The organism is Ulvibacterium sp. (assembly GCF_965248315.1).
Classification (GTDB): Bacteria; Bacteroidota; Bacteroidia; order Flavobacteriales; family Flavobacteriaceae; genus Ulvibacterium.
On sequence record NZ_CBDFIX010000002.1, the window covers coordinates 3,653,259 to 3,709,621 of the forward strand.

The following is a 56,363-nucleotide window of genomic DNA, read 5'->3' on the forward strand; positions in this document are numbered from 1 at the left end:
AATGCGAAGGTCCAGATATCAGAATTACCTGGGCACCAAGATTGGCAGCGACTTTTGCAATTTCATAGCCCATAAGACCGGAAGAATGGTTTCCAATAAACCGCACAGGGTCAATGGCCTCATATGTGGGCCCTGCCGTAACTAGTACTTTTTTATTTTGCAATGGCAATCCTTGTATCAGATGTTCCTGTATAAAGGCAAGAATGTCCTCCGGCTCCGCCATGCGTCCTTCTCCATATAATCCGCTGGCCAATTCTCCAGAGGTAGCCGGTATGATTACATTTCCAAAAGACTGCAATTTATCGAAGGATACCCTTGTGGTTGGATGTTTGTACATATCCAAATCCATGGCCGGGGCGAAGAAAATCGGACATTTAGCCGAAAGATATATAGCCAATAATAGGTTGTCGCAAACACCATTGGCCATTTTGGATAAGGTATTGGCAGTCGCCGGAGCTACTACCATTAGGTCTGCCCATAATCCAAGTTCTACATGGTTGTTCCAATCCGTCGTATGGTCTTCCTCTTTAACAAATGAGGTCAATACCGGGTTCTTGGAAAGAGTGGCCAGGGTCAAGGGAGAAACAAAAGAGCTGGCACTCTCCGTCAAAACAACTTTGACATTGGCACCAGCTTTGATCAATAAACGGACGAGAAAGGTGGTCTTATAAGCTGCAATCCCTCCGGTAATACCTAAGAGGATGTTTTTGCCGCCCAACATGGTCTAAGCGTCTTTCTCCGTGTTTCTATGATATATTTTATCCTGTAGCCATTCTTCTATGGCCAGAGCGTGTGGTTTTGGTAGCTTCTCATAGAATTTGGATACCTCAATTTGTTCTTTGTTCTCAAAAACCTCTTCCAAACTATCACTGTAGGTGGCGAATTCCTCCAGCTTTTCCAACAGTTCCTTTTTAATTTCAGAGTTTATCTGCACCGCTCTTTTGGCGGTTATGGAAATAGCCTCGTAAATGTTATCTGTTTTTTCATCAAACTCGTTCTTGTTGATGGTAATGGTTGAGACTGGAGCTTTCGAATTTTTTAAATCGTTCATATTCATCTGGAATAATGTTATTTAGCTTCCTTACTTGTATTTATTAGCGTACTGTTATTGAGTTCCTTTTCTATGGTCTCCAAAAGATCATCGGCTTTTTCCGCATATTTGGTTTCCGGATATTGCTTTTTCAGCGCGTTGTAAGCAGCCTTTGCAGTTTGCAACCGCTCAGGTTTTAAGGACTCAAAGCTGTTCAATGCCAAATTGGTGGTGGCTTCTACCTTAACATAAAAGGCCTCTTCGCGGTAAATGGAACCCGGAAAGTCCGAAACAAAATTGTCCAAGGAGGCAACAGCGGACTTCAACATATCATAGTTAAATTCACCCAATTTATTGTACTGCTTGGCAATCTCAAAAGCCTTTTTTTCCTTTTTCGTAGTAAGTTCCTGAGCCATGTCGTTGGCCTGGCCAAAAAATTCCGAATCCGGATAAGCATTTATAAATGTCTGTAATTTTGCCAGGGCCTTGTCTGTGTCCGTTTGATCCAAGGAATATTCGGGAGATAGCTCATAGTAGCTTTTAGCACCTAGGAAAGAGGCCTCCGGAACTTTTTCACTTTTGGGATAGGATTTTATAAACCGCTCAAACTGGTAGCCGGCCATGTTAAAATCCTCTCGTTGAAAATAGGTGTTCGCCAAAAAGAACAAGACCCGTTCGCCCTGTGGCTTTCCTACATACTTGGGGGCTATTTGTTCGAAGAGACGATTGGCGCGTTTATAATCTTCCTCCTCGTAGTACTTCTGGGCCAAATCATACTTTGCCTTCACTTCTTCGTTTTTAAGTACTTTTTGATATTCACTACAGGACTGAAGGGCAAATAAAAAACTTGCTACCATCAAAAAACAGGAAAGTCTACCGATTTTCGAAAACATTTTGCAAAATTAGGGATTCTCAATGGATATAAAAAACAAATTATATAACGCTAAAATAACGTCTTGTTTTATGTTCTCTATATTTTTAGCTAAGATTTAACGTTCTGAACCCAAATGATTTAGGCATGGACCTCGCTAAGAGGCAAGACAAAATCCTTCAGAATTCGCTTTAATTGTGGCGTTGCTTCAACAAGGGGGAGACGGACGGTGGCGGCGCACAAACCTAATATCTCAAAAACTGCCTTGATACCAGCCGGATTGCCTTCCTGAAAAATAAGGGACATTCCCTCTTGAAGTTTATAATGCAGTGCATACGCCTCGTCCGGTCTGTTTTCAAGACCCAGGCGAATCATATTGGAGAATTCCCTTGGGATACCCTGTCCTAAAACAGAAATCACTCCGGATCCTCCCGCCAATACTGTGGGTAATGCCGTGATATCATCCCCGGATATCACCATAAAATCCTTCGGCTTTTTCTGCATAATATCCATCACCTGTATCATATCGCCCGAGGCCTCCTTAATACCAACAATGTTTTCAAAATCATGGGCCAATCGAAGCACAGTACTTGGCAACATATTACTGCCCGTTCTACCCGGAACATTATATAATATAATAGGCTTGTTGGTTACTTCGGAAATGGATTTGAAGTGTTGGTAAATCCCTTCTTGGGTAGGTTTATTATAATATGGGGATACTGAAAGTATCGCTTCAAAATGGTCCGACTCAAAAGCCTTTACCTCATCCACGATCCTGTAGGTACTATTTCCACCTATCCCCAAGACCAAGGGAAGCCTCCCTGCATTTGCAGAAATAACAGCCTCCATGACTATTTGTTTTTCGGCCTTGTTCAAGGTAACGGATTCACCGGTAGTACCCAGCACTACCAAATAATCCACTCCCCCATCAACACAATAGTCAACAATACGTTCCAGGGCTTTGGTGTCTATAGAAAAATCCTCATTAAATGGGGTCACCAATGCAACACCAGTACCTTTTATGCTATCCATCATTAAATCTCGTTAAGTACGCCCAGATACTTTTTCAGTTCCATCTTAAAAGTCTTAAAATCCTTCAGGGGTAAATTCAATATGATATCATTAAAACTTTGATCTACATTTTTAAATCCTACCCTAACACGGGCCTTGGTCTTTATGCTCATCAATTGAATGAGCAAATTCTCCTCATCAAAATAATTGACCAATAAATCATATTCCCTACTCAAAAATTCAAGGGCGTAACTGTTTTCAATATTTCCGTTCCAACCCAAATCCTTGTCCGAAAATACAGGAGTGGAATAGGGGGAATTTTTATCATAATAGCTTTTGTATCCAATGATTTTTACGGCATTGGGCCTTAGCTTATATTCCTCTACAAATTCAAAAAATACCTCGGCCTTATCAAATTTATCGAGATCTACGATACAACCTACCGAGGTGATACCACTACTCCGATTTACAATCGGTGCAGGTTTGTCCATTTCTTCCTTTAGGAATTTAACGGCGGATTTATGCTTGAATTTATCTTTTATTCCCTTAAACATTTACTTTTACATTTTGTAGGCTTTCTAGTCCTTGATTTCAAAAAACGGGGTTCTACAAATGTAAAGAATATCCACGCATATCCATTTGCTAAGATAGAAAGGTTTATGGTTTTAAGAATTAAACATTTTGTTGTATTTATAACAATTAGTTGTTCGTTTTCCTGCAATCAAAAGCCTCCTGCGTTGTCAAAAATAGTAGCAAGTCAAGTGCAGATTGATAGCTCTTCCACTACATCCGATTCCGTAGAGGTCTTTCTTGACCCGTATAGCAAACACATGAACCAAGTGTTGGACAGCGCCTTGGCCTATGCCCCAAAAAAGATCTCAAAGGGGGATGGCGAATACAATACTACGGCCGGAAATTTGTTGGCGGATATTATGCTATCCCAAACCCAACCCATTTTCAAATCTCGCACCGGCAAGAATATCGATTTTGTTTTGTTCAATCACGGAGGTATCCGGTCTATCCTTTCCAAGGGCAAGGTATCGGCCAGAAATGCTTATGAGGTAATGCCCTTTGAAAATACCGTTGCGGTGGTAGCACTTAAGGGGTCCTCGATCCATGATCTGGTTTCCTATTTGGTGCAAACCAAACGCGCACATCCCATTTCCGGAATGCAGGTTGTTTTGAACCGGGACGGAAGTCTTAAATCGGCCACCATTCAAGGAAAACCCATTGATGATAGTCGTGTATATTATGTCACAACATCCAATTATCTGGTTTCGGGCGGAGATAATATGATATTCTTTAGGGAAGCTCTAGAAGTCTTTGAAACGGATTACAAAATTCGCAATATGCTAATTGACTATTTTGGCAAAGTGGATACGTTAAATCCGAAAATAGATGACCGTTTTATAAGGTTAAAATGAAAGGAGAAAAAACAAATACCAATAGGTACAATTGGAATTTGACAACTTTAAGATGAACCGAAGAAATTTCATTGCAAAGACTACCGCATCCTCCATGCTTATGGGTATTGGAGGACTGCCCCTCGGTTCATGTTCCTCCCAGCAGAGGCATATTACCATTCTGCATACTAATGACGTACATAGCCATATTGAACCTTTTCCGAAAAGTCACTCGGATTATCCAAATCTGGGTGGGGTCGCCCGCAGAGCAGCATTGGTACAAAGTATTCGCAAAGAAAACCCGAATACGCTCTTGTTCGATGCCGGTGATATTTTTCAGGGAACTCCTTATTTCAATTTTTATGGGGGCGAACTGGAATTCAGGCTTATGAGTATGCTAAACTATGATGCAGCCACTATTGGGAACCATGATTTTGATAATGGTATCGAAGGTTTATTCGCACAACTACCCAACGCCAATTTCAAGTTGCTTTCAGCCAATTATGATTTTAGCAATACCCTAATGGATGGTCATGTAAAACCCTATGAAATCTATGAGGTGGACGGAATCAAGGTCGGGGTGTATGGCCTTGGGATTAAATTAGAAGGATTGGTTACCCAAAAATTATACAAGGAAACCCAGTATCTAAACCCTTATGAAATGGCCTTGGACAATGAGCGAATCTTAAAGGAGAACGAACAGTGTGATTTAGTCATTTGCCTATCCCACTTGGGATACAACTATAATGACCAAGGTAGACCCAACGATCTAAAACTGGCTGCTTCTACACAATATACTGATTTAATCATCGGCGGGCATACCCATACGTTTTTGGAAAAACCGACCGTGGTCAAAAATCGTGATGATAAAGAAGTATTGGTAAACCAGGTGGGTTGTTATGGTATTAATTTAGGCCGTATCGACTTTTATTTTAACCCCTACAAAAATGTAACAAAAGAGGGAGTTTCCATACAAATTTAAGTGTAAAACAACGTCTTATGATACCAACTACCACCAAAATACAGGAAGCATCCTTTAACCCGAAGATCAAGACCTATATTTTGCTCACAGTCGCTTTTTTCCTGACCATTTCCTTTGCAGGGATTCCGCTATTGTTACCCTGGTTCCTCGGTTTGGGGCAAGTTATGTCCAAACGGTATTATGAAAACCTCAAATGTTCGTTGACCCAAAAACATCTGGAATTTAAAAAGGGGGTATTGTTTAAAGTGGAAAAAACCATCCCTTTGGAAAACATACAGGACCTTACCTTTATTGAAAACCCATTATTGAAATATCTCGATCTTCGGGTCTTAAAGATAGAAACAGCTGGCAACAGTAACCCCAAGGGAAGCGACATGAAGTTGATAGGGATCGTTGGCGCATCGGACTTTAAAAAGCAGGTACTGCATCAAAGGGAACTGCTCGTCAACAAAAACAAAAGGCCTGAACATCAAAACGGGCAAGACACTCAAAAAGAAACCCTCAAAGTACTTGGGGAAATTCGAGATATTTTAGAAGATATGCGTAACAACTACTCAAAATGATTCGACTCAAAAGAACGGATTGTAATCATCCTGATTTCATCAAATTGGTTGCCCTACTCGATGCAGACCTAGCGATTCGAGATGGGGAAGATCATTCCTTTTATGACCAATTTAACGGTATTGCTGGCATTCGCCAAGCCGTAGTGGCCTATTCCGGGGAGGTACCGGTAGGTTGTGGGGGGATAAAGGAATTTGACGCGAATACCATGGAAGTCAAACGAATGTATGTAGTTCCGGAAGCCCGTGGGAAAGGTATTGCCGGTAAAGTGTTGGAGGAATTGGAACTATGGACCACAGAACTGGGGTACACCCACTGTATTCTTGAAACCGGTAAACGGCAACCCGAGGCCATTGCATTGTATAACAAGCATGGGTATCAGATAATCCCCAATTACGAACCGTACACCGACGTGGCCAATAGCGTCTGTTTTAAAAAATCTGTATCTTTCACAAAAAACCAATACCCATGAGAAAATTAGGCCTTTTTCTAATTACCGTAATCTTTTCCCTTTCCCTACATGCCCAGGCCCGGGAATATTATCAGCTTAAAATTTATTCCTTTAAAACGGACGCTCAGCAACAAACTACGGATGATTATCTAAAGAATGCCTTCTTGCCTTCCCTGAAACGTTTGGGTATTCAAAATGTAGGGGTCTTTAAGCCCCATCAGACGGATGAGGGAACACCAAAGCAGACCTATGTACTGATTCCGTTTAAATCCATTGTTGAATTCGGGTTGCTGGATGATACCCTGGCCAAGGATAAGACCCATCAAGAGACCGGAAAAACCTATTTGGAAGCGGCACATGACAAAGCCCCCTATACACGTATAGAATCCATTTTTATGAAGGCCTTTGTGGATATGCCCAAAATGGAACCCTCAAAATTGGATGGCCCTCGCAAGGACCGGATTTATGAACTGCGAAGCTATGAAGCGGCCACAGAAAACCTATATCGAAAAAAAGTGGACATGTTCAACGCAGGTGGAGAAGTGAAACTTTTTGACCAATTGGATTTCAATGCCGTATTTTATGCCGAAGTACTCTCCGGGGCCAATATGCCCAACTTGATGTATATGACTACCCATGTCAATAGGGAAATCCGGGATACCAATTGGAAGTCTTTTGTAGAATCCCCTGAATGGGAAAAGTTAAAGGTGATGCCTAAATACCAAAATACCGTTTCCCGCAATGATACCCGGTTATTATATCCTACCGAATATTCGGATTATTAATAACCCCTTCCCCCTAACCGGGTGAAAGAAAACCTGAGAACAAAAAAAAGCACCCCACCCTTTTAAGGGAGGGGTGGATTCCGTTCCGCCTTGGACGGAAAAGGAAGACGGGGCGGGTCAATCCCCAGTTCTCCGTTTGACCAAAGTACCATCATTTTGAAAATATCACCCCTATGGCGTGACACCCTCCCCAGGCAGGGATAGGAACACATATATCCCATAAAGAGTATTACGAATTTTGGATAACGAACTCGACAATCCCTTTAAGCTCCTCTTCCAAACTGACTGTTGGAAAGGGTCTCCCGGCACGGCGGTACCAATACCCGGCATTCCATTCATCCCCTTCCTTGCGGTGGAGATAACCATGGATCCAGCTGCCCATATCCGTACGCATTTCTTGGGCAATGTCGTGCGAAGCACCCCAATTGCCTTTGGCATCGTACCAAAGGGCTGTCAGGGCCTCCGGCCATTCACCAGGCACTTCTTCATTTGACAAAGATTTCTGAAAGTCAATATAATCTTTAGGAATTCTCATAATCAAGGTCTTAGATGATAGGATTTGGGCTGCACAAAGGCACGGATGCCCTGGGCCGAAAGGGTAGCACCCAGTCCTGAATTCTTTCGGCCGGACCATGGAACATTGGGACTTACCCTATCACAACAGTTCCAGTATGCGGTGCCTATATCCAGTTGATCCAGGACCTGCAACGCTCTTTTTCGGTCACTGGAAAAAACCGCGGCCGTCAATCCATAGGCCGTGTCCTTCATCAACTCCAAAGCTTCGCTATCCGAACTCACCTTTTGGATCCCGATAATGGGCCCAAAAGACTCTTCCCGCATCACTTTCATTGAAGCGTTACAATTTACCAGGACAGTTGGTTCAAAATAATAACCTTCCCGATCTAGCTGCTTTCCTCCGGTTTTGAGCGTGGCTCCCTTGTTTAAGGCATCAGCAATTTGATCTTTAAGAACTTCCAATTGTTGTGCTCGGGTCAAGGGGCCAATATAGGTTTTCAAATCTGTTGGGTCCCCAACGGCATAGGAATTTACTTCCGTCACCAAAGCTTCTACAAATTCATCATGTATGGTACTGGAAACATACATCCGTTCCACCGCACAACAGCTTTGACCGTTGTTATAAAAGGCACCCTCAGCCGCATTTATCGCTGCTTGTTCCACATCCGGTATATCTTCCATTACATATAACGGATCCTTACCTCCCAGTTCCAATTGCACTGGGACGAGTTTATGGGATACTGCCTGAGCAATATGGAGCCCAGTTTTGTATGAACCGGTAAAAAAGTAGCCGTCCAAACTTTGCTCCAAGAGGCATTGTCCAAGCTCTCCTGTACCAATTACACATTGGAATACATTTTTGGGGACACCGGTCTGCCATAGATATTTTTCAAATTGTTTACCCGTTAAAGAAGCAAATTCAGAAGGTTTATACACCACGGAATTCCCAGCAACTAAAGCGTATAAAAAAACATTATATCCTACATTATACGGAAAATTCCAAGCCGAAATATTGCCGATTACCCCTAAAGGCTCATACTCGATTTTTTCATGGGTATTTCCCGAATTGACCAAGGTTTCGGGAGCCAACCATTTTTCCGCATGGTGTTGCAAATGCTCAATTCTATTCTGAGCCCCTTTGATCTCGTTCAAGGACTGTTGTAAAGGCTTCCCTGTTTCCGAAGTTAAGGTATGGGCGAGTTCCTCTAAATTTTCTTGTATTAACTCCCCAAACCGAATAATACAGGCCAACCTTTCGGATACGGATTTTTTGCCCCAGACTTTTTGGCCTTCCCTCAGAGACTTTATAATTTGGGACAAATCTTGGGCAGTAGTTGCATTTAATTGGGCAATCACTTCTTCGCTTGCTGGGTTAATCACCTTCATTGCTCGTCTTTTACATGTTCTAGAAACGCATCATATAGGGTATGGGCATCTATCAATTGGTCGCCAAGGGTATGAAAGAATTCGGGATGCCATTGTACCGCCATGACTTTGCCATGAGGCGCTTTGGTATATCCAAAAGCCTCAATTATTCCATCAGGTGCAGTGGCATATACTTCCAAATGATCTCCCAAGTCCTTTACGGCCTGATGATGGACCGTATTCACCATAAGCTTCCTTTCATCGCTATAAAGTTTAGCCAAAAAGGTATCCTCCTTAAAATGGACTGGGTGTTTTATGGTGTCGTACAATTCTGCCGAACGGTGTTCCATGGCCTCGGGGTTTTGGGTCACTGTATCTTGATATAGTGTTCCTCCAAAATACACATTCATCAGTTGCAAACCGCGACATATACCTAAAACTGGTTTGGAGTTTTTAATGGCATAGTCCAATATTTTTAGTTCATATCGATCTCTGTAGGCATCCCCTTTCCATTTACCGATAGGTTCTTCCCCATAGGTTTCCGGCGCTAGGTCGTTGCCTCCTTGAAAAACGAATCCATCCATTTCCGATAGGATTTCTTTCAAAAGCTCATCTTCCACATCGGGAATAAGGATAGGGAGCACCCCTTTTTGGGTGACGTATTGCGCCATATCGCTCTCTATGTACGTAAGAGATTTGGGCCCAAATACAGGTCGACTCCCATCAGGATATAAAAAACAGGCCGAGATTCCTATTTTAATCATAAAGCCTCCTTATAAAGCATTTTGAAATCCTCCTTTGTTACGGGTCTTGGATTGTTTGGATGACAAAAGTCTGCTTCGGCCAACTCGGTTAATTCGTCAATATGAGCGTCTGTTACACCAATACTAGAAAGTTTGATGGGCATGTTCAATGCATCATTCATTTCAAAAAGGTGTTCCACTACCCTATTCCCTTGCTTATTTCCCAGTCCAAAGGCATCGGCCATTTGATCGAATCGGTTTTCGCAGCCTTCATAATTAAATCGCATCCCGTAAGGCAAATTAACCGCATTGGCCAAACCATGGTGTGTATCCAAAAGACTGGAGAGTGGGTGTGCCAAACTGTGAACCACACCGAGGCCCTTTTGGAAGGCCACAGCGCCCATTAAGGAGGCCAACAGCATTTTGGACCTAGATTCAACATCAGGCTTATGTGTCGCTATTTCCAAGGAATCCGCAATCAATCGTATCCCTTCCAAGGCAATACCATCGCACATGGGATGAAAATTTTTGGCCACATAGGCTTCCATATTATGGGTCAGAGCATCCATGCCCGTAGCGGCCGTGACAAATGCGGGCAATTCCATGGTCAATAAGGGATCGGCAAAAGCCATTTTCGCCATTAATTTGGGACTAAAGAGAATTCTTTTCTTTTTGGACTCGTCCTCGGAAATTATAGCACTACGCCCAACTTCGCTTCCGGTGCCGGCTGTAGTTGGGATGGTTACAAAATGAGGCACTTCCTCGGTTACATATTTATCACCCCCAATCAAATCATCATAGTCGAACAAATCCCGCTTATGGTGAACTCGTAGGGCAATGGCCCGGGCCACGTCCAATGCCACACCCCCACCTATTCCAACAATACAATCTCGGTCCGTTTCATGGTAGGCCTCTCCGCCCTTAAGCACATCTGATTTTACAGGATTTTTGTGCATCTCGTTAAATACCTTTACACTTAACCCCTTTTGTTCCAGGTCTTGTTGTATTGACTTAAAAAAAGACAGTTGGGAAACGGTTCCATCCGTCACCAGTAGAGGTCTTGAAAGGGAATGGTTTTTTAAGTAATCCGCCAATTCCTTGCTGGCACCAGGACCAAAGCGTATGGGGGTAGGAAAATTAAAGCTGTGAATCTGATGTACATCCATATTAAATAATTTCAAAATATCGTTTGGTTTCCCAATCGGTAACCTCTGCCGAAAACTGTTGCCACTCCCACTCCCGGGTTTTTGTAAAATGATCTACAAAATCACCGCCAAAAAGTTCTTGGGCGATTTTGGACCTCTTCATCTTTTGCGAAGCTTCCCATAAGTTACTAGGTAAAAGGCCCTTTTTAACAGCGTATCCATTGGCCTTGGTCTCCGGGGTATCCAATTCCAATTGGTGCGTAATACCGTACAATCCACTGGCCAAACAAGCGGCCATGGCCAAATAGGGATTTACATCAGATCCAACTACCCGGTGTTCAATACGGGTAGATTTTTCTCCAGAGGCCAATACCCGAAGGGAACAGGTTCTATTGTCGTGCCCCCAAGTTTGATTGATCGGCGCCCAGGCCCCGATGACCAATCGCTTGAAGCTATTAATGGTCGGGGCGAACATGGGTAATATTTCCGGAAGACACTTTAATTGACCTGCCAAAAAATGTTTCATCAAGGGACTCATTCCATCCTTGGCCTTTTGGTCATAAAACAAGTTCTTCTTCCCTTTCGAATCCCAAAGGCTCTGATGGACATGCCCCCCACACCCGGGAAGGGCACTGGTCTGTTTGGCCATAAAACTGGGGATAATCCCGTGCCGATATCCAATTTCCTTTACCGCGCTCTTAAAAAGAACAGCTCTATCGGCTGCCTCTAAAATTCCGCTATACTGAATGGCGGCTTCCGTGACCCCGGGTCCCGTTTCGGTATGGAGACCCTCCAAAGGCACTCCAAAAGCCCCCAATAATTGAAACAGGTCATCAAAATATTCGTGGTTTTCAGACATTCTTAAAATGGAATACCCAAACATTCCAGGGGTCAATGGTTGTATATCTTGATACCCCTTTGCATTGAGGGAATCTGAAGTTTCTCGGTAGTTGAACCATTCGAATTCCTGGGAGAACATGGGGCTAAAGTCCATATCCTCCGCTTGAGCTATGATTTTGCGAAGCAGACTCCTCGGACACATGGCCAAATCTTCGGCCTTATCGTTTACAAAATCCACCAGGAAAAAAGGCGTATCCTTCTCCCAAGGGATGGTTCGGAAGGTGTCCAAGTCTACTTGGGCATCAAAATCACCGTAACCGGTATGCCAACCCGTCACTTTAATATCATTGGTATAGTCTTCATCAGCCATATCCCACCCAAATACTACGGAGCAAAAACCGAATCCATTATCGATTGCCGATAAAAACTTGTCGCGATGCATATATTTACCGCGTAATACGCCATCTATATCCACTAGGGCCACCTTCACCTTGGTATAATCTCCTTCTTTTATTGCGTTGATAATTTTGTCTTTGTCCATAAGAAGTGATTCAGAAATTTTTGCGCGCTACGCTATGGTATAAAAATATCATTTTACTCCAAAAAACGTAACCTTGCAATAGACTCATTCCATTTTTTTATTGAGAAAGAGTAGAAAGAAAATATAGGAACCCGCCACAATGCCGAAAAATATGGCGGCCAAAATCGGGTTATAATAGGTCATGGCCAATAGGGCAACCACTGCAATCACCAAAGCTACCAATGGAAAAAACGGAAATAGAGGCACTTTAAAGGGGCGCTCCATAGCCGGTTCTTTTCTCCGCAATGCGAAAAAGGAAAACATGGAAACCACATAAAGTCCCAAAGCACCGAAACAGGCAATAGTAATGATTTCTCCCGTAGCCCCCGTAAATAAGGCTATGATACCGATTAGGGTGTTAAAAATCAAGGCATTTGCAGGTGTCCTGAAACGCGATTGTACCTTTCCCAGTGGCTTTGGGGCATAGCCCCTTCGACCAAATTCAAATGTGGCCCGCCCACCGGCCAATATAATTCCATGAAAAGAGGCGATCAAGCCTAAAAGTCCAATGCCGATCAAGAGTTTGTACAGAACATGTCCATTATCCATAATCTGGGAAAGAGCCAAGGGCAAGGGCGAATCCGAAGGTATAGTACTGCCCTCCGGATAGACTACGGCTTCCCAACCAGCGACTCCCACCGCGGAAGTGAAGGTCAACACACAAAGAAAAACCAAGGTTACGATAGCCGATCCAAAACCTATTAGAATACTGCGCTGTGGATGTATAGCTTCCTCCGCTACATTCGCTACACCTTCTATTGCCAGAAAAAACCAAATGGCAAAAGGTATCGCAGCAAATATCCCTTCATATCCGTTGGGTAAAGGATTCAATTGTAGGTTGGCCATCTCAAACTCCGGAAGAGTGACCCCGGCAAATATTAAAAGTTCTATTACAGCCAAAATAGTGATAACCAATTCAAAGGAAGCAGCCAGCTTTACCCCAAGAATATTGATCGCGGTAAAAATCAAATAGGCCCCTATGGCAAAAACCATGATATGGATCGAGGGATAAACCAGATGGAGGTAGGCTCCAATGGCAGCAGCTATGGCCGGGGGAGCAAAGATAAATTCGATATTCTGTGCAATACCGGCAATAAATCCCAAATGCTTCCCAAGCCCGCGATGGGCATATTCAAAAGCTCCTCCGGCCTTGGGAATGGCGCAGGCCATTTCGGTATAGCTAAACGTAAAGGTAACATACATGAGGATGATAAAGGCCGTGGCAATAGCCAGACCATAGGTGCCTCCCTCTGCAAGGCCCAAATTCCATCCGAAATACATTCCCGAAATAACGTAGCCTACCCCAAGCCCCCAAAGCATTAAAGGATTCAATGCTTTTTTCAACTGGACTTTGGTCATAGATGTTTTTTTGGTTGGTTATAGTACCGGCGGGAATCGCCACTCCAACAAAAGTAATGGAAAATGGTCAATAGCCTTATAGGTCGGTACAAATTACCCCTTCCCATAAGACTCAAAATCGAGAAACAAGCTCCCCACCCTTTTAAGGGAGGGGTGGATTCCGTTCCGCCTAGGGTGGAAAAGGAAGACGGGGCGGGTCAAGATTCCCTGTTTCCGATTTGATTAAAAATGCCATTGTTTGCGAAATGTCACCCCTTACTTCACGCCCTCGGCGTGACACCTTTCCCTACCAAGGGGAAGGAGCAAAATAGATATCGATTCTAGGCTAGGGTTTAGGTAGAAACAAATCCACGGCCTACTTTTCAGTTTCGTTGGAAATCAAACTGTTTTCAAGCTAGTAGAGGGAAACCGCCCAAAGAGCATTTTGTGAAACAAAAGCGGTCTAGGCGGTGCTGCCTTGGAAACGGTCCTGATTTCGAGAAACTGAAAATAAGCCTAGCGTTTCCTGCCTGCCGGCAGGCAGGTTTCTTTCTTTTTTGGGCGATGCAAAAAAGAAAAATCCCATATCGGCCTTCATTCCCCGGCGGATGCCAAGTAACCACTCTAATCGGACTGCAACATCACCCCTTCCGTCACGCTTTAAGCGTGACACCTTCCCCTGCTAGGGGAAGGAACATATATGTGCAATGTGTGTTGGGGTTACATACGATTACCATCCTAAAAATGCCTACTTTCACGGAAACAAAATCGTAGCGATTGTTCCAAAAACTAGCCATACCACCCCAGTTTTGCAAGGGCTTCCCATGGGCACTGTCACTCTTGTTTACACTGTTCATATACCAAATTCATATGACCCCCAATGTGGACAGTATGTTGAACGAGAACAACGACCGACTTTCCCTGGTCTTCCTCAAATCCCAGATTCGATACCACCAAGAATTCGCCCCTTTTGCCCGGCGACCCTTAACCAGTGGTCTTATTGAAACTACTACAAAAGTTTTTGACATCCCTTTGGGAAAGGCTTTTGTATGGGTCAATTTCTTTTTTCTATTTCTGAGTGGTGTGCTCCTCTATACCCTGTCCCGGGCATTACATGCGAGCATAAAACAGGGATTGGGAAACATGATGGTTTATTTTTTGAGTTTCTCGGTGCTATTTAGCTTTTTCCCACCAGTATTTAGTTATGATGAGCCTTTACAGTATTGTCTTATTCTATTGGCATTATGGGCTTTTGTACAGCGGAGATGGCTACTCTATGTGCCTTGTTTTACCTTGGCCCTGATATGCCGGGAAACCTCGGTTTTGCTGCTCCCAGCCCTTTTCTTCTATTGTCCAGGAAAACAAAATGAAAGGAAATCACCGCATATCCCGATACAGCAGTATGCATTTTTGTTTTTACCGGTATTATTCTATGGATTCTTTATTGGTTATTATTTGGAAACCCACGACCTATGGGGTGCTACCCAAAACGAAATGAGCTCCCGTTTTGGCTGTTTCCTAGAGAATTTTGAAAACACTAAAAATACGATAGAATCCCTAATCTCCTTGTTCGTGACCTTGGCTCCCTTTCTCTATTTGACCTATGTGATTCTTAAAGGAAAAACAGTGGCCTCCTTTGACAAAAAATGGCTCCATGCCTTTTTGTTGACCGTAGCCCTAAATACCCCTTTGGTATTCCTCACCTCCTTTGCCCGGGAATCCCGACTCTTTGCCTTGCCCCTATTTTTTCTCTGGCCGGTCTTTACCCAGCTTTTTGGGAAAGAGCTGTATCTTCTCACCCAAAGGGATACCTATACCCGTCTTTTAAAAAAAAGCAAATACATCCTTCTCTTCTTGGGACTTATGCTGTTGAATTATCTCTTTTGTTTCCAGTTCTACCAGAAATTGGGGCTGGGGGAAAACAATTACTTTACAGAGTATCTTTTTGTATTCCTGTTTCTATTAAGCACACATTTTGTGGTAAAGCAGCTAAAAACTTTTTGACAATTCCCGGATTTAAACTTTATGTTCTTTAGTTTGTTTTAGGATTTATAGAGTGTCTTAGTTGCTGACTATCAACCCTATAGTAAATAGCTCTAACCTATGTTTAATGAATATTGTAACACACTTCTGAATTCGGGGACCAATAAAATGAACAAAAAAGCTGATTAAATGAGCAATAATTCGAAGAAAAGAAAGGTCGAAAAAATTGAAGAATTAAACTGGCAAAATGAGGCTGACTCCGAACTTAATTCTTCAGAATGGTTTGGTGCGATTATCAGATATTTTTGGCATCTTGGAAGAAGAAAATTTGATAGTTTTTATAACCCAAAAGAGTTAAAGAAAAATGCAATAATTGGATGGCTATTTAAAATGATTGTAATTTTTATACTCATCTATATTGGATATCGATATATATGAGTTTAACCTAAAAAGGCATCATAACAAAAAGCATAGCTCGTTACCATTAAATTCCTTAGTAACACATTTTACAAGATTGACAATTTAGCAACTCATGGAGACGTTTTTTTCAAAAATTGAACAAAAAACCATTAACAAAATTGTATACAATTTGCGCCCTACACCATCCCCAAAAACTCCATCTCTGAAATAATGGGTACGCCCAAACCTTCGGCCTTGGTGCGTTTACTAGGCCCCATATTGGCACCGGCCACCAGGTAGCTGGTCTTGGAAGATACGGAAGAGGCCACCTTGCCCCCATTGTTCTCGATCAGTTTTTTCAATTCGTTACGGCTTATGGTCTCAAAGACCCCGGAGACCACAAAGGTCTGTCCCTTTAAGGTATCCGTTTGGTTTTCCAATTGGGCCTCCGACAAGGAGAATTGTAGCCCATAGCTTTTGAGTCGGTCTACGATTTGCCGGTTTTCATCCTGGGCAAAGAATTCCACTACGCTTTGGGCAATCCGTTCCCCAATTTCATCCACGGCCACCAGTTCTTCTTCAGTAGCGGTCATCAAGGCATCGATATGTTTATAGGCCCGGGCCAGTTTTTTGGCCACGGTCTCCCCTACATACCGTATCCCCAAACCGAACAATACCCGTTCAAAGGGAATCTGTTTGGAGGCCGTCACCCCATTCACCAAATTTTCGGCGGATTTCTCCGCCATCCGTTCCAAGGGCATTACTTGTTCCTTGGTCAAGGTATACAGGTCGGCATAATTGGCAATCAAGCCCTCCTTGAACAACAGCTCCACGGTCTCGCTTCCCAAACCTTCAATGTCCATCGCCTTCCGGGAAATGAAATGTTGGATACGTCCCGTAATCTGCGGCGGGCAACCGGTATCATTGGGGCAAAAATGTTGGGCTTCGCCCTCCTTGCGCACCAACGGCGTACCGCATTCCGGACATACCGTAATGTATTGGGTCGGTTGTGAATTTGCCGGACGCTTGGTAAAATCCACGCCCATAATCTTGGGAATGATTTCGCCCCCTTTCTCCACAAAAACAGTATCCCCTTCTCGGATGTCCAACTTGGCAATCTGATCGGCATTGTGCAAGGAGGCCCGTTTTACCGTAGTCCCTGCCAACAATACCGGTTGTAGGTTGGCGACTGGTGTAATGGCTCCGGTACGCCCCACCTGATAGGTGATTTCGTTCAATACCGTGGAGACCTGTTCCGCCTTAAACTTATAGGCCAGGGCCCATCGGGGGGATTTGGCTGTATAACCTAACTCATCCTGATACCTGAGGTTATTTACTTTCACCACTACCCCATCGGTCTCGTACGGCAGTTCGTGCCGGTGCACTTCCCAATACTCCACAAATTTCAAAACCTCGTCGGTGGTGTTGCACAATTTTGCAATCGAAGGTACCTTAAAGCCCCATTCACGGGCCTTTTCCAACATTTCGAATTGGGTGGTAATCTGCAGATCCTTACCAACTATACTATACAAAAGGCATTCCAACGGCCGTTGGGCCACTAGGGCACTGTCTTGTAGTTTTAAACTACCAGCTGCTGTATTTCTGGGATTCATATAGGGTTCCTCTCCATTTTCCACCCGCTCGGCATTCATTTTGGCAAAGCCCTCAAAAGGTAAAACGATTTCTCCTCGAATATCGAATTTGGGTGGATAGTCGCCCTTTAGCTGTAAGGGCACTGAACGAATGGTCTTAACATTGGTGGTCACATCATCGCCACGAAAACCATCGCCCCGGGTCACCGCACGTACCAATTGGCCTTCCTCATAGGTAAGGCTAATGGAGGCCCCATCGTATTTTAGTTCACAGGTAAACTGTACGTCCACGTCTCCCAAAATACGTTGGATGCGCTTTTCCCAATCCATGAGGTCTTCCTTGGAATAGGAATTGTCCAGGGAGTACATGCGTTCCTCATGGGTCACCGTTTCAAAATTCTTGGTCACCATTCCCCCTACCCGCAAGGTGGGCGAAGTAGGGTCATGAAATTCCGGATACTGTTCCTCTAAGGCCTGAAGTTCCTTGAGTTTCATATCGAACTCATAATCCGATATCACCGGTTGGTCCAGCACATAATAGTTGTAATTGTGCCGACGGAGTTCTTCACGGAGGTTGGTTATTTTTTGCTCGATACTCATAGTATGTGGTTGTTCGTTGACAGTTGTTAGTTTTTGGCTTAAGGTTTAAGGTTTAAGGTTTAAGGTTTAAGAAACTAAAAAATATAGTTCTACATCTTAAGTCTTTTTTCCAGCTTCTTTTGGTTCTAAGTTAGATGTCCGGTGCTCGATGTTAATTGCTCATTGTCCACTACTCATTGTTTGTTGTTCATTGTTCATTGTTCACTGAAAAATTCTCACTTTTTACTTTTCACTTCTTACCTCTTACTTATTACTTCTTACGTCCAACATCTTCCCTTTCAGCATTCGATCGTTCCCAAAAAGATCCTTTCGGAGTTCAATATCCGTAAAATTTTGGTCTTCCAAAAGTTGTTTTGTCTCTTGAGCCAGGTACTGGTTCACTTCAAGATAAAGACTCCCCCCCTTCTTCAAGTTATTTTTCACAAATTGAGTAATGGCTTTGTAAAACAGAAGCGGGTCATTATCCGGGACGAACAAGGCTTCTTTAGGCTCATATTCGGCTACATTGGCCTTCATTTCCTTTTTCTCCTCTTCGCGTACATAGGGTGGATTGGAAACTATAATGTCAAACGGTACGTCAAGCGTATCCAAAGTCAGTATATCCTCCTTTATAAAGGTTACTGCTACTTCGTTTTGTTCGGCATTGTGTTGGGCCACTTCCAGGGCTCTAGCAGAGACATCCAAAGCGTACACCTGAGCCTCCGGAAAGTTTTTGGCCAGGGCCAGGGCAATACACCCACTACCCGTGCCGATGTCTAGAATCTTTATGCTTCGACTGCCCGCCCAACGAACTCGCTCAGGCGGGCGCTCAGCATGACAGTCGTTTAGAATCCATCGTACCAGTTCCTCGGTTTCAGGGCGGGGAATCAATACATGTGTGTTGACGGTGAGTTCCAAATCCATAAAATGGGCCTTGCCCATAATATACTGTACCGGTCTTTGCAGCCGCAATTCGCTCAAGGCTTCAAACAAGGGTTGTTCCTCCTGCTTGGAGACAATAAAGTTAGGCTGAAGGGCCAGCACAAAACGTTCCAACCCCAAATAGTGTTCTATAAGCAGGTAAAAAAAACTATTCACCTCTTCCTGGGGATAGATAGTATCCAATTCTTTGTGGAAAATGTTCTTGATCTCTTTTAATAGCATCTGTCCAATTCAGTTGGCGGTATCCAGTGGCGGTTATCAGTATGCAACATTATCAGGATTTCTTACTGCAACTGCTTACTGAATACTTTTTAACATCCAGACCGAACAGGAATAATGGCCCGTATCGCCCATGGGGGCATCTATATATTCAAATCCAGCTTTTTGATAGAGTTTTTGGGCTGCCTTCATATAAGGCATGGTTTCCAAATAGCATTGTTCAAAACCAAAATCCTTGGCACGGTTGAGGCATACTTCCATCAATTGGGCACCCAATCCCCTTCCCCTGGCTTCTCCTAACAAGTACATCTTTTGTAATTCACAAACATCGCCTTCATAGTTTTCCAATTGGGCAATCCCCGCACATCCGATAATCCGCCCTTGATCCTCAACTATAAAATACGAAGCCTTGGGCACATCATAGGTTTCGTACATACGGTCCAAGGCCGTATCCGCATAGGCCGTTCCTACCTTGGGTACACCCATTTCTATTAATATATCCCGGACAACACGAGCCACTTCGGCGTTATCCTCTTTTTGGATTTCCCGTATGCTTGTGGTTTCCATATTTTTTAGATCGGTCTGTTTTAAAGTTCTATTTTTGCGAAGTGAAGATACAGCAAAAGGATATATCCCAAAAGACAAATGCGCCCGCCCATGAACGCTATATGCAACGCTGTATCCAATTGGCAAAAAATGGCTTGGGCACCACGGCGCCAAATCCTATGGTAGGCTGCGTCATCGTTCATAACAACAAAATTATCAGCGAAGGTTTTACGAGTCCTTACGGGGGACCCCATGCCGAGGTGAATGCTATTGAAGCCGTGCCAGATAAATCACTTTTACGGGAAGCTACACTGTATGTTACCTTGGAACCCTGTTCCCATTTTGGAAAGACGCCACCTTGCGCCGATTTGATTATCAAACATACCATCCCCAAGGTGGTTATAGGGGTTTTAGACCCCCACGACAAAGTTTCGGGAAAGGGAATTGAGCGATTACGGGATGCCGGCTGTGAAGTGGTCGTGGGCATTCTGGAGGAAAAGTGTAGGGAACATCATAAGCGTTTTTTGACCTATCATGAAAAGATGCGGCCCTATATCATCCTAAAATGGGCCCAAACCCTGGATGGCTACATTGCCCCGGATAAATCGGTTCGAAATACAGTTCCGGAACCCTATTGGATCACCAATACCCATTCACGTCAACGGGTACACCAATGGCGTAGTGAGGAGCAGGCCATTTTGGTAGGCACCCAGACCGTTTTGGAGGACAACCCTAAATTAGACGTTCGGCATTGGCAAGGCAAGCCCCCATTGCGGGTGGTTTTGGACCGAAATTTGAAAATCGGAGAGGATTTCCATGTCCTGGATGGTAGCATCCCAACCCTTCTCCTTACCTCGGTCTCTGACAGTTCCCGATATGTTGAAGGGATAACCTATGAAGTCCTTAACTTTTCCGCCGACCTGATGGAACAAATTTGTAAGGTTCTTTATAAGCATCAGATTTTAAGTGTTTTGATCGAAGGGGGTGCACAAACACTTCAAGCTTTTATCAATTCAGGTCTATGGGACGAGGCCCGGGTATTTACAGGTAACCGAGCCTTTAAAAATGGAATTGCCGCTCCAAAATTTTCAGGGAAACTTTTACAAACAGCTTCTATTGGCACGGACACTTTACATACCTATCAAAATGATTAAGAACATTATTTTAGACTTTGGAGACGTTTTTATCAATCTGGATAAAGAAGTCATTTTTAGGGAAATACCCAAATGGGGTGGCAATGGCCTTACCCAAGAATTGATGGCCTTGAACGAAAATTATGAAGTAGGCGGTATAAGTTCCGAAGAGTTTATCAACCAGCTGCAATCTGCCTATCCAAGGGCTTCGGCGGTTCAAATAACAGCCGTTTGGAACGCAATGTTGCTTGATTTTCCAGATGAGCGGTTGGAGTTTATTGAAGCACTCGCTCAAGAAAATCAATATCGGCTTTTCCTTCTAAGCAATACCAATGCCTTGCATATTCCCTATGTGGAGCAGATAATGGGAACACAAAAATACCTGCGGTTCAAGAATTCCTTCGAGCAATTCTATCTTTCGCATGAAATACACCTGAGAAAACCCAATGCGGAAATTTTCCAGTTCGTTCTTGACGAAAACGGGCTATTGCCCGAAGAAACTTTCTTTGTGGACGACACCGCGGAAAATACGGAAGCTGCTGAAAAAATGGGTATCTATACCTGGAACCTAAAAGTGGGGCAAGAGGATGTCCTTCAATTAAAAAGCAAAATACAGGATGCTCTATCTAGCTCTTAGTATACTTTTTTCCAGTCTCATTTTTGTCATCTTTAAACTTTTCTCGGTATATAAAGTGAATACCTTATATGCCATCATCATAAATTATATCATCGCCTTCGGGGTAGGAATTCTTTTTTATGAGGGGGATGTTGCCCTAAACGAGATTCCACAGAAATCATGGTTCTGGGGTACTTTGCTTTTGGGATGTCTTTTTATCGTAGTATTTAATCTTATGGCGGCTACGGCCCAGCGCGTGGGCGTGTCCGTAGCATCAGTAGCCACAAAAATGTCCTTGGTAGTTCCTGTGCTTTTTGGGGTGCTGGTTTATAGGGAACAACTGAGTACGTTACAGGTAATGGGTATTGTACTGGCCCTTGGGGCCGTGTATTTTGCTTCGGCAAAAGGAAAATCGATGACTTTGGGAAGATCTTCGCTTTGGTTACCGGTATTGGTCTTTTTGGGGTCGGGCATTATAGATACCAGTCTTAAATACGTTCAGGAAACCCATATAGAAGCAGATGAGTTTCCCTTGTTTTCGGCTACGGTCTTTGGGTCTGCCGCAGTAGTGGGCTTATTGCTTTTGATCATGAAAAGTTTTAAAACACCATTAAACTTGGGGTTGAAGGATATCCTAGGTGGTATTGCGCTTGGCGTGCCCAATTATTTTTCCATCTATTTTTTGCTCCATGCGCTGCAACATCCTAGCCTTAACAGTGCTTCGGTATTTACCATCAATAATGTGGCCATAGTTATGTTTTCCACAATTTTGGGAATTGCGCTTTTCAGAGAGCATATTAGTCCAAAGAATTGGGGTGGTATAGCTTTGGCCGTAGTCAGTATCGTTTTAGTCGCTCTATTTTGATGGAACAAAAACCCTACAGCTACAAAACTCTGGCCCGGCCCTCGGAGGCAGTGCTTTTTACAGACCGGAAAAGTAAGTTCTATGGATATGCCTTTCCCATAAACAAAATAGAAACAGTAAAACCATTAATCGAAGATTTATGGCAAAAGTATCCCAAGGCCAATCATGTTTGCTATGCCTGGCAATTGGGAGTGGAGAAGGTTCAATATCGTGCTAATGATGATGGGGAACCTAGAAATTCGGCCGGAGCTCCCATTTACGGACAACTACAGTCTTTTGAAGTCACCAATGCGCTGGTGGCGGTAGTACGAATTTTCGGAGGTGTCAAATTGGGTGTTGGCGGACTCATCCACGCCTACAGATCTGCGGCTCGGATGGCATTGGAGGCCTCCGTTGTAGTGGAGAAAAAAATAAAAATTCGTTTGAGGCTTATTTTTGATTACGCGGCATTGAATCAAGTAATGCAAATCATTAAGCGGCAAAAACTAGAGGTAATCTCCCAAACCTTGGAAATGGATTGTAGTATCATCATCTTGTCCGAGAAAAAGGATTTGGAAAACATCCTGAGCATTTTAAGGAGCATAAAGGGGCTGACCCTGGAGATATTGGTTTAGGAAATACCCAATTTTTCCAAAAGGTAACTTGGACATCTAAGGGGGCGTTTGGTGTTCTTGTCCATAAAGGCCAAAACGGTGTTTGCCGTAGCCAAAATTTCATCGGAATTCCGATAAATAACATAGTCGAATTCAATCCTTGCCATGGGCCTTTTTTTAAGTATGGTTTTAACTGTAATAAGGTCGTCATAAACCGCTGATTTTTTAAAGCTGATCTGCAAGGAAATTACAGGTAACAATATTCCATTTTCTTCCATGGACTTGTAGGAAATACCCAAGGACCTTAACCACTCGACCCTTCCCATCTCCAAATATTGCGGGTAGTTGCCGTGATAGACAATCCCCATTTGATCGGTTTCACTGTAACGAACGCGAAAAGAAATTTCGTAAAAATCCATATTTTTTCAACTAAAAAGTATATATTTAAATGCTTTGCATAAATAGCTCGGAACATGCAAAAAAAAAAGAGTAAATTCAAGGGGGATTGATTTTTTTTTTAGGATTATTGTTCACATATTTGTCCCACTCAGAAAGTATGGTTCGCTCCGACCAATTTTCGACCAACTAGCGAAGTCACTAACCAACAAAATAAGATAAACTTAGAAATGAGTGTTACTGCTAATTCCGTATGGAACAACTGTTTGGCCTTTATCGAAGATAATATCCAACCGCAGGCATTCAAAACTTGGTTCGAGCCGATAAAGCCGGTCAAATTAGCGGATAATGCGCTGAGCATTCAGGTCCCCAGTAAGTTTTTCTACGAATGGTTGGAGGAGCACTACGTAAAGCTCCTAAAGGTTGCCCTTACCAAAGAATTGGGAGAAACGGCCAAATTGGTCTACATCATACGTATGGAAAACACCTATGGCAACCGGGAGCCTTTTACGGAAAAGATACCCAGCTCCAATAGAAGTCATGTAGGTGCACAGGAAATGGATGTTCCTATTAAATCCAAAAATCCGGAATTACGAAATCCCTTTGTTATTCCCGGAATCCGAAATATAAAAATAGAATCGCAACTTAATCCCAACTATAATTTTGATAATTTTTTGGAAGGGGACTCCAATCGTTTGGCTCGTTCGGCCGGTATGGCCGTGGCCAACAAACCAGGAGGCACTTCCTTTAACCCACTTTTGGTATTCGGTGGCGTAGGCTTGGGAAAGACTCATTTAGCACATGCTATTGGGGTGGAAATTAAGGACAAATATCCGGAACGCACCGTACTCTATATTTCAGCTGAAAAATTTACGCAACAATATATTGAGTCGGTAAAAAAGAATACACGAAACGACTTTATCCATTTTTATCAGCTGATCGATGTTTTGATCATTGATGACGTACAATTCCTATCCGGAAAATCGGGTACGCAGGATGTATTCTTCCATATATTCAATCATCTGCATCAAAATGGAAAGCAGGTTGTCCTTACTTCGGACAAGGCCCCTGTAGATATGCAGGATATTGAACAGCGCCTGTTGTCCCGTTTTAAGTGGGGACTTTCCGCGGAATTGCAGAATCCCGATTACGAGACAAGAATTTCCATCCTTAAGAATAAATTGTACCGGGATGGAGTAGAAATGCCGGACGATATCGTGGACTATGTGGCCAAGCATATAAAGACCAACATCCGGGAACTGGAAGGGGCCATCATATCATTGATTGCCCAGTCTTCCTTCAACAAAAAGGAGGTGACCTTGGAACTTGCCCAACAGGTAGTTGAAAAATTCGTAAAGAACACCAAAAGGGAAGTGTCCATTGACTACATCCAAAAAGTGGTATCCGACTATTTTGAGATGGACGTTGCCACGTTACAATCCAAAACTCGGAAAAGACATATTGTCCAAGCAAGACAATTAGCCATGTTCTTCGCCAAAAAATTCACCAAGGCCTCTTTGGCCAGTATCGGTTCCCAAATTGGGAAACGTGATCATGCTACGGTATTACATGCCTGCAAGACCGTGGACAACCTTGCGGAAACGGACAAACAGTTCCGTAAATATATAGATGATCTAACCAAAAAGCTTTCCTGACCGTTTATGGCCACGAGGATATTAATGGTCTGCCTGGGAAATATTTGTAGGTCGCCATTGGCCGAAGGTATTTTACAAAGCAAAGTAGATCCCGAAAAAGTTGTTGTAGACTCTGCGGGCACAGGCAGTTATCATATAGGCAACCGGCCGGATGAACGAAGTATCGCGGTGAGCAGAAAATATGGAATTGACATTTCCCATCAACGATGCAGACAATTCTCAGCTAAGGATTTTGATGATTTCGACATCATTTACACCATGGATCATAGTAATTACAGAAACGTAATAGCATTAGCAAGAAATGAGGAGCAGGCCCAAAAGGTAAAAATGCTTTTGGAAGCAGGAGAATCTGAAATTCGGGAAGTTCCGGATCCCTATTATGGCCCTGGTGATGGTTTTGAAAAAGTGTTCCACCTTATTAACAAGGCCTGTTCCGAAATAGCGAGAAAACTATAAAACCAACCTTTAATTGCAAATGGCCAAGGCCGCAGGTAAATTGTATTTAATTCCATCCACCCTTGGGGATATTGCGCCTCTTGAGGTATTGCCCATTTCCATAAAACGAGCGATAGAGGACATCAATCATTACGTGGTGGAGAACGAAAAATCCGCTAGACGTTTTATTAAGAAAATAAGTCCTAGAAAACATCAGTCCAATTTAAGGATACAGGTTTTGAACAAGTACACGGAACCCCAAGAGATTCCCAGTTTTCTTTTGCCTTGTCTTGATGGTTTTGATGTAGGGGTCCTCTCAGAGGCTGGATGTCCTGGAATAGCAGATCCTGGCGCGGAGGTGGTCCGAATAGCCCATGAAAAGAATATCCGGGTTATCCCTTTGGTAGGGCCATCTTCCATAGTGTTGGCCATGATGGCCAGTGGTCTCAATGGTCAGAATTTTGCCTTTAACGGTTACTTGCCCATAGATGCTCCCGAACGGAAGAAAGAGATAAAACGGTTAGAGCGCCTCTCCATAGAGAAACAGCAGTCCCAACTATTTATTGAGACCCCTTACAGAAACGATAAACTGTTCGCCGAGCTTTTAAGGTCCCTTTCCATAAAAACACTTCTTTGTATTGCTACGGATATTACACTTCCTACCGAGTTTATCCTTACACAGTCCATTAGAGATTGGAAAAACAACATTGTGGAACTTCACAAAAGACCCACCATATTTATCATACAGGGCTAAAAAATAAGTCCGATCGTTTCCGACCGGACCTACCCATTTTCATATATAACTAATACTGTTAGATTTTTGGGTTACGTTTTGAAGCAACATAGGAAACATCGTAGCCCGAGAATTTTCTAATATAGTGGGCAATATTCGTTCCGTATTCATCTGCTACGTCAACTTGTCCGTAAGACCTAAGGTACTTTTTTACATTCCCGGGTCCTGCCAAATGTGCTGCCGCCAACATTCCGGATTCGGTGACCTCCACCCCTCCAATTCGCTTCCCTACAAACCGCTTTATATCCCTTCTAAGAATCCATTTGTTCCTGGACATATTGGTGTAGAACACTTTTTCCTGTAGAATGGGGTCGTTTAGAAAACGTGTGGCACTGTACACTCCCATAAGTTGAAGTGTTCCAATACCAAACTGATATTTTCCCAAATATCCTAGGGTATTGGTCGTAAAGTAATCCCCTTGCGACTCCTTGAAGGCCAAGGCCTCCTTAAAGCCAATATAGGAGCTTCCCAGAAAGGGAGGTGCGACCATAGCCGCAGTAATTGCAGTTTTGTTTTTGGGGAACAAAACTTTAGTAGGTTCATTTACTTTAAGGGTTTCCGGAACTTTCACCGTTGAGGTTTTACTTCCAAAACTCGTTAAAATAAAAAGTAAGATCAGGGGACAAAAAAAGATTATACCTCTTTTCATACCATGATTTTCTTAAGACTTACAGCCAAAAAGGCTTGCTTAAATTTCACGGGACAAAGATAAATCCCATTTCGTGGTTGTTTTCCAAGACTTTGTTAAAAATATCCAATTTTAGTTAACATGTCTTAAAAATTGGATTAGCCGCCTATCTCCGAATTTTTTGCGCGTTGATCCATCGGATATATTGCACCTTATTTCGGTTGTGTTGTGCCAGAGTCTCGGCAAATTTATGGTAGCCAAAATTCTCCACGTTGGCCACAAAGTAGTAATACTGGTGTTTTTCCGGATTTAAGACCGCGTTAATAGCGGAGATATCCGGCATGGTTATGGGTCCTGGAGGTAAACCTGCATATTTGTAGGTATTATATGGGGAATCCAGTTCCAAATCCTTATACAATACGCGTTTAATCACCATATCAAAGTCTCCGGCGTGCTTCTTCATGGCAAAGATTACCGTGGGGTCAGCTTGCAAGCGCATATTTTTGCGCAGTCTGTTCAAGTATAATCCCGCTACCTTGGGCCTTTCATCGATTTTAGCGGACTCCTTGTGCACAATGGAGGCCAAGGTTACCACTTCCTTTGGCGTAAGCCCCAATTCCTGGGCCCTTTCCAAACGTCCTTCATTCCAAAAGCGATTGTATTCCTTTAACATCCGTTCACGAAATTCCACTGCTGAAGTATTCCAAAAGAACTCATAGCTATTGGGGATATACATGCTTAGGCTGGAGTCTTCATTGAATTGATTGGACTTTAAAAATTCGTTATCTCTAAAAGCACGCGCCAATGAAACACTGTCCGCTTCGATTTGGGAGGCTACCCTACCTGCCAAATCTTCCAAAGTTTCTTGATTGTTAAAGGAAACCTTTACAGGCATATTGGCACTACGCAGGGAGTTAATGATTTCATTGTTGTTCATTCCCTTTTTAATGGCATATTTTCCTCCTTTAACATTGGCGGCATACCCCTTTCTTTTAGCAATCTGTTCAAAAGACACCAAATCTTTCAATAAGGGATCTAAAGTTTCCCGTACTTCCGCAAAGGACGCATCCGATTCTATGTAAACAAAGGCTTCATCATTAACAAAAGAGGTGTTTGGGGAGAAAATAGCGTTATATACTTTGTAGGCGAATATCCCTCCTACTACGAGGCCAATCAATACGATAGCCAATAAAATCCTTTTGATGTACATTATGTATTTATCTTTTGAAGTAAAACTTCATCCGTGTATCGCCCATTAAAAAAAATCCAGTCTTTCTTCACTCCTACCTTTTCAAACCCCATTTTCTCAAAAAGATACAAACTCTTTTCATTCTTGGGGGTTACATTGGCATACAATTGTCTTACATCCAGTACCGAAAATGCATAATCGCATAAAAGCCCCAATGTTTCGGCACCTATACCTTTGTCCCGCTCCCCCTCTACCAGAATAATTCCAATGCCCGCTCTTCTATTTTTAGGATCAAAATCAAACAAATCCACTAACCCTATAACCCTATCTTCTGTATTGCATATACATAAACGCAATTGCCTTACATCATAAATATCACGATGGGCGTTTTCCAAATACTGCTTTAAAACAAATTTGGAATATGGGGTTGTGGTTCCACTGATTTCCCAAACCTCTGGATTATTTTCCAATTGGTATAAAAATTCCAAATCCTCTGGTTCCAGAGCCCGCAAATAGATTTGTTTTCCCTTAAGGTTCAACATTCAATTTCCCCTTTAAAGACCCTTTTGGCAGGACCGATGAGATAAACATTGGTGTACTTCCCGTCATTTACGTCAAAGGTCACCTTAAGTTCTCCTCCTTGAGTCTGTATGCTTGCCTTATTGTGCTGTAATCTTCCTGTGCTGTGCAAAGCCAGAGCTACAGCGGTAACCCCGGTACCACAGGATAGTGTCTCATCCTCAACACCCCTTTCATAAGTCCTTACCGCAAATGAGCTGTTCTCCGTGGGTTCCACAAAATTGATATTACTTCCAGGCTTTCCATAAATACTATAGCGCAACCTTGCCCCTTCCTTGTATACCTGAAAATCGGACAGACCTTGAACCCATTGTACGTGGTGGGGCGATCCCGTATCTAGGAAAATGGCATTTGGCTTCTGCCTTATGTCCGACACATCCTGCATCTTCAGGCTTACAACATTCCCCTCGATACTCGCTGTGTGAATGCCATCTGCCGCAGTAAAACGCATTTCATCATCAATCAGCCCCAAATGTTTCGCAAAGGCTACAAAACACCTTCCACCGTTACCACATAGACTGCCCTCGTTTCCATCGGCATTGTAGTACACCATTCCAAAACCGGAATCTTGATCTCCTTCCAGTAAAATAAGTCCGTCAGCGCCAATCCCAAATCTTCTATCACATAAGGAAGAAACCAAATTGGAATCCTTTTTAGGGAAAGTTTTCTGGCGATTATCAATCATCACAAAATCGTTCCCAGTTCCCTGATATTTGTAAAAAGTAAGTTTCATATCACTATTTGCAGTACAAAGATATGACTTTATTTAAGCTAATTTTGGGAGTTAAAAAGTCGTTAAACGAATACCAATACATTTGGAATTCTGTTAATTTTATGCCGTATTTTAAAATTTTAAGAAAAATTACGCATGAAAAAAATAGGAAGTTCTTTATTGGTTGCCATTTTTGCAGGGGTAATTACCCTAGGTGCTTATAAACTCTTTTTTGAAAAGACCAGCTACGCAGTGGTTTCAGAAAATAATGAAACACCAATTTTTGCGACTAGCACAAGCTATACCCCAACATCTGCCAAAGGCTCCGGTATCAACGAAGTGGATTTCACCATTGCAGCGGAAAATACGGTAAACGCCGTGGTGCACGTAAAAAACCTGACCTTGAGCAGGGAGCCCAGTAGCCTGTTCGACTTTTTCTACGGATCAGGAGGGAGCCAAAAAGCACAAGTAGGTTCCGGGTCCGGAGTTATTATTACTCCAGATGGCTATATCGTTACCAATAATCATGTAATTAAAAATGCAAGTCAATTACAGATAACATTGAATAACAACACAACATACGATGCGGAACTTATTGGTGCCGACCCCAATTCTGACATTGCCTTGCTAAAAATAGATGCAGACCGCTCCCTACCTTATTTGGCCTTTGGGGACTCCAATGACACTAAAATCGGTGAATGGGTTTTGGCCGTAGGCAACCCTTTTAACCTTACTTCCACCGTTACCGCCGGAATTGTAAGTGCAAAGGCTAGGGCTTTGGGAAAAGCCGACCAATCCTTTATTCAAACGGATGCTGCGGTAAACCCCGGGAATAGTGGTGGGGCATTGGTAAATACCAATGGAGACCTCATTGGTATAAATACAGCAATAACCTCACAGACAGGTTCCTATGTAGGATATTCCTTTGCAGTTCCCAGTAATATTGCCAAAAAAGTAGTTGAGGATATCATGGAATATGGTAATGTTCAAAAAGGTCTGTTGGGGATTACTCCAATCCGTCTAAATACACCTTACGCCACTGAGAAAGGCATAAAAAATATCGATGGGGTTTATATTGATGGCATTGAAAAAGGAATGGGTGCTGATGAAGCAGGCCTGCAACGCGGGGATATCGTAAAGCAAATCGATAACATTCAAGTACATAAATTACCCGATTTAACCGGATATGTTTCTACCAAAAGACCTGGGGACAAAGTAGAGGTAATCGTTGATCGTGATGGGAAAACCCTACAAGTTGAGGTCTTACTCAAGGAAAGACAAACCTTGATAGTTCCCATTATGGGATTTGAGGTAAAGAATCTTACCGATCAAGATAAAAAACGGTTTAGGACTAAAAAAGGCGTAAAAATTGTCGGGGTCCCTGAAACCTACCGTGGATATGGATTGTACGGCAAGATATTACTTGCCGTAGATGGTGAGGAAATTAATGATATACAGGAAGCTCGAACCCTATTTGGCGGCATTAGCAGATATGGTAAAACAAGCATTACCATGCTAAACGAGGATGGGGAAAGGGAACGCCTCATCTTTCAATAAAATAGCTTCGATTAAAAAAACGCCCCTTTAAAGGGGCGTTTTTTTATTGCATTTTTGCGCATTACTACCTTGAAAATCAGTATTTTTGCAGGGTACATACGTCTTATATGTTCAAAACTCCCCCCAATGGAACATACGAAATCTTACGAAAAAGAATTGGCTTTTCAAGCTGATAGAAGAAAGGCCACCACCGAATTCATTAAGATAATAAGTGATTTGTGGTATGATAAGGCCATTGAAGTGGTTTTGTTCCAAAATCAAACTATCGATAAAAACGTAAGTGACATCATTCACTTGCATGAATATGCCGGTGAATTTGTACAAAAACCAATTTCGATTTTTGATTCCCTGGAAATCCTAAGGGCCATAAACGATTTAAAGTTGCCCCCGTCCAAGTTGGATATAGGAAAGCTTACGTATGAGTACCATTCGGACGAAAACAACTTCCAGGACGTAAAGTCCTTCGTTATAGACAAATTGAAGGGAGCAGGGAAAAGCAAGCGCCAGCAGCCTAAAAATGTTGTTCTCTATGGTTTTGGAGGAATTGGAAGATTACTGGTACGAGAGCTTATGGCAAGGACCGGAAAAGGCGACCAGTTGCAATTGAAAGCTATTGTTGTAGGCGAAGAGCTAAATGCCAAGGCTTTGGCGAAAAATGCCGATCTGCTATGTATGGATTCCGTATATGGAAGGTTTATGGGTACGGTAGACATTGATCTGGAAAATAATCTACTGATAGTAAATGGGACACCGGTATATTTTATCCAAGCCGAAAAACCGGAAGATATAGACTATACGAAATATGGGATCTCCAATGCTTTGGTCATAGACAATACGGCTTCGTTCCGCTGCCAACGTGAACTCAGCAGACACTTGAAATCCAAAGGAGTGAATAGGGTTTTACTCGCTGCCCCGGGCAAGGAAGTACCAAACATCGTATACGGGGTGAATCACCACGATTATAACCCGAATAATACCAACATGTATTCCGCAACTTCCAGCACCGCAAACGCCATTACGCCTATTCTTAAGGTTTTGGAGGACTCATTAGGTATTAAAAAAGGGCATTTGGAATTCATCCATACCTGTACCAATGATATGGGCAATACATCAGAAAAATATAATCGTAGAGGAATCGGGGCGCCGCACATGGTCATTACAGAAACGAGTGAAGAGTTAGCTGCGGCAAAGGTTCTACCCTCCTTAAAAGGTAAACTTACCTCTAATGTCATACAGGTACCGGCCCCAAATGGTTCGTTGGCCATTTTAAATCTGGAGGTAAAAAACAGGACTTCTTTGGACGGCATAAATACCATAGTAAAGAAGTATGCACTAGAAGGCGATTTGGTTGAACAAATTAAATATTCCCTCAATAAACAAATGGTGTGCTCGGATATGGCAGAAACTTCGGCCCCTGCTATTTACGACAGCAGTGCGACCATAGTTTCAGGAAATGGGAAAAACATCGTATTGTATATCTGGTATGACAATGCGTATGGTTATACACACCAGATTATACGGCTTGCCAAGTATATAGCCAAGGTAAAAAGGTATACCTATTACTGATCAGGATTACACTAGCAGTGTAAACATCTTGATTACGCTGGGGAAATTCTGTACATACCCTACCTAATCATCAAATTTTTTTCTTAATTAATAATATTGGGTTACTTTAGTCCCACTCTAAATCATTAATTTAACATTACTTAAGAATTACTTAAACATGAGAAGTTTTAAGATACTGTTTACCATTATGGTCTTATTTGCATTTCACCTACAATTTGCACAGGATCAAGGCACTCAACCGGAATTGTCCTTGGACAAAGGTCCGATAGACAATCAATTCGAATTTGTATATAAAAAATCAGGAAATTACCGTGCTGATGGCAAACGGTATGAAGTTGTGCGTGTTATCTCTTTGGATAAGCTCCGTAAAAATGTTCTGGACACCTTGGAATCCTATAATAAAAGGGCCAATGAACTTAGAGCCACCATCTCTGGACACGAGACGACCATAGCATCCTTGAACAAAAAATTGGATGAGACTACCAACAGCCTTACCACCGTTACAGGAGAAAAGGACAGTATGTCATTTTTGGGCATCCAAGTTTCCAAGGGAACCTATAATTTTATCTTATGGACGGTTATACTCGGGCTTTTGCTTTTGCTGTTGTTGTTTATCTATAGATTCCGGAAAAGTAATATTCTGACCCAAGAGGCCAAACAAAATCTTTCTGAATTGGAGACGGAGTACGAAGATCACAGAAGAAGGGCCTTGGAGCGCGAACAGAGGATTAGCAGGCAATTACAGGACGAAATCAACAAATACAAAAAATCCAAATAAGGCGCTACTTTGGTATTTGCAATGCCTGTGCCTCGGCTTATTCGAATAATTAATGCTGTCTATAGTTAAAGCCGATAAGACCCATATGCCCCTAATCGTTCCTTTATTCGATGGGTATCGGTTGTTTTATGGTAAGCAGTCCAACTTGACCGCTGCCCGGAAGTTCCTAGAAGAAAGGTTTGATCGTAACGAATCGGTACTATTTCTTGCCTTGTATCAGGAAAAACCTGTTGGCTTCACTCAATTATATACTACATTTTCTTCTGCCTCCCTACAGCCCTTTTTTATTCTCAACGATTTGTATGTAGACAAGTCTTTTAGAAAGATGGGAATTGGCGAGGCCCTTTTGCAGACGGCAAAAGAGCACTGTTTGAAATTGGGTTATAAAGGGCTGGCTTTGGAAACGGAAACGGACAATCCCGCTCAAAAGTTATACGAACGATTGGGCTGGAAAAAGGATTCGCGTTGGTTTCATTACTTTTGGACTCCGGAATAGATCCATAAAATTAATTCCCAATGCGTATCGATATCATTACCGTTCTACCAGAACTACTTCGTAGTCCTTTTGAGGCCTCCATCTTAAAAAGGGCCATAGAGAAAGGACTGGTAGAGGTGCATTTTCATAATCTAAGGGACTACACGGACCATAGTTACAACCAAGTGGATGACTACCAATTTGGTGGAGGTGCGGGAATGGTACTAATGATAGAACCAATTGACCGATGTATCTCTGCCCTTAAGTCGGATCGCGAATATGATGAGGTAATCTATATGACGCCCGATGGTAAAACATTGAATCAAAAAATGGCCAACGGACTATCCCTACTAAAGAATGTTATCTTGCTATGTGGTCACTATAAGGGAGTTGATCAAAGGGTAAGGGACACCATGATCACCAAGGAGATTTCCATAGGGGATTATGTATTATCCGGTGGTGAGTTGGCAGCCGCTGTTCTATGCGATACCATCATCAGATTGATTCCCGGTGTACTCAACAACGAAACTTCGGCCTTGACGGATACCTTCCAGGACAATCTTCTCGCTCCACCGGTGTATACCAGACCGTCCGAGTACAAAGGGATGAAGGTCCCTGAAGTTCTCTTGAGTGGTAACTTCCCAAAAATTGAGCGTTGGCGGGAAGAAGAGGCCTTAAAGAGAACGGAAAATCTTAGACCGGACCTCTTGGAATAGTATAGCATTAGGTTGTGCGCCCCCATTAAAATTTATAAGGAATAGCTTGTAGTTTCTAATTTATAAACTATTTTTGCACACTGTTAAATTAACCTCTGACGAAAATCGTGAATGTTGATTTAAAAAATACAATAAAGATAAGAGACCATGGAGTCACTACTAAAATTTGTTGAAAACGAATTTGTTCCTAAAAATGAATTTCCGGAGTTTTCCGCAGGAGATACCATTACGGTATACTATGAAATAAAGGAAGGTGAAAAGACACGTACCCAGTTTTTTAGGGGAGTTGTAATACAGCGAAGAGGTTCTGGGACAACCGAGACCTTTACCATTCGCAAAATGTCCGGTACAGTCGGTGTAGAGCGAATATTCCCAATTCACATGCCCGCCCTACAAAAGATTGAAATAAACAAAAAAGGCAAGGTACGCCGAGCACGAATCTTTTATTTCAGAGGCCTTACCGGTAAAAAAGCAAGGATAAAGGAAATTCGGTCATAGAACTTTTGAAAAATTATAAAATAGAGCCCTTTCCATGTATGAGTGGAAAGGGTTTTTTGTTTATGAACAATTGTTAATAATAATAGTTCATATCATGTTGATTTTTAATTTCTTACGAATTTTTGCAATTACGGATAATTGTGGTATATTTAAGTGTGAGTTAAAGGAAATATTTGGAGAAATATGAGTTTAATTCACTATAAAGTTTACGTTCTTTATATTGTTGTTTAGCTGTATTGGAATTTTGAGTTGCAATGTGAATTGCTTCCAGTTTTTTAATTAGGCGAGCATAATAGCCGAGGGCTGTCGCTCTTGGCAGATTTATGTGGATGTTCTTTACGTTAAATGCAAAGTCTCGGCTCTGTATTTAAGATAAGTCCATTAAAATAACAAAAAGAAACATGGAGTAGTTGCTTGGTTTGATAATTAAGAACAAAAGATGTTTCAAACGTTTGAGCAGTGATGTAAATGCAGTCAATGGCTGCGGTTTTGTTGTAAATACAAAGCACAAGGTTTACGAACTGTTTCTAGAAAGCCATGTCAATGTATCCGTACAATGATATGGCTTTTGTTCTTTGTTATAAATCCTGCCCTACCCCATGTATATCTCTCGACCTATGTTTCAATTGCCCATGGATAAATCAAATTTTGCTGCCCGCTAGGCATGTTTAAAATTGTATATTTGCTCCGCTTAATACAAAACGAGAGTTTAAATGCCAAAAATTTTATATACCCAAACTGATGAGGCTCCGGCCTTGGCCACCCAATCCTTTCTTCCCATAGTAAAAGCGTATGTTAAAACATCCGGAATAACCATTGAAACCAAGGATATTTCCTTAGCAGGACGGATTATTGCGAAGTTTCCGGATTTTTTAAGTCCGGATTTACAACTACCCGATAATCTTCAAGAACTCGGAAATTGGGCCAAAAATCCAGAAGCCAATATTATTAAATTACCCAACATTAGTGCGTCTATTCCACAACTAAAGGAGGCCATTGAAGAGCTTCAAGGTAAGGGATATTCCCTACCGGATTACCCTGACGAGCCCAAAAACGAAAGGGAAAAAGAAATTAAATCCCGCTATGATGGAATTAAGGGTAGTGCGGTAAATCCAGTATTACGTGAAGGAAATTCGGATCGCAGGGCTCCAAGAGCCGTTAAGAATTATGCCAAGAAGAATCCTCATCCCATGGGAGCTTGGAACCCGGATTCCAATACCCATGTAGCTACAATGAACCAAGGGGACTTCAAATCCAATGAAAAATCCTTGACCTTGGTCCACGCTACGGATGTGAAGATAGAATTGCTGAAAAACGACGGTTCATCCATTGTGCTAAAAGATAAAATTTCACTCCTGGAAAAGGAAATTATCGACGCCACGGTAATGCGAAAAAAAGCCTTGGTTACATTTTTAGAAGAACAGGTAAGGGATGCCAAGGAGAAGGGGGTATTGTTTTCCCTTCACATGAAAGCCACAATGATGAAGGTCTCGGACCCCATTATCTTCGGACATGCGATGAAGGTTTTCTTTGCGGAAGTCTTTGAAAAACATGGAGATACATTTGAAACCCTTGGCGTGAGTGCCAACGATGGATTGGAAAATCTCCTCAACAAATTAAAAGACCTTCCTCAAGATCAAAGGGCAGAAATTGAATCCGATATTGAAAAAACCATTGCCGAGGGGCCGGATTTGGCCATGGTAAATTCCGATAAGGGAATTACCAATCTTCATGTACCTAGCGATATCATTATTGATGCCTCAATGCCCGCAATGATTCGTAATTCCGGCCAAATGTGGGACTCAGAGGGCAAATCAAAAGATACGAAGGCTGTAATACCGGATAGTAGTTATGCCGGAATTTATGAGGCTACTATAGCGTTTTGCAAAGAAAATGGTGCTTTTGACCCCAAAACCATGGGCACTGTTCCAAATGTTGGGCTAATGGCCCAAAAGGCCGAAGAATATGGGTCTCATGACAAAACTTTTGAAATTCCATCCGATGGTATTGTAAAGGTAATCGACCTAAATTCAAATGAAACATTGCTTCAACATACCGTTGAACAGGGTGATATTTGGCGTATGTGCCAGGTAAAAGACGCTCCTATACAAGATTGGGTGAAATTAGCCGTGTCACGTGCCAAGGCCACCCAAAACCCAACTGTATTTTGGTTGGACAAAGATCGGGCCCACGATGTCGAATTAATCAAGAAAGTCAATGAATACCTTCCACTTCATGATACAACAGGGTTGGATATAAGAATCCTATCCCCCATTGAGGCCACAAAATTTACCTTACAACGTTTAAAGGAAGGCGAAGATACTATTTCGGTCTCTGGAAATGTATTACGGGACTACCTTACCGATCTTTTCCCAATATTGGAAGTAGGAACCAGTGCCAAGATGTTGTCCATAGTACCTCTAATGAATGGAGGAGGTCTTTTTGAGACCGGTGCCGGAGGTTCTGCACCCAAACATGTTGAACAATTTTTAGAAGAGGGCCATCTGCGTTGGGATTCTCTGGGAGAATTTCTTGCCCTTGGCGTTTCCCTAGATTTTTTTGGAGAAAAGAACAATAACGAAAAGGCCCGCATACTTGGAGACGCTTTGGACACGGCTACCGAAGTATTCCTCGAAAATAATAAGGCACCTTCCAGGAAGGTAAATGAACGTGATACGCGAGGAAGCCATTTTAAGCTTGCCATGTACTGGGCTCGGGCGTTGGCCGATCAAAATAGGGACCTGGAATTAAAGGCTATCTTTACGACCATTGCAAAGGAAATGGAGGAGAACGAGCTGAAGATTAAAAACGAGTTATTGGCGGCCCAAGGAAGTCCGCAGGATATTGGTGGTTACTACAAACCTGATTATGAAAAGGTTTCCGATGTTATGCGGCCAAGTACCACATTAAATGAAATCCTTTCGACAATTTAGGAAATATGTAAATGTTGTTATCCAAAGGTGCTGGGCTCCTAGATTGATCCTCTAAAAAAATGTTAACATTTCTCCAGATAGAACAATGCTGGTAGATTTTTCGTCTAAAGAAATGTTAACATTTTCCCGGTCGGTTTTTTTCTCTTTACATTTAAAAAAAATTGCCTGAATGAATCGACTTTCGAGAACGCTTTTGTTTGTTCTTTTCTGTTTTTCCTTTTTTACCTATGCACAACAAAAATTCACCTTAAGCGGTACCATCTCGGAAGCGTCCAGTAATGAGACTCTTATCGGGGTAACCATAGTGGTTCCTGAACTGGGAACAGGCGTTACCACCAATGAATACGGCTTCTTTTCCATTACTCTTCCCGAAGGTGAATACGACGTCTTGGTGAGTTATTTGGGCTTTCAGGATATCGTTACGAAAATTTCATTATCCGAAAACCAAAAATTCAATTTCCAAATGGTGGAGGAAATGGAGCAACTGGAAGAGGTTGTTGTTACGGAAAATGCCGAAAAACTGGATATAAAAAAACCACAGATGAGTGTAAACACCTTATCTGTTGGAACCATTAAAAAAATCCCTGTAATCCTTGGGGAGGCCGATGTAATTAAATCCATTCTTCTGCTGCCTGGGGTAACCAATGCTGGTGAAGGGGCATCCGGTTTTAATGTCCGGGGCGGAGCGGTAGATCAGAATCTAATATTATTGGACGAAGCGATTATATTTAACTCTTCCCATCTTTTTGGTTTTTTCTCGGTATTTAATCCGGATGCCATCAAGGATATTAAGCTGTATAAAGGAGGAATCCCCGCCAGATATGGTGGTAGGGTGTCTTCGGTACTGGACATTTTTCAAAAAGAGGGTAATAGTAAGGAACTCAAAATAAACGGGGGCATAGGGGCTGTGGCCAGTCGCCTGCTTGTAGAGGCTCCAATAATAAAGGACAAGGCTGCATTTCTAATAGGGGGTCGAGCCTCTTATGCACATCTTTTCCTGCCGTTATTTGATATTGACAATACGGCCTATTTCTTTGACCTGAACACCAAAATCAATTTTAAGCTAAACGATAGGAACAACTTGTACCTATCTGGATATTTTGGCCGGGATGTTTTTGGAATCAGTGACAATTTTGTAAATACCTATGGTAATTCAGTGGGTAATTTAAGGTGGAACCATCTATTTTCGGACAAACTCTTCTCCAACCTATCGCTTATCTATTCCGATTACTATTATGGTTTAAAGCTTGATTTTGTGGGCTTTAATTGGAATTCGGGTATTCAGAATTTCAATATCAAATATGACCTTAAACATTATATCAGCGATAAATTGCAGATCAATTATGGAGTGAATAATATCTACTATCGATTTAATCCTGGGAAAATAGAACCAAGTAACACGAATTCAGGAATTGTAGAAGATCAATTAACAGAGAAGTACGCTAATGAATTTGCGGCCTACGTAGATTTTGAACACCAGGTAACCGAAAACCTTAGCCTTGGTTATGGATTCAGGTTTAGCAATTTTATTCGCCTGGGACAGGATGAACTATTAGTTTATGAGGATGATAATCCCGTGTTTTTCAATCCTCTATCCTTAATCTATCAAGAAGCTATTCCGATAGATGTCACTAATCCCGGTAGAAGCAGTAGTTTAGCTACTTTTAATAATTTTGAACCTCGTTTTTCGCTGGCCTATACCTTAAACCCAAACAGCTCTATAAAGGCCAGCTATACACGTTTGGCACAATATCTACATCTGCTCTCCAATACTAGCTCCCCTACCCCATTGGATGTCTGGACCCCGAGTGGACCATTTGTAAAACCACAATTGTTGGATCAATATGCCCTAGGCTTTTTTAGAAATATAAACGAAGGGGAATATGCACTGGAGGTAGAAGCTTTTTACAAGGACATACAGAATCGTATAGACTATATTGATGGTGCCAACCTTATTGCCAACGATGCCATAGAACAAGTAATCCTGAACGGTACGGCCCGCGCGTATGGTCTTGAGTTTCTGTTGCGAAAAAATGAAGGCAACTTTCAGGGCTGGCTGGCTTATACCCTTTCCAAATCGGAACAGCGTACCCCAGGACGAACACCAGAAGAAACAGGCATCAACAATGGGGATTGGTACAGAACTCCCTTTGATAAGACACATGATATATCCTTTTTTGGAAGTTATAAATTGAATGAAAAGTGGAGTTTCAATACTAATTTTGTCTATCAAACAGGTCAACCTACCAACTATCCCATAGGCCAGTTTGAATTTCAAGGGCTCACCGTCCCTTTTTATGGCCCTCGGAATGCAGAACGTTTGCCCGCCTATAATCGATTGGACCTTTCGGCTACGCTTACCCCTCGTAAAAACAAGAACAGAAGGGTAAAGGGCGAATGGGTCTTTAGTATTTACAATGTGTACAATAGAAGAAACGCCGCATCTATAAATTTCCAAAGAAATGTGGATACAGGCGTTAATGAAGCCATACGTACCTCCATATTTGGTGTGGTACCCGCGGTTACCTATAATTTTAAATTTTAAGACTATGAAAAAAATTGGGTTTCTTTGGTTGGTAATCCTAATTTTGGTCGGGTGTGAGGACGTCGTAGAAGTAGATCTTCCAGAAGTTGATTCGCGTCTTTTTGTGGATGCTTTTATGCGAATAGACGAAAATGATCCGATTACTCAAATCCGCGTTAATGCCGGACTTACCAGTTCTTTCTTTGATGATGTTCCACCTGCGGATCTGCAGGACATTACTATTGTAAATCTTGATCAACCTAGCGGCCCAGGTATTCCAAGTTTTGTTACACTTTCCCAAACAGGTCCAGGAGTATACGAAGCGCAGGAGAGTACTTCATTTTTTACTTCAGGGCGATTGCTACTCTCCATAACCCATGAGGGTCAAAGCTATGCAGCACTTACGAATTACATTCCGGCCGTTCCCATTGAACAAGTTTCCCAAGGTGATCAAACTCTTTTTAGTGGGGACGAAACCGAAATAATAATCTCTTTTATAGATGCACCGGATAGGGAGGATTATTATTTGTTCGATCTGGATTTTAACGAATACCTGGTTACGGAGGACCTTTTTTATCCGGGCCAGCGATTCGAGTTCTCCTATTTTTATGATGATGGTCTGGATGAAGGACAAGAATTACAAATAAGTCTAATGGGGGTAGATATCGGGTTTTACAATTATATGAACCAACTCATTGTGCAAAGTGGTGGGGACCAAGGTCCTTTTCAGACGCCAACGGCTACAGTTCGTGGTAACATTATTAATGTTACTGGCGTTGATATTGATGCTATTGATTTTGAGAATATCAATTCCTTGGAAGAATTGGAAGGTATAGATCCGGAGAATGTCAGAGAGGGATTTCCTCTAGGCTATTTTGCCGTAAGCCAAACTTACAGCTCATCAATAATCATTGAGTAGACATCAAGGTTTTTTCTATTTTTAATTCCAATTTTCTTAAACCCCGGTCAAATTTTTAAAAAAAGTAGAGATGGCTTTTTCCGTTAATGCTGCAGCATTTTCCATATTGTATTCTAAAGGCTTGGAGGCATCCCTGATTTCTAAAATTTCTGTTATATGTAGTGAGGTAAGTTTTTCGGCAGCTACCTCTGTTTGTCCGCAGACCACTATCACTGGAACCTCATGGTTTTTTCCTAAATCCACAACTCCCTTAATTAACTTTCCGTGTAACGTTTGATTATCGAATTTTCCTTCACCTGTAATGACGTAGTCCATTTTTTCTTCTTGTAGCAGTTCTTTTACTTGGGCCAGATCTAACACAAAGTCAATTCCGGAGATAAATTCGGCATTTAGAAAAGCTTGTAGCCCATAGGCCGTTCCACCAGCAGCTCCTGCTCCTGGGTTCCGTGCCACATTCTTGCCTAAATTACCCTGAACTACGGCATCCAAATTGCGTAGTCCCTCATCCAACGTATTGATTTCCGAATCATTGGCTCCTTTTTGTCGTGCATAAATATGCGCGGCTCCTTTTGCTCCATACAGCGGGTTGTCCACATCGTTTACTGCATAAAAGGAAATACCATTTGGGCTTAGAACTGCTTCCTCATTTTTAATGGTCCTTATTTTTAATAGGTTTTCCCCATTGGGTTCTAAATCGTTGCTTGAATCATCCAAAAACCGATAACCCAACGACCGGGCTATTCCAGTACCCCCGTCATTGGTGGCACTACCGCCCAGACCCACGTAAATGGAAGTAGCGCCTTTTAAAATGGCGTCCCTTATTTGAAGTCCGGTGCCATAAGTAGAGGTTTTCATGGCACTGAGTTCGTGAACCTGTAAGAGTTCCAAGCCGGAGGATTTGGCCAATTCAATATAGGCAACCCGATTTACATGGTTTAAAAGATAGTCTGCCTTTATTCTTCTGCCCAGTGGGTCAACTGTATCCACGGTAACCACCTCGCAATCCAAGTTTTCGGCTACAGCATTTAAAAAGCCATCTCCACCATCTGAAGCTAGTACGGGATACAAATTTGCATCCGGAATTATTTTTTTTATGCCATTTGAAATCGCTGCGATCACCTCCTTGGTCCCAAGGGAACCTTTAAATTTATCCGGAATAATAAGTATGTTCATAATAGTGCCTTGTACATCTAAATATAGGCCATATTCCTTACATTTGACTATTGATTTTATTGTCCACCATGGGAACCAACAAAAATTTGTTAATTAAAGGAGTAAAGTTTCTTTTCTATACCATTATCCTGATGTTCACCGCTCCCGTGGCACTTTTTCAGGCCTTTAAAAATCAGGAGCACCCCTGGTTCTGGCCTGTACTAATTTTAGGTCTGATCCTTGCCGCAGTGGCCATTTCGCTAGGATTCTATAGCATCAAATTATTTATGGACGCCTTGTTTGGCAAAAAAATTCGGGATAATTAGCAAGTCCGGAGTTGAAGAGCCCAAAAAATTAATTTTTCTTTTGCTTATCCGTTGCTTTGTTCCACTTGTTATTCAACGCTGCGTAGTCATAATCCAAAACCGATTCTTGCCGCTCCAATCGGTACGACGCAAAGGCACGTTGTAAAATATCCTCGATCAAATAATCTTCGTGTACCAAATCTGGGTGGAATTCCTCCTTAATACTGATCTTAAATAATTTAGCCGTGGTTTGATACCAAAAAGCGCGCCAACCACTGCGCAATTGCTTCACCAGGTTAAAAGCTGTCTTTCCGGTTTGGCGATAGATTAGTTTTACTAGTATTTGCCCCTCGGTCCGTGTGAGCTTTTTGAGTTCTTCGGAAAACTCCCCTTCAATATACTTTTGGACTTTTTTTGTGTATTTTTTTCGTTTCCTCTTTTTTTTGATTTTTGAAAGACTATCATTCAGCTCCACCAAACGTTCCGCCGCCAATTTAGCATAAGGGTAAACTTTCAGCGTTTTACGCCTCAATATATAGTAGCGCAATTTTTCTCTATAGGAACCGAATTCGAGCTTACTGAATACATAGACCTCATCCAAGGCTATGGAGCTCTGTAAAAGGGAATCCCCTTCTACAATAATGAACTTTTCAGCAACCGAATCCAAGGCCTTGTCCTTTATTTGTGCGTTTGCAGAAATAAAAACCGCAGAAAATAGGACCCATACAATTCTTTCTCTCATAAACTCAGTTCGGTAATACCCTCGCCAAAATTAACGATAAATAATCGCCCGTATTATTAATTAAAAGTGAATATTGCTAAGTTTGTATTCAAACAAAGACTACATGAGCGAAAAAAAAATATTGACCAAAAAGTCCCTCGATTTTTTTGAAAAATATCTAAACAACGCCTCTCCAACGGGATATGAATGGGAAGGGCAAAAACTATGGATGGACTATTTAAAACCCTACGTGGATACTTTCATCACGGATACCTATGGGTCGGCTGTTGGAGTCATCAATCCCGATGCTGAATACAAAGTGGTCATTGAAGGGCATTCCGATGAGATTTCATGGTATGTAAACTACATTACGGATGATGGTCTTTTGTACGTTATCCGAAATGGGGGAAGCGACCACCAGATAGCTCCTTCCAAATGGGTAAACATCCATACTAAAAACGGTATGGTAAAAGGTATTTTTGGATGGCCAGCCATCCATACTCGGGACAGAAGCAAGGAACAACCCCCAAAACTGGATAATATTTTTATAGACATAGGCGCCAAGGACAAGGAAGAAGTAGAAAAAATGGGAGTTCATGTGGGCTGTGTGATCACCTACCCGGATGAGTTCCATATCCTGAACAAGGATAAATTCGTTTGTCGCGCCATTGACAATAGGGCCGGTGGATTTATGATAGCCGAAGTAGCGCGTTTGCTTCATGATAACAAAAAAAAGTTGCCTTTTGGGCTCTATATCACGAACTCCGTTCAGGAGGAAATAGGACTTCGTGGAGCCGAAATGATTACCGAGACTATACAGCCCAATGTGGCCATTATTACGGATGTTTGTCATGACACTACCACCCCGATGATCGATAAAAAGAAACAAGGCCATACCGAAATTGGGGCCGGGCCGGTAATTTCCTATGCACCCGCCGTACAGAACAAGCTTCGGGAGCGTATTATTGAAACAGCGGAAAAGAACAAAATCCCCTTTCAGCGCTTGGCAGCTTCGAGATTCACGGGGACGGATACCGATGCCTTTGCCTATAGTAACGGTGGGGTAGCCTCGGCTTTGATTTCCCTGCCTCTTAGGTATATGCATACTACTGTAGAAACCGTTCACCGCAATGATGTTGAGAATGTAATCCGATTGATTTATGAAACCGTTTTAAATATTGAAAGCGGAGAGACATTTAGCTACTTTGAGTAAGTAGATCTGACCCTTACATTAAATAACCCTATTTTGTAGCACAACATGGACGAGCTTGTTGACATTCTGGATGACATGGGTAACCTAACGGGAAAGACGGCGATGAAGTCCATGGCACATGCCAAGGGATGGTTTCATCCTACCATTCATGTTTGGTTGTACACCGAAGATGGAAAGGTCTTAATACAACAACGCGGAAAGGACAAGGATACCCACCCCCTACTCTGGGATGTTTCCGTAGCGGGTCATATTGGCGCAGGGGAAGATATTGAGGTTTCGGCAATCCGTGAAGTGGAAGAAGAAATAGGGCTTTCCATTTCCAAAAAAGATTTGGAGAAAATTGGTGTTTTTAGTTCAGTCCACAAACATCGTGAAGATTTGATCGATTGTGAATTCCATCACACCTTTTTATGTGAATTGAAGCTTCCTTTGGAAAAACTAAAAAAGCAGGATAGCGAAGTAGCACAGTTAGATTTGATTCCGCTCCTCCTATTTTCCGAAGAAACTCGAGGAGTCGAGGATATTAGGAAATACGTGCCTCATGAAATTTCGTATTACCAAAAGATGGTACAGGAAATACAGAAAAGGTTATAGAGAAGCTCCGAAATCTTTCCCAGACTCGAGAGAAAAGGTTTCTTGCTCCCCGCTACTCATATTTTTTACTACAAAGGTATTTTCCTTTAGTTCTTTTTCGCCGAGCAATATAACATAAGGAACATTTCGATTATTGGCGTATTTAAATTGCTTTTGGATTTTGGCTTTGGTCGGATATAAATCGGCTTTGATTCCTGAATTTCGAAGCGTGCCGATCAATTTTAGGGAGGCCAGTGCTTCCTTCTCTCCAAAGTTAAGACAGAGTACTTGTATCGACTGTTCCAAGGTAGGGGGAAAAAGATCCAATTCCTCCAATACCAGGTAAATACGATCCAACCCAAAGGAAATCCCTACACCACTCACATTCTTTAAACCAAAGATTCCCGTAAGGTCATCATATCTACCGCCACCTCCTATGGATCCCATTTTTACTCCCTCCGGGGAACCTACTTCCAAAATAGTCCCAGTATAGTAGTTGAGTCCGCGAGCTAGGGTAACATCCAGTGAAAGTTGTGCGGATTGTAGGCCAATTTCATTGATTGTTCTCATTATGGATTCCAATTCCTCAATACCCTCCAAGCCTTGTTCGGAATCTTGCAACAAGCCCTTGAGTATGTTTAATTGTTCCTCGCTATTTCCAGAAAGTGAAAACAAGGGAGCTGCCTTGGCTATGGATTCTTCGGAAATACCTTTTTCCAACATTTCCTTTTTTACCCCTTCCTCTCCTATTTTATCCAACTTATCCAGAGCAACGGTGAAATCCATCAAGAGCTGTTTTGCCCCTATGATTTCTGCAATGCCGGCCAAAACCTTTCTATTGTTCAATTTAATATGAACACCTTCCAGTTTTAAATCGGTGAAAACGGCATCGTACAATTGTATCAATTCCACTTCCTGTAAAAGTGAATTTGCACCGACTACATCAGCATCACATTGATAAAACTCACGGAACCTTCCTTTTTGGGGGCGGTCTGCCCGCCATACGGGTTGAATTTGATAGCGTTTAAATGGAAAGTCGATTTCGTTCTGATGCATCACCACATAACGCGCAAAGGGAACAGTTAAGTCATAGCGGAGGGCTTTTTCAGTTATTTTTGGGGTCAATGAAGTGGAATTCTTGGAACCGTACGTAGCATCATCAACCTTGTTTAGAAAATCCCCCGAATTTAAAATCTTAAAAATGAGACGATCACCCTCGTCCCCATATTTACCCATTAAGGTCTCCGAGTTTTCAAAAGACGGGGTTTCAATAGGTTGAAAACCGAAAATCTGAAAGTGTTTCTTAATAGTGTCAAAAATGTAATTACGCCTATTGACCTCGGCAGGGGAGAAATCCCGTGTGCCTTTGGGTATGCTTGGTTTTTGTGCCATTGTAAATTTTTATTACTACCATGTCCTGGGCATAGACTTGGAAGTCACATTCTGAAATCCGAACAAATATAATTCTTTACGGTCTGTTACCAAGCTCTCGGATTGTCAGGGAGCTTGTATTACCTTTTCAAACCATTGATATAGTTCACCTTTCGTAATAACGGCCCCTTGTTTAATTAGATTAAACTTGTCCAAGTTCTTATCCTCGGAATAGGCTTTGGAAGCTGTGAGGTACTCCACATAATCGGATTGCCAGTTCTTCTTAAACCAGTTGAACCCAGCTTTCGTAGTTAAATCGGCCTCCGGATTCATAACCTTTACGGAAATCAATTTCATCTCTTTCTCGGAACAATGAAACAGATGCATATGTTGTGCCGAGACATTTTCCAAATACCCGACCTTGATCAAAACACCTTCCCAAATAAGGTCGCTAAAGACATCCAACTCCCCTTCGGCTACTTGAGGTTTTTCTTCTTTTAAGGTTTTCCATTCATCGGATGTAATGGACTGGGTGGCCAGAAAGTTAATAAACTCCTTATGCAGCTCTTCCAATTGTTGCTTAGTAAGCCTTGTGTACTTCATTGGGCAAAATTAAAAAGGCCATGCACTTAGCATAGCCTTTTCTGGTAATTTTTTATGCTTTAAAAGATATAACGCAATCCGAATTGTACCTGCCACCTGGACAAGAGGCTGGAATCAAAACCAAAAGTATCCGTCAAGGCGGGGTTAAATGTATAGGTCGGAACATTATTGGCATCCACTGAAACGGACAATGGGTTTAGGTTATTGGGTTGCTGCACCACTCCCCAATCCGAATTAAGCAGGTTGCCAAAATTGAGGATATCTATACTAAACTGAACGGTATGAACTTTGTCATCCGTAACGTTAAAATTATAGTCCTGAAGAATCTTAACGTCCCATCTGCTCCTCCATGGTGCTAGGGCACCATACCTATCAAAATACTCCCCCCTGTTGTCGCTCAGGTAATCATCCTGTTGGATAAAGGCCTCAAAGGCTTCTGCCTGACCTGGACCTGAAAACTGCATCTGTTGCACCTCCGAGGCAGTGGGAATATAAAGTAAATCGTTGTTTTGAAATGAACTATCGTTATTGATGTTTCCTGCATAAGTATAATTGAACCTACCACCTTGTGCATATTCAAAAAAGGTGGAGACCGTGGTGGCCCATTTATCGTTCCCATAGCGGAACTGCTTTGAGCCGACACCAATAAATCTATGGGTATCCCCATATCTTGAGAATGATAGCACGTCATCGTTGGCGTTGCCCGAAATGGGGTTGAAATCAAAGGCATCCCCGGTAATCTCTGCTTCAATGGAGTTTACATCCTTAGCGTTCAAATAGTTATAGGCCAGGCTGGCAAACAAACCATTGTTCCATGTTTTCTGTGCTTTAATAGTGGCATTCCAGATTCTTCCCTTATCCGAATTTGTAAAGACGTAGGCATTGTTTCCTTTATCCGAATCTGCATAAACCGGGCGATTATCCCCAGGGGCATTTAAGGTCAAGGAAGGATTGCGTAGACCCCAGTTCTGAACATGGGCACCATTGATATCCTTAGTGTAGGATATGTCTGCCGATAAAATGACACCATTGTCCAAGCGATGATCACCACCTATATTGGTACGCCATACTTGGGGCCATTTGAAATCCGGGTCCACGATTTGGTAAAAGAAGAAATCCAATCCTTGTACCTGGTTACCCAACCAGACAAAAGGAAATCTACCTGTAAATATTCCACTTCCCCCACGAATTTGTGTAGTTTGATTTCCTTTAACATCCCAATTGAACCCCACCCTTGGAGAAATCAGAAAGTCATTATTTGGTAAGGTCTCTGAATCCAAAGTGGTCTCCTGATCGGTCTGTGGATTAAAATATACAATAGACGGGTCAAACGTAAAGGGTTTACGGGCAATGTTCTCCCGAATCTTATCTTCAGTATCAAAGTACAGTGGTTTGTCAAAGCGTACTCCATAGGTAAGCTTGAAGTCTGTTGTAACATTCCATTCGTCCTGAAGATAAAAGGCCAACTGGCCCACATTTGTTTCAGCCAATGCCCATCCTCCATCATTACCAACTCCAGCAGCGTTACTATTTGTGAAAATAGCCTGGGCATTGGCCAAGGCAGCGGCCAATGTTCCGTCATTGGCATCAGTTAAAAAGGCGGCTAGATCTGGGTAAGCGGCAAAAGCACCTACTTCCTGATTAAAATCGCCGTCTTCATCAAAGCCATAGGCCCCAAGGTTAAAGGAATTATCGAATTGGAATTTCTCAAAAGAGAAACCGGCGGTCAATGTATGATTCCCCAAAAAGTAGTTGAAATTGTTCGTAACCTGAAAAACTTTCTGATCTAATCTATTATTTATGGAAAAAGGTTCATGACCCGTAATAATGTAATTACTGCCCGCCCCATCTTGTATTGTTATGGCAGGTGCCGGACTGGATAATGGATTCCTAAAATCATCAAAATGTGTATAGCCTACCTGCAGTTTGTTGGTAGCATTGTCACCAATAGTGGAATTCAGTTCCACTTGAACGGACTGAATATTATTGTTGATTTCGTATCCGGAATTTTCAAATTGAAGGGTTTGAAAGCTAGGACCCCGTATACCCAGGGCCGTCGGATGCGCAGGCTTTTCCTTGGCGGCATCCAAAAAATTATAGATTATGGCCAATCGATTTTTATCATTGATATTCCAGTCAAGTTTCAAAATACCTTTGGTAGATTCGGCACCGTATGTAAAACCTTGATACCTGCCAGTATCATAGCCTAATCCGGAAAGTGCGGATTGGACGGCTATCAAATCGGTTTCCAGTACCCGCGACTCGTTTATCGCTCCAGAACCGGTGTTGGGAATCCAACCATTGGAGCCTAAATCATCGCGCTCATCTCTTTCAAAATTGGCAAAAAAGAATAGTTTGTTCTTAACGATAGGTCCACCGATACTAAAACCATATTGATTTTGCTTAAGGTCTGGCTTTACCACATCCTCACCCTTAATTTTTCCACCGGTCAAACTTTCATTTCTGAAAAATCCATATACCGTACCATGAAATTCATTGGTTCCGCTTTTGGTTACCGCATTTATGGTAGCCCCTGTAAATCCAGACTGTGTTACATCATAAGGAGCCAGGGAAACCTGTATTTGATCAATGGCATCCAAAGAGATGGGTTGAGCGTCCGTTTGTCCACCAGGAGTAGGTGCATCCAGACCAAACGGATTATTGAAAATTGCCCCGTCCAGGGAAAAATTATTAAACTGGTCATTTCTTCCACCAAAAGAATTACCGGTAGAGGATGGTTCAAGTCTGGTGAAGTCCTGAGCAGATCTTGAAATAGTAGGAAGTTTGGTCAATTCCCTCCTACCTACGGAGGTTTCTGCACCTGTTCGGTCGCTTCCAAAAGTACTTCCACGATCAGAGATAACGATTACTTCGTCCAAAGCCTGGCTCTCCGAAGCCAGCTTTACATCTATGGTAAAGGTCTTACCCAAAGTTAGGTAAACATCATTTTGCACTTGATCTGTAAAGCCCACATAAGAAACTGTTACTTCATATGGGCCGCCTACACGAAGGTTCAGCATTTTAAAAAGTCCGTCCTCATTGGTTATGGCCCCATATTTGGTGCCCGTTGGAGTGTGGACAGCTACAACATTAGCTCCCAACAGAGCTTGGTTTTGGTCATCGACCACCGTTCCACTGATATTGGAGGTGGTTACTTGTGCCGTCATGGAATATACCATTAAAAGCAGCACAATGCTTAAGTAAATGTTTCTTATCATCGCTGGAATTTGAGTTAGTACCGCAAAAATAAGGTAAAAAAAAAGAGCTATGCATGCACAGCTCTTTAAAGTTTTAATTTTTATTAAGATTATTTCTGCTCAGCTATAACTTCGAAAGGAAAGTCTACAACTACTTCACGGTGCAATCTTACCTGTGCATTATAGGGTCCCGTACGTTTTACGGTACCTCCCTGAATGGCAATGTACTTTTTATCTATTTCGTGACCTTCTTTTTGAAAAGCCGCAGCTAGGTCAACTGTTGTAATAGAACCAAAAAGCTTATCTCCTCCTCCTGTTTTAGCAGGTATTTTAAGTTCCAGCCCTTTTAATGCTTCTGCTGTCTTATTGGCAGCCTCTACGATGGACTTCTCCTTATGCGCCCGTTGCCTTAAGGTCTCTTCCAAAACCTTTTTGGCAGAGGCGGTTGCCATAGTGGCCAATCCATTGGGAATAAGGTAATTTCTACCGTAACCATTTTTTACACTTACCAAATCGTCCTTGAAACCCAAGTGTTCTACGTCTTGCTTTAATATAACTTCCATCTTCGGTCTCTTTTTATTTTAACAAATCTCCCACGTAAGGCATTAATGCCAAATGACGGGCACGCTTTACAGCTTGCGCCACCTTTCGTTGATATTTCAAAGAAGTACCGGTAAGCCTTCTAGGAAGTAATTTCCCTTGTTCGTTGACCAATTTCATCAAGAAATCCGGATCCTTATAATCAATATATTTAATACCGGATTTTTTGAACCTACAATACTTTTTCTTGGTATTGGTCTCAATGTTCAAAGGGGTTAAATACCGGATTTCCCCGTCTTTTTTGCCTTTTGCCTGTTGTTGTAATGTTGCCATGTTCTTTACACTTTAGCTTTTAACCTTGTTCTTCTTTTTTCTGCCCATTCAATGGCATGTTTGTCCAATCTCACCGTTAGGAAACGCATTATGCGCTCGTCCCTTCTAAATTCTTGCTCGTATGGGCCTATAGCTTCGCCCGGGGCGGTAAATTCGAACAAGTGGTAAAAGCCACTTTTTTTGTTTTGTATGGCATAGGCCAGTTTTTTGAGCCCCCAGTTTTCCTTGGAGACCATTTTGGCGCCATTCTTAATTAAGAAATCCTCAAATTTCTTAACTGTTTCCTCTATCTGCGTATCAGATAGAACGGGATTTAAAATGAAAACAGTTTCGTAATGGTTCATATGAATCTATATTTTTTAGGAGCGCAAAAATAAGAATATTTAGCACACTTCACAAGAAAACGAAAAAATCTTCGTTATAGACTAACAATCGTTAAAATTGAACTTAACCAAATCTTAAACTATGGTCATTGCCAATTACACAGGATTCCGTACAATGTTTACAACTTTTATTGTAGTTGAACGGGTTTTTTCAGTAATTTGTCGATGATTTAACCCCACAAATCAACCTTTATGAAATTAAGAAGCATTATTGTTGACGATTCGTCGATGCAGCGAATGGCAGTCGCCAAGCTAGTCAACAACCACCCAAATCTTGCAATGGTTGCCGAATATAGCAATGCGATAGAGGCAAAAAACGGTATTAAGAATAATGAAATCGACTTAATTTTTCTTGATGTTGAAATGCCTATCATCAATGGATTTGACCTACTCGAATCCCTAGAAAACAGTCCTCAAGTAATCTTGATTACCGGAAAACCGGATTATGCCCTAAAAGCCTTTGACTACGATGTTACGGATTATTTGCACAAACCCATTACTATGGCCCGTTTTGATGCTTCCGTAAGACGAGCGGTAGCCAAGTATGAGCAGATGCATAAGGTGAATGAGGATGAGGAGCACATTTTTGTGAAGAGCAACCTCAAAAAGAGAAAAGTTGTTCTTAACGATATTAAGTGGATAGAAGCATTGGGAGATTACATTAAATTGGTAACGGATGAGGCCAATATTGTAATTTTATCAACAATGAAATCCTTTGAAAAACAATTGCCCCAAGAAAAGTTTCTACGAATTCATAAATCCTATATTGTGAATTTGGAAAAAGTAGAAAAGTTCAACAGTAAAAATGTTGAAGTAAGTGGCCGATCTATTCCGTTAAGTCGAAATAAGAAAACGGAACTGGCAGAAGCATTGAGCAACGTCTAGCACTTCTACTATATTACAATATATGAAACCGTCGCTTCCTATAAGAAGTGGCGGTTTTGGTTTGTAACCAAAAATTAGTAAAACATTCCCAATAGGGTTTGTATCCTATTTGTACGTTAATATAATAGAGGCTCAATTCCCGGAGATTATGGCGATTGGTTAAATATGGTCCACATTGTAGATTACACGTACGCCCCTGTACTGCGAAATGGCATTGAACGAACTTTCTATTTTTTTGACATTGTCCTTGGTCCGTGATATTGCCCTATCCCTATTGATTTTTATCAAAACGTTTTTTAGATATTGATTTCGGATCCTGGCCACAGGCGGATATTCCGGCCCTAATACACTTTCGCCAAAAACATTCCTAAGAGATCTTGCAAACCATTCGGCCGCTTCATTCAGGATGTTGAAATTTTTGTGCTTAAACGTGATTCTGATTATTCTGTTTATAGGCGGGTATTTATACACTTGCCGTTCATAGATTTGTTCGGCGTACATACCCATGTAGTCATTCGTGGATACCTGTTTTAGGATTTGATGATAAGGATTATAGCTTTGAATTATGACTTTGCCCCTTTTCTTAGTGCGACCTGCCCTACCGGCAACTTGGGTCATAAGCTGAAACGCCCTTTCATGGGCCCTATAGTCCGGAAAATTAAGCAGTGAATCCGCATTCATGATTCCCACCAGGTTTACATTTCTAAAATCCAACCCCTTGGTCAGCATTTGAGTCCCAACAAGGATATCGATTTCCTGCTGTTCAAAAGCCGTGATTATTTTTTCATAACCATGCTTTCCCCTAGTGGTGTCCAAATCCATACGCGCAGTTTTGGCGTTGGGAAACAACTCTTGAAGTTCTTCCTGTATTTGTTCGGTTCCAAAACCCTTGGTATCCAGAGTAGGGCTACCACACGCTTGACACGTTTCCTGTAGCGCCATGTGATAACCACAATAATGACAGCGCAATTGCTTCCTATATTGATGATAGGTTAGGCTTACATCACAATTGGGGCATTGTGGTGAGTGTCCGCATGTGGTACATTCCACAATTGGGGCATAACCTCTTCTGTTTTGAAAAATGATAATCTGCTCATGGGTATCCAAGGTTTCGGTAATCTCTTCCAAAAGACGTTCCGAAAAATGTCCTTTCATTTTTCGTTTTCGTGTTTGCTCCTTTAAATCCACCAATTCAATATCGGGCATAAGAACATTGCCAAAACGTCTATTAATACTAGCATAACGATATTTACCGGTCTGTACATTGTAAAAACTTTCAATGCTAGGTGTTGCAGAACCCAAAAGGATATTAGCCCCATGAAGGTTTCCCAATACTATGGCCGTATCCCTAGCGTGATATCTCGGTGCCGGATCAAATTGCTTAAAGGAGCTTTCATGCTCTTCATCAACTATAATGAGGCCTAAGTTTGTATAGGGCAGAAACAAGGCGGACCTGGCACCGATTATAATTTGGGCCTTTGCTTCCATGGACAACACATTGTTCCAGACCTCTACCCGCTCGTTTAAGCTATATTTGGAATGATAAACCGACACTTTTTCACCAAAATAATCCCTTAACCTAGCTATTAGCTGTGTGGTAAGGGCAATTTCCGGCAAAAGATATAAGGCTTGTTTTCCTGAAAGAATACTTTGTTCTATCAGCTTTATGTAGACTTCGGTCTTGCCTGATGATGTTACGCCCTGTAACAAGCTAACTTTTTGTTCCTCAAAACTTTGCAAAATATCATCCAAGGCACTTTTTTGGATTGGGTTTAGCGATTTTATTTCTGCCTCCCCCTTGTTTCCTTCATAGACCACCCGATCCGTGCGTATAAAATACTCTTCCAAAACCCCTTTTTCTATTAAAGCCTTGATTACTGCTTTGGAACTGTTTCCGGCCTTTTCCAGGTCGGCAACTTTTACAGGTGCATTTTTGTTAGCCTGAAGCTGAAATAATGCAAGCACTACCTGACTTTGTTTGGGCGCCCGAGTAAGGGATGCCAGTAGCCCTTCCAGTTTTTCTTCTGAGAGATATTCGTCACCAAGTTTTACATAGCGAACCAATTTGGGCTTGTACTGCTCATAAACTTCTTCTTTTAGAAGGATGACGTTTTTCTTTAATAATCGGTTCAGGATAGGCAACGCATTTTTTCGATCTACTATAGCTGCCACCTCATTCGCCCTTAAAAAGGATTGATGTTGCAATGCTTCAAATACCAAAAACTCGTCATCCTTAAGATCATGCTCGTTTACTTGAACATCTTTATTTTTTAAAACCAATGTCTCGCTCTCCAACAAAAATGCACTGGGCAGGGCGGTCCTGAAAACCTCTCCTAACGTGCACATATAGTACTCTGCAATCCATTTCCAATGTTCTAACTGAATAGGGTTTACAAGAGGTCTTTCATCTAAAATTTCATGGATTTCCTTGGCCTCATAGGCTTCGGGAGGGGTGGTATGAACCTCATATACCAATGCGGTATATATTTTGGATTTCCCAAAAGGTACGGCGACCCGGATTCCCGGGGTCAGCCATTCAGCTTCGGCTCGGGAGATTCGATACGTAAAAAGTTTTTCTAAGGGAATCGGTAAAACTACATTGATAAAGTGCTGCATAGTTCCATCGCCTTCTATCCTTCAACCCTTATCCAAGTCTGGGTTCGGTATAAAAATGCCAAATAACCGCGCACCTTTAGTTCATCCCCATTTTTCGGGTTTAACCAAATTTTACACCTAAAGGTCATGCCCTGCTCGGGATCGAAGAGAGTCTTACCTTTCCACTCCCCATCTGTATTCTTCTTAAGGCTATCTATGATTTTCATTCCAACTATAGGCTTGTTCTTTCTTTCGCCATCACACTTTATGCAAACGGCATCCTCCTTGCCTTCTTCCAGAATCCTAATGATTTTCCCATGCATCAATCCATCCTTTTCATAAATATCAATAACGGCCTTGGGCTTTCCCGTTCTATCGTCAATGGTCTTCCATTTTCCGAAGACGCTTTGGGAGTTTGTCACACAGCTAAAAAACAAGCAAATACCTACCACAAAGAGTCTTCTAATTGCCATTCTTTCCATAGTTTTTTCTTAGGGAATTTAAAGAGGCGTTCAATTCAAAGCCAAGTAGCAATATATTGGAATTTAACCATATATATACCATTAAAATCAACAATCCACCTAAAGCTCCATATAATTCGTTATATCGGGCAAACTTTTCCACATAAACCCCAAATAAGTAGGAAGTTAGAATGAACAATAAGGTAGTCATAAGGGCTCCGGCCGAGAAAAAACGGGCTTTTTTTCCTTCTGTTGTACCAAAGTAATATAGCGTGGCAACGGTTAAGTAGGACAAAATAATAAAAAACAAAAATTTAGCGATCTGGACCCCCATAATATCGTCCTCTCCCAAAACGTAGCCTCCGGTCCTCGCAGCAAACTCGTTAAGATAGCCCAAAACATAAACCTCGAAATAGACAAATGCTACAAAACCCACGATTATCAGAATAGATAAGATCAAACCTACCATCAAGGCATACCCATATTGTCTAATAAAATTACGAGTAAGGTCTACATGATATGAATTTTCGAATCCTCCAAAAATGGCATTCACCCCATTGGCCATCAGAAAAATAGAAATCAAAAAAGCA

General features: G+C 42.0%; 59 protein-coding genes (2 of these 59 cut by a window edge). 28 read left to right on the forward strand and 31 right to left on the reverse strand.

The genetic code is table 11. The annotated features are described in order from the left end of the window. From coaBC to ACP2AF_RS17275, 5 genes are all read right to left on the reverse strand, one after another. A protein-coding gene (coaBC, locus tag ACP2AF_RS17255) for a bifunctional phosphopantothenoylcysteine decarboxylase/phosphopantothenate--cysteine ligase CoaBC (RefSeq protein ID WP_425237389.1) crosses the window boundary here: on the reverse strand, nucleotides 1-721 show its 5' portion. The gene continues 485 nt to the left of window position 1, outside the view; the window shows 721 of its 1,206 coding nt (coding positions 1-721); its start codon is at nucleotides 719-721; its stop codon lies off the left edge, out of view. A gap of 3 nt (nucleotides 722-724) precedes the next feature. Next, nucleotides 725-1,057, reverse strand: coding sequence for a DNA-directed RNA polymerase subunit omega (locus tag ACP2AF_RS17260; RefSeq protein WP_425237390.1), 333 nt, complete (start codon nucleotides 1,055-1,057; stop codon nucleotides 725-727). Nucleotides 1,058-1,068: 11 nt separating this feature from the next. Continuing rightward, complete coding sequence (locus ACP2AF_RS17265; protein ID WP_425237391.1) at nucleotides 1,069-1,923, reverse strand: outer membrane protein assembly factor BamD; 855 nt, start codon at nucleotides 1,921-1,923, stop codon at nucleotides 1,069-1,071. A gap of 119 nt (nucleotides 1,924-2,042) precedes the next feature. Next, nucleotides 2,043-2,933 (reverse strand): 4-hydroxy-tetrahydrodipicolinate synthase, encoded by an 891-nt coding sequence (dapA, locus tag ACP2AF_RS17270; protein ID WP_425238042.1) that lies wholly within the window; start codon nucleotides 2,931-2,933, stop codon nucleotides 2,043-2,045. A 2-nt stretch (nucleotides 2,934-2,935) separates the two neighbouring features. Beyond that, a complete protein-coding gene (locus ACP2AF_RS17275) occupies nucleotides 2,936-3,466 on the reverse strand; it encodes a DUF6913 domain-containing protein (protein WP_425237392.1) in 531 nt (176 codons plus the stop codon). A 183-nt stretch (nucleotides 3,467-3,649) separates the two neighbouring features. Between ACP2AF_RS17275 and ACP2AF_RS17280 the strand changes: the two genes are divergently transcribed. Genes ACP2AF_RS17280 through ACP2AF_RS17300 form a run of 5 tightly spaced genes read left to right on the forward strand, consistent with a single transcriptional unit; the run spans nucleotide 3,650 to nucleotide 7,094 of the window. Then, a complete protein-coding gene (locus ACP2AF_RS17280; RefSeq protein WP_425237393.1) occupies nucleotides 3,650-4,336 on the forward strand; it encodes a 5'-nucleotidase C-terminal domain-containing protein in 687 nt (228 codons plus the stop codon). 52 nt (nucleotides 4,337-4,388) lie between these two features. Further along, nucleotides 4,389-5,297 carry a metallophosphatase gene (locus ACP2AF_RS17285; RefSeq protein WP_425237394.1) on the forward strand — a complete coding sequence of 303 codons (909 nt, stop codon included), beginning with the start codon at nucleotides 4,389-4,391 and terminating at the stop codon, nucleotides 5,295-5,297. 17 nt (nucleotides 5,298-5,314) lie between these two features. After that, the gene (locus ACP2AF_RS17290; RefSeq protein ID WP_425237395.1) at nucleotides 5,315-5,860 is read left to right on the forward strand and encodes a PH domain-containing protein; all 546 of its coding nucleotides are present in this window, start codon (nucleotides 5,315-5,317) and stop codon (nucleotides 5,858-5,860) included. After that, nucleotides 5,857-6,330, forward strand: a complete 474-nt coding sequence (locus tag ACP2AF_RS17295; protein WP_425237396.1) for a GNAT family N-acetyltransferase — start codon at nucleotides 5,857-5,859, stop codon at nucleotides 6,328-6,330. The genes ACP2AF_RS17290 and ACP2AF_RS17295 overlap by 4 nt, the downstream gene beginning before the upstream one ends. Next, nucleotides 6,327-7,094 (forward strand): NIPSNAP family protein, encoded by a 768-nt coding sequence (locus tag ACP2AF_RS17300; protein WP_425237397.1) that lies wholly within the window; start codon nucleotides 6,327-6,329, stop codon nucleotides 7,092-7,094. Before ACP2AF_RS17295 ends, ACP2AF_RS17300 begins: the two co-directional genes overlap by 4 nt. A gap of 229 nt (nucleotides 7,095-7,323) precedes the next feature. Here ACP2AF_RS17300 and ACP2AF_RS17305 read toward each other — a convergent pair whose 3' ends face one another. From ACP2AF_RS17305 to eat, 6 genes are all read right to left on the reverse strand, one after another. Beyond that, the gene (locus tag ACP2AF_RS17305) at nucleotides 7,324-7,629 is read right to left on the reverse strand and encodes a hypothetical protein (RefSeq protein WP_425237398.1); all 306 of its coding nucleotides are present in this window, start codon (nucleotides 7,627-7,629) and stop codon (nucleotides 7,324-7,326) included. A gap of 2 nt (nucleotides 7,630-7,631) precedes the next feature. Beyond that, entirely contained in the window at nucleotides 7,632-8,996 is a 1,365-nt protein-coding gene (locus ACP2AF_RS17310) for an aldehyde dehydrogenase family protein (protein ID WP_425237399.1), read from the reverse strand. Beyond that, nucleotides 8,993-9,739 (reverse strand): gamma-glutamyl-gamma-aminobutyrate hydrolase family protein, encoded by a 747-nt coding sequence (locus ACP2AF_RS17315; RefSeq protein ID WP_425237400.1) that lies wholly within the window; start codon nucleotides 9,737-9,739, stop codon nucleotides 8,993-8,995. Before ACP2AF_RS17315 ends, ACP2AF_RS17310 begins: the two co-directional genes overlap by 4 nt. Next, the gene (locus tag ACP2AF_RS17320; protein WP_425237401.1) at nucleotides 9,736-10,899 is read right to left on the reverse strand and encodes an iron-containing alcohol dehydrogenase; all 1,164 of its coding nucleotides are present in this window, start codon (nucleotides 10,897-10,899) and stop codon (nucleotides 9,736-9,738) included. The genes ACP2AF_RS17315 and ACP2AF_RS17320 overlap by 4 nt, the downstream gene beginning before the upstream one ends. Then, the gene (locus tag ACP2AF_RS17325; protein WP_425237402.1) at nucleotides 10,886-12,244 is read right to left on the reverse strand and encodes a glutamine synthetase family protein; all 1,359 of its coding nucleotides are present in this window, start codon (nucleotides 12,242-12,244) and stop codon (nucleotides 10,886-10,888) included. The genes ACP2AF_RS17320 and ACP2AF_RS17325 overlap by 14 nt, the downstream gene beginning before the upstream one ends. A gap of 84 nt (nucleotides 12,245-12,328) precedes the next feature. Next, nucleotides 12,329-13,642 carry an ethanolamine permease gene (gene eat / locus ACP2AF_RS17330; RefSeq protein WP_425237403.1) on the reverse strand — a complete coding sequence of 438 codons (1,314 nt, stop codon included), beginning with the start codon at nucleotides 13,640-13,642 and terminating at the stop codon, nucleotides 12,329-12,331. Nucleotides 13,643-13,705: 63 nt separating this feature from the next. Here eat and ACP2AF_RS17335 point away from each other — a divergent pair, with 63 nt between their 5' ends. Beyond that, nucleotides 13,706-13,864: a hypothetical protein gene (locus ACP2AF_RS17335; protein WP_425237404.1), complete on the forward strand. Its 159-nt coding sequence runs from the start codon at nucleotides 13,706-13,708 to the stop codon at nucleotides 13,862-13,864. A gap of 410 nt (nucleotides 13,865-14,274) precedes the next feature. On the opposite strand, the gene ACP2AF_RS17340 is transcribed toward ACP2AF_RS17335, so the two are convergent. Beyond that, nucleotides 14,275-14,478, reverse strand: coding sequence for a hypothetical protein (locus ACP2AF_RS17340; RefSeq protein WP_425237405.1), 204 nt, complete (start codon nucleotides 14,476-14,478; stop codon nucleotides 14,275-14,277). Nucleotides 14,479-14,491: 13 nt separating this feature from the next. Between ACP2AF_RS17340 and ACP2AF_RS17345 the strand changes: the two genes are divergently transcribed. Both ACP2AF_RS17345 and ACP2AF_RS17350 read left to right on the forward strand, forming a co-directional pair. Continuing rightward, nucleotides 14,492-15,625 carry a hypothetical protein gene (locus ACP2AF_RS17345; RefSeq protein WP_425237406.1) on the forward strand — a complete coding sequence of 378 codons (1,134 nt, stop codon included), beginning with the start codon at nucleotides 14,492-14,494 and terminating at the stop codon, nucleotides 15,623-15,625. Between the two features lie 168 nt (nucleotides 15,626-15,793). Beyond that, nucleotides 15,794-16,042 (forward strand): hypothetical protein, encoded by a 249-nt coding sequence (locus tag ACP2AF_RS17350; protein ID WP_425237407.1) that lies wholly within the window; start codon nucleotides 15,794-15,796, stop codon nucleotides 16,040-16,042. 158 nt (nucleotides 16,043-16,200) lie between these two features. Here ACP2AF_RS17350 and ligA read toward each other — a convergent pair whose 3' ends face one another. The 3 genes from ligA to ACP2AF_RS17365 form a co-directional block, all read right to left on the reverse strand. Further along, nucleotides 16,201-18,195: an NAD-dependent DNA ligase LigA gene (gene ligA, locus ACP2AF_RS17355; RefSeq protein WP_425237408.1), complete on the reverse strand. Its 1,995-nt coding sequence runs from the start codon at nucleotides 18,193-18,195 to the stop codon at nucleotides 16,201-16,203. Nucleotides 18,196-18,438: 243 nt separating this feature from the next. Continuing rightward, a complete protein-coding gene (gene prmC, locus ACP2AF_RS17360; RefSeq protein ID WP_425237409.1) occupies nucleotides 18,439-19,338 on the reverse strand; it encodes a peptide chain release factor N(5)-glutamine methyltransferase in 900 nt (299 codons plus the stop codon). A 75-nt stretch (nucleotides 19,339-19,413) separates the two neighbouring features. Then, entirely contained in the window at nucleotides 19,414-19,902 is a 489-nt protein-coding gene (locus ACP2AF_RS17365) for a GNAT family N-acetyltransferase (protein WP_425237410.1), read from the reverse strand. Between the two features lie 101 nt (nucleotides 19,903-20,003). Here ACP2AF_RS17365 and ribD point away from each other — a divergent pair, with 101 nt between their 5' ends. The 4 genes from ribD to ACP2AF_RS17385 are packed head-to-tail and all read left to right on the forward strand — an operon-like array spanning nucleotide 20,004 to nucleotide 23,109. Beyond that, complete coding sequence (gene ribD / locus ACP2AF_RS17370; RefSeq protein ID WP_425238043.1) at nucleotides 20,004-21,035, forward strand: bifunctional diaminohydroxyphosphoribosylaminopyrimidine deaminase/5-amino-6-(5-phosphoribosylamino)uracil reductase RibD; 1,032 nt, start codon at nucleotides 20,004-20,006, stop codon at nucleotides 21,033-21,035. After that, the gene (locus tag ACP2AF_RS17375) at nucleotides 21,028-21,651 is read left to right on the forward strand and encodes an HAD family hydrolase (RefSeq protein ID WP_425237411.1); all 624 of its coding nucleotides are present in this window, start codon (nucleotides 21,028-21,030) and stop codon (nucleotides 21,649-21,651) included. Before ribD ends, ACP2AF_RS17375 begins: the two co-directional genes overlap by 8 nt. Then, the gene (locus ACP2AF_RS17380) at nucleotides 21,632-22,495 is read left to right on the forward strand and encodes an EamA family transporter (RefSeq protein WP_425237412.1); all 864 of its coding nucleotides are present in this window, start codon (nucleotides 21,632-21,634) and stop codon (nucleotides 22,493-22,495) included. Before ACP2AF_RS17375 ends, ACP2AF_RS17380 begins: the two co-directional genes overlap by 20 nt. After that, a complete protein-coding gene (locus ACP2AF_RS17385; RefSeq protein ID WP_425237413.1) occupies nucleotides 22,495-23,109 on the forward strand; it encodes an IMPACT family protein in 615 nt (204 codons plus the stop codon). The genes ACP2AF_RS17380 and ACP2AF_RS17385 overlap by 1 nt, the downstream gene beginning before the upstream one ends. On the opposite strand, the gene ACP2AF_RS17390 is transcribed toward ACP2AF_RS17385, so the two are convergent. Further along, nucleotides 23,106-23,507, reverse strand: a complete 402-nt coding sequence (locus ACP2AF_RS17390; protein ID WP_425237414.1) for an acyl-CoA thioesterase — start codon at nucleotides 23,505-23,507, stop codon at nucleotides 23,106-23,108. The two genes, ACP2AF_RS17385 and ACP2AF_RS17390, sit on opposite strands and share 4 nt — an antisense overlap. Before the next feature lie 207 nt (nucleotides 23,508-23,714). Between ACP2AF_RS17390 and dnaA the strand changes: the two genes are divergently transcribed. The 3 genes from dnaA to ACP2AF_RS17405 are packed head-to-tail and all read left to right on the forward strand — an operon-like array spanning nucleotide 23,715 to nucleotide 26,328. Then, nucleotides 23,715-25,139, forward strand: a complete 1,425-nt coding sequence (gene dnaA / locus ACP2AF_RS17395) for a chromosomal replication initiator protein DnaA (RefSeq protein WP_120711687.1) — start codon at nucleotides 23,715-23,717, stop codon at nucleotides 25,137-25,139. A gap of 6 nt (nucleotides 25,140-25,145) precedes the next feature. Continuing rightward, on the forward strand, nucleotides 25,146-25,595 hold the full coding sequence (locus ACP2AF_RS17400) for a low molecular weight protein-tyrosine-phosphatase (protein WP_425237415.1): 450 nt from the start codon (nucleotides 25,146-25,148) through the stop codon (nucleotides 25,593-25,595). A gap of 19 nt (nucleotides 25,596-25,614) precedes the next feature. Then, a complete protein-coding gene (locus ACP2AF_RS17405; RefSeq protein WP_425237416.1) occupies nucleotides 25,615-26,328 on the forward strand; it encodes an SAM-dependent methyltransferase in 714 nt (237 codons plus the stop codon). A 58-nt stretch (nucleotides 26,329-26,386) separates the two neighbouring features. On the opposite strand, the gene ACP2AF_RS17410 is transcribed toward ACP2AF_RS17405, so the two are convergent. The 4 genes from ACP2AF_RS17410 to dapF all read right to left on the reverse strand — a co-directional run bounded on the left by ACP2AF_RS17410 (nucleotide 26,387) and on the right by dapF (nucleotide 29,496). Next, nucleotides 26,387-27,016 carry a hypothetical protein gene (locus ACP2AF_RS17410; protein ID WP_425237417.1) on the reverse strand — a complete coding sequence of 210 codons (630 nt, stop codon included), beginning with the start codon at nucleotides 27,014-27,016 and terminating at the stop codon, nucleotides 26,387-26,389. 145 nt (nucleotides 27,017-27,161) lie between these two features. Further along, nucleotides 27,162-28,205 carry an endolytic transglycosylase MltG gene (gene mltG / locus ACP2AF_RS17415; protein WP_425237418.1) on the reverse strand — a complete coding sequence of 348 codons (1,044 nt, stop codon included), beginning with the start codon at nucleotides 28,203-28,205 and terminating at the stop codon, nucleotides 27,162-27,164. Continuing rightward, entirely contained in the window at nucleotides 28,205-28,726 is a 522-nt protein-coding gene (locus ACP2AF_RS17420) for a GNAT family N-acetyltransferase (RefSeq protein WP_425237419.1), read from the reverse strand. The genes mltG and ACP2AF_RS17420 overlap by 1 nt, the downstream gene beginning before the upstream one ends. Then, nucleotides 28,720-29,496, reverse strand: coding sequence for a diaminopimelate epimerase (gene dapF / locus ACP2AF_RS17425; RefSeq protein ID WP_425237420.1), 777 nt, complete (start codon nucleotides 29,494-29,496; stop codon nucleotides 28,720-28,722). The genes ACP2AF_RS17420 and dapF overlap by 7 nt, the downstream gene beginning before the upstream one ends. Before the next feature lie 135 nt (nucleotides 29,497-29,631). Between dapF and ACP2AF_RS17430 the strand changes: the two genes are divergently transcribed. From ACP2AF_RS17430 to ACP2AF_RS17470, 9 genes are all read left to right on the forward strand, one after another. Further along, nucleotides 29,632-31,032 (forward strand): S1C family serine protease, encoded by a 1,401-nt coding sequence (locus ACP2AF_RS17430; RefSeq protein ID WP_425237421.1) that lies wholly within the window; start codon nucleotides 29,632-29,634, stop codon nucleotides 31,030-31,032. Nucleotides 31,033-31,158: 126 nt separating this feature from the next. Further along, the gene (locus ACP2AF_RS17435) at nucleotides 31,159-32,598 is read left to right on the forward strand and encodes a glyceraldehyde-3-phosphate dehydrogenase (protein WP_425237422.1); all 1,440 of its coding nucleotides are present in this window, start codon (nucleotides 31,159-31,161) and stop codon (nucleotides 32,596-32,598) included. A 157-nt stretch (nucleotides 32,599-32,755) separates the two neighbouring features. Beyond that, nucleotides 32,756-33,376, forward strand: a complete 621-nt coding sequence (locus ACP2AF_RS17440) for a tRNA (guanine-N1)-methyltransferase (RefSeq protein ID WP_425237423.1) — start codon at nucleotides 32,756-32,758, stop codon at nucleotides 33,374-33,376. A gap of 52 nt (nucleotides 33,377-33,428) precedes the next feature. Next, entirely contained in the window at nucleotides 33,429-33,872 is a 444-nt protein-coding gene (locus ACP2AF_RS17445) for a GNAT family N-acetyltransferase (protein ID WP_425237424.1), read from the forward strand. Between the two features lie 20 nt (nucleotides 33,873-33,892). Beyond that, a complete protein-coding gene (trmD, locus tag ACP2AF_RS17450; RefSeq protein WP_425237425.1) occupies nucleotides 33,893-34,567 on the forward strand; it encodes a tRNA (guanosine(37)-N1)-methyltransferase TrmD in 675 nt (224 codons plus the stop codon). A 147-nt stretch (nucleotides 34,568-34,714) separates the two neighbouring features. After that, on the forward strand, nucleotides 34,715-35,065 hold the full coding sequence (rplS, locus tag ACP2AF_RS17455) for a 50S ribosomal protein L19 (protein ID WP_425237426.1): 351 nt from the start codon (nucleotides 34,715-34,717) through the stop codon (nucleotides 35,063-35,065). Nucleotides 35,066-35,778: 713 nt separating this feature from the next. Next, entirely contained in the window at nucleotides 35,779-37,998 is a 2,220-nt protein-coding gene (locus ACP2AF_RS17460) for an NADP-dependent isocitrate dehydrogenase (RefSeq protein WP_425237427.1), read from the forward strand. Between the two features lie 169 nt (nucleotides 37,999-38,167). Continuing rightward, complete coding sequence (locus tag ACP2AF_RS17465; protein WP_425237428.1) at nucleotides 38,168-40,543, forward strand: TonB-dependent receptor; 2,376 nt, start codon at nucleotides 38,168-38,170, stop codon at nucleotides 40,541-40,543. 4 nt (nucleotides 40,544-40,547) lie between these two features. Then, on the forward strand, nucleotides 40,548-41,441 hold the full coding sequence (locus ACP2AF_RS17470) for a DUF4249 family protein (protein WP_425237429.1): 894 nt from the start codon (nucleotides 40,548-40,550) through the stop codon (nucleotides 41,439-41,441). Between the two features lie 36 nt (nucleotides 41,442-41,477). Here the strand turns inward: ACP2AF_RS17470 and ACP2AF_RS17475 are convergent, their stop codons facing one another. Next, nucleotides 41,478-42,614 carry a glycerate kinase gene (locus ACP2AF_RS17475; RefSeq protein WP_425237430.1) on the reverse strand — a complete coding sequence of 379 codons (1,137 nt, stop codon included), beginning with the start codon at nucleotides 42,612-42,614 and terminating at the stop codon, nucleotides 41,478-41,480. A gap of 68 nt (nucleotides 42,615-42,682) precedes the next feature. On the opposite strand from ACP2AF_RS17475, the gene ACP2AF_RS17480 reads away from it, so the two are divergent. Next, nucleotides 42,683-42,919 (forward strand): DUF6095 family protein, encoded by a 237-nt coding sequence (locus ACP2AF_RS17480; protein ID WP_425237431.1) that lies wholly within the window; start codon nucleotides 42,683-42,685, stop codon nucleotides 42,917-42,919. A gap of 28 nt (nucleotides 42,920-42,947) precedes the next feature. On the opposite strand, the gene ACP2AF_RS17485 is transcribed toward ACP2AF_RS17480, so the two are convergent. Further along, complete coding sequence (locus ACP2AF_RS17485; RefSeq protein ID WP_425237432.1) at nucleotides 42,948-43,640, reverse strand: DUF4294 domain-containing protein; 693 nt, start codon at nucleotides 43,638-43,640, stop codon at nucleotides 42,948-42,950. Between the two features lie 103 nt (nucleotides 43,641-43,743). On the opposite strand from ACP2AF_RS17485, the gene ACP2AF_RS17490 reads away from it, so the two are divergent. Both ACP2AF_RS17490 and ACP2AF_RS17495 read left to right on the forward strand, forming a co-directional pair. After that, nucleotides 43,744-44,832 (forward strand): M42 family metallopeptidase, encoded by a 1,089-nt coding sequence (locus ACP2AF_RS17490; protein WP_425237433.1) that lies wholly within the window; start codon nucleotides 43,744-43,746, stop codon nucleotides 44,830-44,832. Nucleotides 44,833-44,877: 45 nt separating this feature from the next. After that, nucleotides 44,878-45,426, forward strand: a complete 549-nt coding sequence (locus tag ACP2AF_RS17495) for an NUDIX hydrolase (protein WP_425237434.1) — start codon at nucleotides 44,878-44,880, stop codon at nucleotides 45,424-45,426. Here ACP2AF_RS17495 and hisS read toward each other — a convergent pair. The 6 genes from hisS to rpsF form a co-directional block, all read right to left on the reverse strand. Then, entirely contained in the window at nucleotides 45,421-46,797 is a 1,377-nt protein-coding gene (gene hisS / locus ACP2AF_RS17500; RefSeq protein ID WP_425237435.1) for a histidine--tRNA ligase, read from the reverse strand. The genes ACP2AF_RS17495 and hisS overlap by 6 nt on opposite strands. 105 nt (nucleotides 46,798-46,902) lie before the next feature. After that, a complete protein-coding gene (locus ACP2AF_RS17505; RefSeq protein WP_425237436.1) occupies nucleotides 46,903-47,379 on the reverse strand; it encodes a DUF6495 family protein in 477 nt (158 codons plus the stop codon). Between the two features lie 59 nt (nucleotides 47,380-47,438). Next, nucleotides 47,439-50,597, reverse strand: a complete 3,159-nt coding sequence (locus ACP2AF_RS17510; protein ID WP_425237437.1) for a TonB-dependent receptor — start codon at nucleotides 50,595-50,597, stop codon at nucleotides 47,439-47,441. Between the two features lie 89 nt (nucleotides 50,598-50,686). Next, nucleotides 50,687-51,139, reverse strand: a complete 453-nt coding sequence (gene rplI / locus ACP2AF_RS17515) for a 50S ribosomal protein L9 (RefSeq protein WP_425237438.1) — start codon at nucleotides 51,137-51,139, stop codon at nucleotides 50,687-50,689. Between the two features lie 13 nt (nucleotides 51,140-51,152). Continuing rightward, complete coding sequence (gene rpsR, locus ACP2AF_RS17520) at nucleotides 51,153-51,449, reverse strand: 30S ribosomal protein S18 (protein WP_100868856.1); 297 nt, start codon at nucleotides 51,447-51,449, stop codon at nucleotides 51,153-51,155. A gap of 5 nt (nucleotides 51,450-51,454) precedes the next feature. After that, the gene (gene rpsF / locus ACP2AF_RS17525) at nucleotides 51,455-51,793 is read right to left on the reverse strand and encodes a 30S ribosomal protein S6 (RefSeq protein ID WP_425237439.1); all 339 of its coding nucleotides are present in this window, start codon (nucleotides 51,791-51,793) and stop codon (nucleotides 51,455-51,457) included. A 231-nt stretch (nucleotides 51,794-52,024) separates the two neighbouring features. Here rpsF and ACP2AF_RS17530 point away from each other — a divergent pair, with 231 nt between their 5' ends. Further along, nucleotides 52,025-52,717, forward strand: coding sequence for a LytR/AlgR family response regulator transcription factor (locus ACP2AF_RS17530; protein WP_425237440.1), 693 nt, complete (start codon nucleotides 52,025-52,027; stop codon nucleotides 52,715-52,717). 159 nt (nucleotides 52,718-52,876) lie between these two features. On the opposite strand, the gene priA is transcribed toward ACP2AF_RS17530, so the two are convergent. The 3 genes in view from priA to ACP2AF_RS17545 are tightly spaced (at most 14 nt apart) and all read right to left on the reverse strand, a layout consistent with a single transcriptional unit that may run on beyond the window. After that, complete coding sequence (priA, locus tag ACP2AF_RS17535) at nucleotides 52,877-55,333, reverse strand: replication restart helicase PriA (RefSeq protein WP_425237441.1); 2,457 nt, start codon at nucleotides 55,331-55,333, stop codon at nucleotides 52,877-52,879. Nucleotides 55,334-55,347: 14 nt separating this feature from the next. Further along, nucleotides 55,348-55,785, reverse strand: coding sequence for a DUF2147 domain-containing protein (locus ACP2AF_RS17540; RefSeq protein ID WP_425237442.1), 438 nt, complete (start codon nucleotides 55,783-55,785; stop codon nucleotides 55,348-55,350). Next, nucleotides 55,775-56,363, reverse strand: the 3' portion of a protein-coding gene (locus tag ACP2AF_RS17545; protein WP_425237443.1) for a YihY/virulence factor BrkB family protein. Its footprint extends 386 nt past the window's final position; 589 of the gene's 975 nt are visible here — the last part of the coding sequence; its start codon lies off the right edge, out of view — the gene reads right to left on this strand; its stop codon occupies nucleotides 55,775-55,777. The genes ACP2AF_RS17540 and ACP2AF_RS17545 overlap by 11 nt, the downstream gene beginning before the upstream one ends.

Coding starts and splice junctions, on each gene's coding strand:
- ACP2AF_RS17375 (WP_425237411.1), top strand. CDS start 21,028: ATGATTAAGAACATTATTTTAGACTTTGGAGACGTTTTTATCAATCTG.
- ACP2AF_RS17275 (WP_425237392.1), bottom strand. CDS start 3,466: ATGTTTAAGGGAATAAAAGATAAATTCAAGCATAAATCCGCCGTTAAA.
- ACP2AF_RS17340 (WP_425237405.1), bottom strand. CDS start 14,478: ATGAACAGTGTAAACAAGAGTGACAGTGCCCATGGGAAGCCCTTGCAA.
- rplS (WP_425237426.1), top strand. CDS start 34,715: ATGGAGTCACTACTAAAATTTGTTGAAAACGAATTTGTTCCTAAAAAT.
- ACP2AF_RS17290 (WP_425237395.1), top strand. CDS start 5,315: ATGATACCAACTACCACCAAAATACAGGAAGCATCCTTTAACCCGAAG.
- ACP2AF_RS17480 (WP_425237431.1), top strand. CDS start 42,683: ATGGGAACCAACAAAAATTTGTTAATTAAAGGAGTAAAGTTTCTTTTC.
- ACP2AF_RS17470 (WP_425237429.1), top strand. CDS start 40,548: ATGAAAAAAATTGGGTTTCTTTGGTTGGTAATCCTAATTTTGGTCGGG.
- hisS (WP_425237435.1), bottom strand. CDS start 46,797: ATGGCACAAAAACCAAGCATACCCAAAGGCACACGGGATTTCTCCCCT.
- ACP2AF_RS17300 (WP_425237397.1), top strand. CDS start 6,327: ATGAGAAAATTAGGCCTTTTTCTAATTACCGTAATCTTTTCCCTTTCC.
- ACP2AF_RS17495 (WP_425237434.1), top strand. CDS start 44,878: ATGGACGAGCTTGTTGACATTCTGGATGACATGGGTAACCTAACGGGA.
- ACP2AF_RS17265 (WP_425237391.1), bottom strand. CDS start 1,923: ATGTTTTCGAAAATCGGTAGACTTTCCTGTTTTTTGATGGTAGCAAGT.
- ACP2AF_RS17385 (WP_425237413.1), top strand. CDS start 22,495: ATGGAACAAAAACCCTACAGCTACAAAACTCTGGCCCGGCCCTCGGAG.
- ACP2AF_RS17475 (WP_425237430.1), bottom strand. CDS start 42,614: ATGAACATACTTATTATTCCGGATAAATTTAAAGGTTCCCTTGGGACC.
- ACP2AF_RS17435 (WP_425237422.1), top strand. CDS start 31,159: ATGGAACATACGAAATCTTACGAAAAAGAATTGGCTTTTCAAGCTGAT.
- trmD (WP_425237425.1), top strand. CDS start 33,893: ATGCGTATCGATATCATTACCGTTCTACCAGAACTACTTCGTAGTCCT.
- ACP2AF_RS17420 (WP_425237419.1), bottom strand. CDS start 28,726: ATGTTGAACCTTAAGGGAAAACAAATCTATTTGCGGGCTCTGGAACCA.
- ACP2AF_RS17325 (WP_425237402.1), bottom strand. CDS start 12,244: ATGGACAAAGACAAAATTATCAACGCAATAAAAGAAGGAGATTATACC.
- ACP2AF_RS17540 (WP_425237442.1), bottom strand. CDS start 55,785: ATGGCAATTAGAAGACTCTTTGTGGTAGGTATTTGCTTGTTTTTTAGC.
- priA (WP_425237441.1), bottom strand. CDS start 55,333: ATGCAGCACTTTATCAATGTAGTTTTACCGATTCCCTTAGAAAAACTT.
- ACP2AF_RS17460 (WP_425237427.1), top strand. CDS start 35,779: ATGCCAAAAATTTTATATACCCAAACTGATGAGGCTCCGGCCTTGGCC.
- ACP2AF_RS17440 (WP_425237423.1), top strand. CDS start 32,756: ATGAGAAGTTTTAAGATACTGTTTACCATTATGGTCTTATTTGCATTT.
- rplI (WP_425237438.1), bottom strand. CDS start 51,139: ATGGAAGTTATATTAAAGCAAGACGTAGAACACTTGGGTTTCAAGGAC.
- prmC (WP_425237409.1), bottom strand. CDS start 19,338: ATGCTATTAAAAGAGATCAAGAACATTTTCCACAAAGAATTGGATACT.
- ribD (WP_425238043.1), top strand. CDS start 20,004: ATGCAACGCTGTATCCAATTGGCAAAAAATGGCTTGGGCACCACGGCG.
- ACP2AF_RS17345 (WP_425237406.1), top strand. CDS start 14,492: ATGACCCCCAATGTGGACAGTATGTTGAACGAGAACAACGACCGACTT.
- ACP2AF_RS17295 (WP_425237396.1), top strand. CDS start 5,857: ATGATTCGACTCAAAAGAACGGATTGTAATCATCCTGATTTCATCAAA.
- ACP2AF_RS17310 (WP_425237399.1), bottom strand. CDS start 8,996: ATGAAGGTGATTAACCCAGCAAGCGAAGAAGTGATTGCCCAATTAAAT.
- ACP2AF_RS17260 (WP_425237390.1), bottom strand. CDS start 1,057: ATGAATATGAACGATTTAAAAAATTCGAAAGCTCCAGTCTCAACCATT.
- ACP2AF_RS17445 (WP_425237424.1), top strand. CDS start 33,429: ATGCTGTCTATAGTTAAAGCCGATAAGACCCATATGCCCCTAATCGTT.
- ACP2AF_RS17530 (WP_425237440.1), top strand. CDS start 52,025: ATGAAATTAAGAAGCATTATTGTTGACGATTCGTCGATGCAGCGAATG.
- ACP2AF_RS17335 (WP_425237404.1), top strand. CDS start 13,706: ATGGTCAATAGCCTTATAGGTCGGTACAAATTACCCCTTCCCATAAGA.
- ACP2AF_RS17405 (WP_425237416.1), top strand. CDS start 25,615: ATGGCCAAGGCCGCAGGTAAATTGTATTTAATTCCATCCACCCTTGGG.
- dnaA (WP_120711687.1), top strand. CDS start 23,715: ATGAGTGTTACTGCTAATTCCGTATGGAACAACTGTTTGGCCTTTATC.
- ACP2AF_RS17485 (WP_425237432.1), bottom strand. CDS start 43,640: ATGAGAGAAAGAATTGTATGGGTCCTATTTTCTGCGGTTTTTATTTCT.
- ACP2AF_RS17380 (WP_425237412.1), top strand. CDS start 21,632: ATGCTCTATCTAGCTCTTAGTATACTTTTTTCCAGTCTCATTTTTGTC.
- ligA (WP_425237408.1), bottom strand. CDS start 18,195: ATGAGTATCGAGCAAAAAATAACCAACCTCCGTGAAGAACTCCGTCGG.
- eat (WP_425237403.1), bottom strand. CDS start 13,642: ATGACCAAAGTCCAGTTGAAAAAAGCATTGAATCCTTTAATGCTTTGG.
- ACP2AF_RS17490 (WP_425237433.1), top strand. CDS start 43,744: ATGAGCGAAAAAAAAATATTGACCAAAAAGTCCCTCGATTTTTTTGAA.
- ACP2AF_RS17400 (WP_425237415.1), top strand. CDS start 25,146: ATGGCCACGAGGATATTAATGGTCTGCCTGGGAAATATTTGTAGGTCG.
- dapA (WP_425238042.1), bottom strand. CDS start 2,933: ATGGATAGCATAAAAGGTACTGGTGTTGCATTGGTGACCCCATTTAAT.
- ACP2AF_RS17410 (WP_425237417.1), bottom strand. CDS start 27,016: ATGAAAAGAGGTATAATCTTTTTTTGTCCCCTGATCTTACTTTTTATT.
- ACP2AF_RS17315 (WP_425237400.1), bottom strand. CDS start 9,739: ATGATTAAAATAGGAATCTCGGCCTGTTTTTTATATCCTGATGGGAGT.
- ACP2AF_RS17390 (WP_425237414.1), bottom strand. CDS start 23,507: ATGGATTTTTACGAAATTTCTTTTCGCGTTCGTTACAGTGAAACCGAT.
- mltG (WP_425237418.1), bottom strand. CDS start 28,205: ATGTACATCAAAAGGATTTTATTGGCTATCGTATTGATTGGCCTCGTA.
- ACP2AF_RS17465 (WP_425237428.1), top strand. CDS start 38,168: ATGAATCGACTTTCGAGAACGCTTTTGTTTGTTCTTTTCTGTTTTTCC.
- ACP2AF_RS17505 (WP_425237436.1), bottom strand. CDS start 47,379: ATGAAGTACACAAGGCTTACTAAGCAACAATTGGAAGAGCTGCATAAG.
- rpsF (WP_425237439.1), bottom strand. CDS start 51,793: ATGAACCATTACGAAACTGTTTTCATTTTAAATCCCGTTCTATCTGAT.
- dapF (WP_425237420.1), bottom strand. CDS start 29,496: ATGAAACTTACTTTTTACAAATATCAGGGAACTGGGAACGATTTTGTG.
- ACP2AF_RS17285 (WP_425237394.1), top strand. CDS start 4,389: ATGAACCGAAGAAATTTCATTGCAAAGACTACCGCATCCTCCATGCTT.
- ACP2AF_RS17365 (WP_425237410.1), bottom strand. CDS start 19,902: ATGGAAACCACAAGCATACGGGAAATCCAAAAAGAGGATAACGCCGAA.
- ACP2AF_RS17510 (WP_425237437.1), bottom strand. CDS start 50,597: ATGATAAGAAACATTTACTTAAGCATTGTGCTGCTTTTAATGGTATAT.
- ACP2AF_RS17305 (WP_425237398.1), bottom strand. CDS start 7,629: ATGAGAATTCCTAAAGATTATATTGACTTTCAGAAATCTTTGTCAAAT.
- rpsR (WP_100868856.1), bottom strand. CDS start 51,449: ATGGCAACATTACAACAACAGGCAAAAGGCAAAAAAGACGGGGAAATC.
- ACP2AF_RS17430 (WP_425237421.1), top strand. CDS start 29,632: ATGAAAAAAATAGGAAGTTCTTTATTGGTTGCCATTTTTGCAGGGGTA.
- ACP2AF_RS17350 (WP_425237407.1), top strand. CDS start 15,794: ATGAGCAATAATTCGAAGAAAAGAAAGGTCGAAAAAATTGAAGAATTA.